Source organism: Granulicella arctica (genome assembly GCF_025685605.1).
In the GTDB taxonomy this organism is placed as follows: Bacteria; Acidobacteriota; Terriglobia; order Terriglobales; family Acidobacteriaceae; genus Edaphobacter; species Edaphobacter arcticus.
This window is the reverse complement of sequence record NZ_JAGTUT010000002.1, coordinates 57,672-115,342: the sequence shown is the minus strand read 5'-3', so window position 1 is coordinate 115,342 and position 57,671 is coordinate 57,672. Positions and strand designations below refer to the sequence as shown.

General features: G+C 58.3%; 39 protein-coding genes (2 of these 39 cut by a window edge). 20 read left to right on the top strand and 19 right to left on the bottom strand.

From position 1 onward, the window contains the following. Both OHL20_RS20440 and OHL20_RS20435 read right to left on the bottom strand, forming a co-directional pair. Positions 1-439, bottom strand: the 5' portion of a protein-coding gene (locus OHL20_RS20440; RefSeq protein WP_263385152.1) for a (deoxy)nucleoside triphosphate pyrophosphohydrolase. Its footprint begins 35 nt before the window's first position; 439 of the gene's 474 nt are visible here — the first part of the coding sequence; it begins with the start codon at positions 437-439; its stop codon lies beyond the left edge, outside the window. Between the two features lie 60 nt (positions 440-499). Further along, positions 500-1,222 carry an HAD family hydrolase gene (locus tag OHL20_RS20435; protein WP_263385151.1) on the bottom strand — a complete coding sequence of 241 codons (723 nt, stop codon included), beginning with the start codon at positions 1,220-1,222 and terminating at the stop codon, positions 500-502. 84 nt (positions 1,223-1,306) lie between these two features. On the opposite strand from OHL20_RS20435, the gene OHL20_RS20430 reads away from it, so the two are divergent. Further along, positions 1,307-1,816, top strand: a complete 510-nt coding sequence (locus OHL20_RS20430) for a pyridoxamine 5'-phosphate oxidase family protein (RefSeq protein ID WP_263385150.1) — start codon at positions 1,307-1,309, stop codon at positions 1,814-1,816. Between the two features lie 39 nt (positions 1,817-1,855). On the opposite strand, the gene lolA is transcribed toward OHL20_RS20430, so the two are convergent. Both lolA and OHL20_RS20420 read right to left on the bottom strand, forming a co-directional pair. Then, positions 1,856-2,527, bottom strand: a complete 672-nt coding sequence (gene lolA, locus OHL20_RS20425) for an outer membrane lipoprotein chaperone LolA (protein WP_263385149.1) — start codon at positions 2,525-2,527, stop codon at positions 1,856-1,858. A gap of 42 nt (positions 2,528-2,569) precedes the next feature. Continuing rightward, entirely contained in the window at positions 2,570-3,091 is a 522-nt protein-coding gene (locus OHL20_RS20420; RefSeq protein WP_263385148.1) for a type II secretion system protein, read from the bottom strand. 244 nt (positions 3,092-3,335) lie between these two features. On the opposite strand from OHL20_RS20420, the gene OHL20_RS20415 reads away from it, so the two are divergent. Further along, the gene (locus tag OHL20_RS20415; RefSeq protein WP_263385147.1) at positions 3,336-5,051 is read left to right on the top strand and encodes an outer membrane protein assembly factor BamB family protein; all 1,716 of its coding nucleotides are present in this window, start codon (positions 3,336-3,338) and stop codon (positions 5,049-5,051) included. A 277-nt stretch (positions 5,052-5,328) separates the two neighbouring features. Continuing rightward, on the top strand, positions 5,329-7,293 hold the full coding sequence (locus OHL20_RS20410) for a S53 family peptidase (RefSeq protein ID WP_263385146.1): 1,965 nt from the start codon (positions 5,329-5,331) through the stop codon (positions 7,291-7,293). A gap of 53 nt (positions 7,294-7,346) precedes the next feature. Here OHL20_RS20410 and OHL20_RS20405 read toward each other — a convergent pair whose 3' ends face one another. Then, a complete protein-coding gene (locus OHL20_RS20405) occupies positions 7,347-7,715 on the bottom strand; it encodes an ArsR/SmtB family transcription factor (protein WP_263385145.1) in 369 nt (122 codons plus the stop codon). 150 nt (positions 7,716-7,865) lie between these two features. Here OHL20_RS20405 and OHL20_RS20400 point away from each other — a divergent pair, with 150 nt between their 5' ends. After that, positions 7,866-8,597, top strand: coding sequence for an SDR family NAD(P)-dependent oxidoreductase (locus OHL20_RS20400; RefSeq protein ID WP_263385144.1), 732 nt, complete (start codon positions 7,866-7,868; stop codon positions 8,595-8,597). A gap of 83 nt (positions 8,598-8,680) precedes the next feature. Here the strand turns inward: OHL20_RS20400 and OHL20_RS20395 are convergent, their stop codons facing one another. Next, positions 8,681-10,003, bottom strand: coding sequence for a M16 family metallopeptidase (locus OHL20_RS20395; RefSeq protein WP_263385143.1), 1,323 nt, complete (start codon positions 10,001-10,003; stop codon positions 8,681-8,683). 133 nt (positions 10,004-10,136) lie between these two features. Between OHL20_RS20395 and OHL20_RS20390 the strand changes: the two genes are divergently transcribed. After that, complete coding sequence (locus tag OHL20_RS20390) at positions 10,137-11,111, top strand: alpha/beta hydrolase (RefSeq protein ID WP_263385142.1); 975 nt, start codon at positions 10,137-10,139, stop codon at positions 11,109-11,111. Between the two features lie 449 nt (positions 11,112-11,560). After that, entirely contained in the window at positions 11,561-14,875 is a 3,315-nt protein-coding gene (locus OHL20_RS20385) for a TonB-dependent receptor (RefSeq protein ID WP_263385141.1), read from the top strand. 66 nt (positions 14,876-14,941) lie between these two features. Here OHL20_RS20385 and OHL20_RS20380 read toward each other — a convergent pair whose 3' ends face one another. The 3 genes from OHL20_RS20380 to OHL20_RS20370 form a co-directional block, all read right to left on the bottom strand. Further along, positions 14,942-15,976, bottom strand: coding sequence for a YncE family protein (locus tag OHL20_RS20380; protein ID WP_263385140.1), 1,035 nt, complete (start codon positions 15,974-15,976; stop codon positions 14,942-14,944). 142 nt (positions 15,977-16,118) lie between these two features. Beyond that, entirely contained in the window at positions 16,119-17,432 is a 1,314-nt protein-coding gene (locus OHL20_RS20375; protein ID WP_263385139.1) for an amidohydrolase family protein, read from the bottom strand. Between the two features lie 31 nt (positions 17,433-17,463). Beyond that, positions 17,464-18,855: a hypothetical protein gene (locus OHL20_RS20370; protein WP_263385138.1), complete on the bottom strand. Its 1,392-nt coding sequence runs from the start codon at positions 18,853-18,855 to the stop codon at positions 17,464-17,466. Positions 18,856-18,896: 41 nt separating this feature from the next. Here OHL20_RS20370 and rlmN point away from each other — a divergent pair, with 41 nt between their 5' ends. Then, positions 18,897-20,147 (top strand): 23S rRNA (adenine(2503)-C(2))-methyltransferase RlmN, encoded by a 1,251-nt coding sequence (gene rlmN, locus OHL20_RS20365; protein ID WP_263385137.1) that lies wholly within the window; start codon positions 18,897-18,899, stop codon positions 20,145-20,147. Between the two features lie 215 nt (positions 20,148-20,362). Here the strand turns inward: rlmN and OHL20_RS20360 are convergent, their stop codons facing one another. The 3 genes from OHL20_RS20360 to OHL20_RS20350 form a co-directional block, all read right to left on the bottom strand. Then, on the bottom strand, positions 20,363-21,400 hold the full coding sequence (locus OHL20_RS20360; RefSeq protein ID WP_263385476.1) for a gluconeogenesis factor YvcK family protein: 1,038 nt from the start codon (positions 21,398-21,400) through the stop codon (positions 20,363-20,365). 126 nt (positions 21,401-21,526) lie between these two features. Continuing rightward, positions 21,527-22,087, bottom strand: a complete 561-nt coding sequence (locus OHL20_RS20355) for a tetratricopeptide repeat protein (protein ID WP_263385136.1) — start codon at positions 22,085-22,087, stop codon at positions 21,527-21,529. Positions 22,088-22,237: 150 nt separating this feature from the next. Next, positions 22,238-22,852, bottom strand: coding sequence for a DUF4254 domain-containing protein (locus tag OHL20_RS20350; RefSeq protein WP_263385135.1), 615 nt, complete (start codon positions 22,850-22,852; stop codon positions 22,238-22,240). A 125-nt stretch (positions 22,853-22,977) separates the two neighbouring features. Between OHL20_RS20350 and OHL20_RS20345 the strand changes: the two genes are divergently transcribed. The 4 genes from OHL20_RS20345 to OHL20_RS20330 all read left to right on the top strand — a co-directional run bounded on the left by OHL20_RS20345 (position 22,978) and on the right by OHL20_RS20330 (position 27,937). Next, complete coding sequence (locus tag OHL20_RS20345; RefSeq protein WP_263385134.1) at positions 22,978-24,084, top strand: glycosyltransferase family 9 protein; 1,107 nt, start codon at positions 22,978-22,980, stop codon at positions 24,082-24,084. A 29-nt stretch (positions 24,085-24,113) separates the two neighbouring features. Then, entirely contained in the window at positions 24,114-25,589 is a 1,476-nt protein-coding gene (hldE, locus tag OHL20_RS20340; protein ID WP_263385133.1) for a bifunctional D-glycero-beta-D-manno-heptose-7-phosphate kinase/D-glycero-beta-D-manno-heptose 1-phosphate adenylyltransferase HldE, read from the top strand. Positions 25,590-25,693: 104 nt separating this feature from the next. After that, positions 25,694-26,674 (top strand): ADP-glyceromanno-heptose 6-epimerase, encoded by a 981-nt coding sequence (gene rfaD, locus OHL20_RS20335; RefSeq protein WP_263385132.1) that lies wholly within the window; start codon positions 25,694-25,696, stop codon positions 26,672-26,674. A 63-nt stretch (positions 26,675-26,737) separates the two neighbouring features. Further along, the gene (locus OHL20_RS20330) at positions 26,738-27,937 is read left to right on the top strand and encodes an ATP-grasp domain-containing protein (protein WP_263385131.1); all 1,200 of its coding nucleotides are present in this window, start codon (positions 26,738-26,740) and stop codon (positions 27,935-27,937) included. Positions 27,938-28,098: 161 nt separating this feature from the next. On the opposite strand, the gene OHL20_RS20325 is transcribed toward OHL20_RS20330, so the two are convergent. From OHL20_RS20325 to OHL20_RS20315, 3 genes are read right to left on the bottom strand one after another with little or no spacing between them, the layout of a single operon-like run. Then, positions 28,099-29,553 (bottom strand): efflux transporter outer membrane subunit, encoded by a 1,455-nt coding sequence (locus OHL20_RS20325; protein WP_263385130.1) that lies wholly within the window; start codon positions 29,551-29,553, stop codon positions 28,099-28,101. Next, positions 29,537-30,799, bottom strand: coding sequence for an efflux RND transporter periplasmic adaptor subunit (locus OHL20_RS20320; protein WP_263385129.1), 1,263 nt, complete (start codon positions 30,797-30,799; stop codon positions 29,537-29,539). Before OHL20_RS20320 ends, OHL20_RS20325 begins: the two co-directional genes overlap by 17 nt. After that, complete coding sequence (locus tag OHL20_RS20315; protein WP_263385128.1) at positions 30,796-33,954, bottom strand: efflux RND transporter permease subunit; 3,159 nt, start codon at positions 33,952-33,954, stop codon at positions 30,796-30,798. The genes OHL20_RS20320 and OHL20_RS20315 overlap by 4 nt, the downstream gene beginning before the upstream one ends. A gap of 116 nt (positions 33,955-34,070) precedes the next feature. Between OHL20_RS20315 and OHL20_RS20310 the strand changes: the two genes are divergently transcribed. Next, a complete protein-coding gene (locus tag OHL20_RS20310) occupies positions 34,071-34,367 on the top strand; it encodes an ArsR/SmtB family transcription factor (RefSeq protein ID WP_263385127.1) in 297 nt (98 codons plus the stop codon). Between the two features lie 46 nt (positions 34,368-34,413). Here the strand turns inward: OHL20_RS20310 and OHL20_RS20305 are convergent, their stop codons facing one another. The 3 genes from OHL20_RS20305 to OHL20_RS20295 all read right to left on the bottom strand — a co-directional run bounded on the left by OHL20_RS20305 (position 34,414) and on the right by OHL20_RS20295 (position 42,867). Then, the gene (locus OHL20_RS20305) at positions 34,414-35,523 is read right to left on the bottom strand and encodes a glycoside hydrolase family 76 protein (protein ID WP_263385126.1); all 1,110 of its coding nucleotides are present in this window, start codon (positions 35,521-35,523) and stop codon (positions 34,414-34,416) included. A 79-nt stretch (positions 35,524-35,602) separates the two neighbouring features. After that, the gene (locus OHL20_RS20300; protein WP_263385125.1) at positions 35,603-39,121 is read right to left on the bottom strand and encodes a TonB-dependent receptor; all 3,519 of its coding nucleotides are present in this window, start codon (positions 39,119-39,121) and stop codon (positions 35,603-35,605) included. 563 nt (positions 39,122-39,684) lie between these two features. Continuing rightward, positions 39,685-42,867 carry a carboxypeptidase-like regulatory domain-containing protein gene (locus OHL20_RS20295; RefSeq protein ID WP_263385124.1) on the bottom strand — a complete coding sequence of 1,061 codons (3,183 nt, stop codon included), beginning with the start codon at positions 42,865-42,867 and terminating at the stop codon, positions 39,685-39,687. A gap of 578 nt (positions 42,868-43,445) precedes the next feature. Between OHL20_RS20295 and cysD the strand changes: the two genes are divergently transcribed. Genes cysD through OHL20_RS20275 form a run of 4 tightly spaced genes read left to right on the top strand, consistent with a single transcriptional unit; the run spans position 43,446 to position 47,547 of the window. Then, complete coding sequence (gene cysD / locus OHL20_RS20290; RefSeq protein WP_263385123.1) at positions 43,446-44,357, top strand: sulfate adenylyltransferase subunit CysD; 912 nt, start codon at positions 43,446-43,448, stop codon at positions 44,355-44,357. Further along, positions 44,357-46,009, top strand: coding sequence for a sulfate adenylyltransferase subunit CysN (gene cysN, locus OHL20_RS20285; protein WP_263385122.1), 1,653 nt, complete (start codon positions 44,357-44,359; stop codon positions 46,007-46,009). The genes cysD and cysN overlap by 1 nt, the downstream gene beginning before the upstream one ends. Further along, positions 46,006-46,752 (top strand): phosphoadenylyl-sulfate reductase, encoded by a 747-nt coding sequence (locus tag OHL20_RS20280; RefSeq protein ID WP_263385121.1) that lies wholly within the window; start codon positions 46,006-46,008, stop codon positions 46,750-46,752. Before cysN ends, OHL20_RS20280 begins: the two co-directional genes overlap by 4 nt. 30 nt (positions 46,753-46,782) lie before the next feature. Continuing rightward, complete coding sequence (locus OHL20_RS20275; RefSeq protein ID WP_263385120.1) at positions 46,783-47,547, top strand: sulfite exporter TauE/SafE family protein; 765 nt, start codon at positions 46,783-46,785, stop codon at positions 47,545-47,547. 5 nt (positions 47,548-47,552) lie between these two features. On the opposite strand, the gene OHL20_RS20270 is transcribed toward OHL20_RS20275, so the two are convergent. Beyond that, positions 47,553-50,972 (bottom strand): TonB-dependent receptor, encoded by a 3,420-nt coding sequence (locus OHL20_RS20270; RefSeq protein WP_263385119.1) that lies wholly within the window; start codon positions 50,970-50,972, stop codon positions 47,553-47,555. Between the two features lie 313 nt (positions 50,973-51,285). Here OHL20_RS20270 and OHL20_RS20265 point away from each other — a divergent pair, with 313 nt between their 5' ends. From OHL20_RS20265 to OHL20_RS20250, 4 genes are all read left to right on the top strand, one after another. Further along, on the top strand, positions 51,286-51,720 hold the full coding sequence (locus tag OHL20_RS20265; protein WP_263385118.1) for a thioredoxin domain-containing protein: 435 nt from the start codon (positions 51,286-51,288) through the stop codon (positions 51,718-51,720). A gap of 755 nt (positions 51,721-52,475) precedes the next feature. Beyond that, positions 52,476-53,819 carry a carbohydrate porin gene (locus tag OHL20_RS20260; protein ID WP_263385117.1) on the top strand — a complete coding sequence of 448 codons (1,344 nt, stop codon included), beginning with the start codon at positions 52,476-52,478 and terminating at the stop codon, positions 53,817-53,819. Between the two features lie 403 nt (positions 53,820-54,222). Next, entirely contained in the window at positions 54,223-56,622 is a 2,400-nt protein-coding gene (locus tag OHL20_RS20255; protein ID WP_263385116.1) for an alpha-amylase family protein, read from the top strand. A 660-nt stretch (positions 56,623-57,282) separates the two neighbouring features. Continuing rightward, on the top strand, positions 57,283-57,671 hold the 5' portion of the coding sequence (locus OHL20_RS20250; protein ID WP_263385115.1) for a helix-turn-helix domain-containing protein. It continues 133 nt past the right edge of the window; the window shows 389 of its 522 coding nt (coding positions 1-389); it begins with the start codon at positions 57,283-57,285; the stop codon falls past the right edge of the window.

Sequence of the window (57,671 nt, the reverse complement as noted above, 5' to 3'; positions counted from 1 at the left end):
GGCCAAGGTCGGCGGCTAGAAAGTCGTAGCCGGGGAGGGCGACCAAGGGGGACCAGCGGATGTCGTTGAAGATGCGGTTTTCGGGGATGCCGCGGTATTCGTTGACGACGAAAAACTGAAGGTCGATGGCTCCGCCGTTGCGGTACTTGTGACGGACCTGGGCGACACGGCGGCCTATTGTTGCGTCGATTCCTAACTCTTCGTTGAGTTCGCGGGCGAGCGCCTGTTCGGCTGTCTCGCCGGGTTCGATCTTGCCGCCGGGGAACTCCCACTTGAGGCTCATGGGTTCGTTTGGCTTGCGCTGGCAGATGAGAACTTCGAGGGATTCTGCCGGGCCGGTGGGTGGCTTGCGGAGCATGAGCGCAGCTACGACAAGGCGCAACGGTCGAGTGACCTCTGCGTCGGGGCGGCTTTCGAGCTTGCGAATCGTATCCTTCACCTGCCGGTTAGACGCGCCGCGATCGGCAAAGGCTTCAAAGAACTAGCCTTATGGTCACACTCAGGGGCGAACGGAAGCTGGATAGTACACGGGCCAGCCCTCGGTTATGCTGCGATCAACAAGGGCGGTGGTCGGGTTTACGGGGAACGCACGCCGAGCGATGGCGAGCATGGCGGCATCGTGGACGGAGTTGCCGAAGACGGCGTCGGGTACGGTGATGCCGGCGTTAGCAAGGGAGACGACCTTGCCCTGATCGGTCGGGACGTCGATGAGGGTATTGGTGACGATGCCGTCCACACTCTGGACCCGGGCCGAGAGGACGCGGTTCGAGGGGATGTTGAAGCGACGAACACCTTCTTCGATAACCCAGTCGTTGGTGGAGCTAACGGCCCAGATGTCGGCACCTCGAGCCTGAAGGGAGGCGATGAGTTCCTGCATCTCGGGGAAGATGTTGCGCTCGATGCGGGTGCGGAAGAATTCGGCTGCGGACTGGCGAAGCTCGCTTTCGGCGAGACCTACGTAGACCTGGAGCATTTCACCGCAGATGGCAAGTTCAGAGACTTCACCGCGCTTATAGAGGCGATAGCGGTCGTCGAGCCAGTCGGTGGCGTCGCGGGAGAGGAGGCCGGTCTCGATGGTCCACTTCATAAAGGTCGAACCAGCGTCGCCGGACCAGAGAGTGCCGTCGCAATCGAACACGGCGACGGTGGGGGATAGCTCAAGGACGGAGGCGTGAAACTCGGCGGTGGTAAGGTGCTGGGCGGTACGGAGTGGGGTCGACACGTTAGCTCTACTTTTCTGAATCGGTGCGTTCTTTATTGATTCTACTTGGGCGACGAGCCGCATCCTAATGCGCTGGAGGATGTGATGAGTGACTTCAAAGAATTGAGTGGGCCTGAGGGTCTGGAGAAAATTGGCGAACTGATCAGGGATATTCGGATCACAATGATGGCGACGGTCGCTTCAGATGGGTCGATCGATAGCCGACCGATGGCGACGCAGAAGACGGATAAGTTTGACGGAACGGTGTGGTTCCTGACGAGGCATGACTCAGGCAAGGTGCGTGAGATCGAGGAGGATGCGCATGTGACGCTGGCTTACGCGAATCCTTCGGACTCGGTGTACGTGTCAGCAAAGGGGCGGGCGAAGGTTAGCCAGGATAAGGCCAAGATCCATGAACTCTGGAATCCGATGTACAAGGCGTGGTTCCCAGGTGGGGAGGATGATCCTGCGATTACGGTGCTGCGGGTGGATATTGCCGAAGCTGAGTACTGGGAGGCTTCGTCAAGCAAGCTGATTATGGGTGCGAAGTATCTGGCGGCGGCTGTTACAGGCGGGAAGGTCGACGTTGGGGAGCAAGGAAAGGTCACGGTTTAGCGGGCACCCATGTCCGACGGTTCGGACATGGGGCAACCTCTATATAGGTGGGAGTCCGTCGACTACGGTCACTCCCGAGGGTGGGGTGAAGATGAAGTCGCCATCTTTTACCGGGAGGTTTTCGTGCATGTCAGAGAATGTGAAGGTAGTGGTTGCACCATCTATCTCTTCCAAGCTCATCGAAACGATAAGTCCCTTCGTATCAACGTCTAGCGTAAGAAGCTTCACGCGCTGGCTCATGCCTTTGGGTATCCCTGCAATCTGGTAACCGCCGGGTCCGGGATGGACCGAGATGGTGTCGAGTTCTTTCTTGAGCTGGGTGTGGCCGAGTAGAAAACGTAGCGGGGAGCGCAGGTCATCCAGTTGTTTTGCGGATACGCGCTGGGCCTGTGGGTCGCCGGGCGTGTAGAACCAGCCGTTCTTGCCGTCGAGGATGAAGACTTTGCCGACAGGGGTGGCATAGCTCCAGCGCATGCGACCGGGCTTTTTGAGGAGGAGCGTGCCGGACTCGTTGCGGTCCATACCCATGCCGGTGTAGTGCTCGGAGTAGTGGGCCTGGAGCGAGGCGAGGTGGTTGTAGTGGTCGTCTACCCGCTTGAGGATGGCGTCGTCGGCCTGCCCGAGCGCGGGAAGGCAGGAGAGACAGAGCGCCAGAAGTAAGGTAGGGCGGATGGTGGCTCCTTGATCGAGAGACGAATCAGCGAGACGCACTACGTGGTTGTAGCGCGTCTTGGGATTATTGCTGAGCGAACTTTACTGGATGGGCTGGGTGCAGCTTGTGCCGCCTGCTGGATCGAAGCGGATGGTGTTGTTCTCGTCGGAGCAGAAACCACGGTCGCCGGTTTTTCCGATCGATTGGGGGACGGCAGTGATGGTGTAGGAGGTGTACATGTCCTGATTGTTGACGGTGACCTTGCTGCAACCGACGATGGCAAAGGTGTAGCCTGCTTTCTGGCCGGTGGTGAGGGCAGCGTCGATAAGCTGGGCGGCCTGGGCGGAGGGCGCTCCAGCATTGGGCTGGCCGCCGAGGGTGGCAATGGAGCAGGAGAAGCCATTCGCAGGATAGGCGGAGTTGTACTGGAGCTCGGCCTGGCCGATGGTGCGCACGGACTGGATGGCAGAGGTCTCATTGGCCTGCTTGCGAAGCTTGAGAAGCTGCGGCACGGCGAGCGTCATGAGGATGAGCATGACGGACATCACGATGAGGAGTTCGATCAGGGTAAAACCCGCTTCCGCGAGTGATCGTGTGGCCTTCTGGGTCTTCAGCATCGACATGTTGGTTCGACTTCCGATCTATAAATAGGTTGCGAGCGTCCGCGAATCAATTTTAGAACGAAATGAGGGATTAAGCGGTTTGCCCCGGACTGTGGGCTGATCGAACGAATGTTGGTGCTGTGAAGGTCATGAAAAGAGGACACGGTGGTGACAATCGCGTGACACAGCCACGACGGCAGACTTCTAGGTTGGAGTGACCGGCTTCGGACAGGCTTGCCGGAGATCAACATAGGAGCTTCACGCCATGACGCGAGCATCTCTTCACCAATCGTCGAAACATCCGCAACTTCAGACCTCTCCATCGGGCAGCTTCGCATGCTCGTTTCGTAGCTTATCCTTTGTAGCGCTCGCGACACTGCTCGGTGCTGCGAGTTGGACGCAGGCGGCGGTGGCGCAGAGCCACGATGGAGATCGCGGGTCCGGCCACCAGTATGAGGAGGATGCGGATGATGCGCATGCGTGGCGAACGTGGGGAGGGAATATCAGCAATACGCACGGAAGTACCTCAGAATCGGAGATCAGTGCAAGCAGTGTAGGAAAGTTGACGATGAAATGGGCGTTCACAACGGCGGGCGATGTGTCCGCTACGCCTACGATTGAGGGCCACTCGCTCTATGTTCCGGACTGGGGTGGCTTCCTGTACAGGATCAATACGGAGACGGGTAAGGCCATGTGGTCGCACAAGATCTCCGACTACACGGATAATGCGGCTTCTGTGTCGCGAACGTCGCCAGCGATTGCACGGGACAGGCTAGTGTTTGGAGACCAGGGCGGTGCCACGGTGATCGCGGTGGACAAGACGAATGGGTCGCTGCTGTGGCGGAAGACTGTCGACACGGCTACGGGCGCAACGATTACAGGATCACCGGTAGTCTATAAGGATCGCGTCTATGTTGGCGTGTCTTCGAACCAGGAGTCACTTGCGGAGACGGTGCCTGATTTCGATCTTACCTTTCGCGGAAGTATTCTTTGCCTCGACCTGTTTACAGGTAAGGTGATCTGGCAGACGTATACGATCCCCGAAGGGTATACAGGCGGTGCAGTGTGGGGCGGAAACTTCGTCGTCGATCCGAAGCGTGACTCGGTCTATGTGAGTACGGGGAATAACTACTCCATACCGGATGCTGCGGACAAGTGCGTGAGCAGTTCGACGAGTGCGGTTGGAAAGCTTGCTTGCCTTGATCCGAAGGACCTGATTGATGCCGTCGTATCGCTCGATCTCGAGACGGGCCGGGTGAAATGGAGTCGGCGGCTGGAGGGCGTCGATACGTGGACGGTGTCGTGTGTCGTGAATCCCCATGCGGGTATACCGTGTCCGGATAATGCGGGGCCGGACTATGACTTTGGATCCGCACCCAACTTCTTCACGACCAAGGAGCATGGGCGAACGATGGATGTTGTTGGTGCAGGGCAGAAGAGCGGCATGTACTGGGGACTGAACCCGGACAACGGCGATGTGCTTTGGGGCACGCAGGTTGGTCCTGGCGGCAGCCTCGGCGGGATCGAGTGGGGCTCGGCTGCGGATGGTGCGCGGGTGTATGTTGCTTTGAACGACAGCAATCGCACGCCTTACCTGCTGGGTCCGCAGAAGAAGACGTCGTGGAGTGCGGGATCGTGGGCTGCGCTGGACGGGGCTACGGGCGAGATCTTGTGGCAGGTTCCGGTGTCGGGTCAGAATCCTCTGAAACCGACTCTGGCTGCTGGAGCGACTGGGCAGGTCTCGGTGGCGAACGGTGTGATGTTTGCCGGATCGCTCTCAGGAGATATGGTGGCGCTTGATGCCGCGAGTGGGCAGACTCTATGGAAGTTTGCCAGCGGCGGCTCCGTTGTCGATGGACCTTCAATCGTAGATGGGACCGTTTATTGGGGTTCCGGCTATGCGCACATCGGTGTCGGCAAAGGGAACAATCAGTTGTTTGCGTTCTCGATTGAAGAGCGAAGGGGACATGGCGGGCGGTAGCCGCTCTCCAAGTCGTTTCAGTGAGGTAGAAGGTCGCCGGGTTTGTTCCGGCGACCGTTACTTTTAAGGGCAAGCAGCATGCCTGAACGCCGGCCCAGGTGAGGTTCTATAGGCCGTGTGTAGGCGAACTAGGCGGTTTGGGTGGAATTCCTGCGACGAAGCACAACTGCTTTTGTTACCTATACAAAGTGAATTTTCGAGGATATAGTTTCGCCAGATAGTTTCCAGCTATCTGGCCAGCGCCTTTCAAATTGATCACGAAATATCGGGGGAAGAGATGAGCATTCGTGTGTTTGCAGCAGGTGTCGTTGCGCTCTGCGCAGTGACGGGAGTCGGAATTTCACAGGGAACCAGTGCACGAACGGCACTGAGTCCGCAGGTACTTGGCGCTGCGGACCAGAGCGCTACCACCCATTTCAACGCGTATCTGCCGCTGACGCACCAAGCCGCTCTCGAGCAGTTGCTAAGCGCACAGACGGATGTGGCTTCTCCCAGCTATCACCACTGGCTGACGCCTGCTGACTTCAAAACGAAGTTCGGACCGAGTGCCGCCGACCTTGCGAAGGTGAAGGCAACGATGCAGGCTGCCGGACTGACTGTGGTTGCCGAGCATACGCAGAGCCTCGAGATAGAGGGGCCGGTGTGGGCGGTTGAGAAGCTGTTCGCTACAAGGCTGCAACAGGTGCAGATGAAGAGCGGTAAGGTGAAGTTCGCTGCCGCACAAAATCATCTTGTAATCCCCGATGCTCTGAGTGCGACCGGAGTTGTGGTTCCCGAGTTCACACCTCGCGTGGCGCATGTGCATTCGCGACGGATCGGGACGGCGCTTACGGCGGCAAGCCCGAGCACGCGGTTGACCAGCAACGACAGCTTTTTCTATCCCAACGATCTGAATGAGGCTTACAAGCTCCCGTCGTTTACGACGATAGTTACGCCATTGAGCACGGGCAAACCGGTTCAGCTCGCGGGTGTGGGTTCGCATATCGGGATTGTGATCTCGTCGGTGATCAGCCCTGCCGATCTGGCAAAGACCTTCAACTCCAAACTGAACCTGAGTGGTGGGGCAAGCCTGGTGCAGGCTTACTCGGCGAACACGACACTGCCGGTTCCTACGGTGACGATTCGCACGGTAGGCGCAGGAAGTGGCCCGTTCAATCCGAATGATGACGCAGCGGGCGAGGCTTCGCTCGATACACAGATGTCGCTCGGAACGGCTCCCGGAGCGCAGGAGACGCTGTACAACGTCGAGGACCTGAGCGACTCGGCACTGATGGCTGGCTATACGGCGATCGACGAGGATAACGCGGTCGATGTGGTGAGTTCGTCGTTCGGCGGATGCGAGCTGGAGTACCTTCCGGCTTACAACAATGGCGTGGACTTTACGGGCATCCTGAAGGCGTACCACGCACTGTTTCAACAGGGCAACGCGCAGGGCATTACGTTTGTGGCGAGCTCCGGTGATAACGGCGCCCTGGCCTGCCTGTCGGTCGCGTTCAACGACAATCCTTCGAACGGAACATCCTTTGTTCCGGGAGTGGAGTGGCCTGCGGCCGATCCGAGTGTGACCGGTGTGGGTGGAACAAATCTTACAACGACGGCTACCCCCGGCATCGATGATGCAAAGTACTCGATTGAAAACGCCAATTACGATCCTCGGGTACCGGCTGAGTTTGAACTGAGCCCGACCGATATCGTGACGGTCAACAACAACACGTGGGGTTCAGGTGGCGGTGTCAGCAAGATCTTCGACAAGCCGCTTTACCAGTATCTCGTCGATACGGGGAACGATAAACACCGCACGGTTCCTGACGTTTCGCTGATGATGGGCGGATGCCCGGGAGATGCGGATCTAAGTGTGCAGGATTGCACCACCCTGCCACGCAGCGCCGCGATTATCTGGATTGGCGGCGAAGCTGACCTCCTGATCGGAACGAGTTCTTCGTCTCCGGAATTGGCTGGTGTGCTGGCGCTGGCTATCGAAGAGAATGGTGGGCGGCTGGGCAATGTAAATCCGCTTATCTATGGGCTGTCTGCCTTGCAGACGCTTCTGGGCGGGACGGATGCACCGGCACCGTTGAAGTTCTTCCACCGGAGCATTGTTGGGGATAACAACTTCTACAAGGTTCACAAGGGAGATGCTTACAGCAAGGTGCTCGGTAACAGCACGCTCGACGTAAAGAAGTTCCTGCTGCAGCAGCTTGCCAAGCCGGCTGGTGCTCCAAACACTGCAAGCAATCCGTAGCCTGTCGATTTACGAATTAGCGTGGGCCGGGTCCTTCGGGACTCGGCCCATTTTTATTGTGCGGTCTTTGACTTGCGGGGGCGGCGCGGCTTCGTTTCGAGTTGGGTGGTGTACGCCTTGACGATGGCACCGATGAGACCGGGGAAGCGCTGGTCGATCTCGCTGCAGCGGGAGATGTTGTGCATCTCGACGCCACGCCGTTCGCCGCGGATGAGGCCTGCTTCGCGGAGGGCTTTGAAATGCTGCGAGAGCGTGGATTTGGGGATGGTCTTGCCGGTGAGATTCGAGAAGTTCGAACAGTTGTGAGTGCAATCCTGGCCGACGATATCGGCGTAGATGGCGACGCGCACAGGATCCGACAGTGCGTAAAGGATTGCCTCGACGGTGATGTCCTCAACTGACGGATGAAAGAGCGGTCTCATAACCTTTCATCATAAGCGATTCTTGTACCATTGTCTTATAGTTCTAAGATCCTGAACTATTGAATCTTTAATCTATTTCATTCCATCCTATGGTGCAGCTGGCGAGTCCAGAACGAAGCAGGACAACGGAAGACGAGAGGATGGTTCAGTATGGGTAAGCTTGACGGAAAAGTAGCAGTGATCACGGCGGCAACATCAGGCATGGCGCTGGCAACGGCAAAGCTGTTTGTGGAGGAGGGCGCGTATGTATTTATTACCGGCCGTCGGCAGGACAAGCTCGATGAGGCTGTGAAGGCCATCGGCCGGAACGTCACGGGCGTGCAGGGCGATGCGGCGAACCTCGCGGATCTCGATCGACTGTATGAGACGGTAAAGAAGGAGAAGGGAAAGATCGACGTGTTGTTTGCGAGCGCGGGTCAGGGTGAGTTCGCGAAGATCGGCGAGGTAACGGAGGAGCACTTCGATAAGACCTTCGACCTGAATGTGCGAGGAACACTTTTCACCGTCCAGAAGGCGCTGCCGCTGTTCACCGATGGTGGTTCGATCTTCCTGAACGGCTCGATTGCGAGTATCAAGGGTTTTCCAGCGTTCGGTGTCTATAGTGCGAGCAAGGCTGCCGTGCGGTCGTTTGCGCGGACATGGCTGGTTGACTTGAAAGAACGAAAGATTCGCGTGAATATTTTGAGCCCGGGCACGATCGATACGCCGATTCTCGATCCGCTTGGACCAGATGCCAAGGAGTACTTCAAGACTCTGGTGCCGCGAGGTGAGATCGGACGGCCTGAGGAGATTGCTACGGTAGCGTTGTTCCTGGCTTCGAGCGACTCGAGCTTTGTGAATGGTATCGAGCTGTTTGTGGATGGCGGTACGGCACAGATCTAACTTCTTCTGCAATAAGAGATGCCACCCATCTTTGGAATGGGTGGCATCTCTTATTGGGCGTAAGCGTGACCGGTTCGATGAAGCTAGCAGGCCAGATCGGCGCGTTCTACCTTCATGGTGCCAAGGTTTCCGAGGAGGGTGAGGGCGATGGCTTCGGGACGGAAGAGTTCGCGGGCGAGGGTCTGGATGTCGGAGGGGGTGACCTGCTCGATCTGGCTGACGAGGTCGTCGAGCGAGAAGAACTTCCCGAAATACATCTGCTGGCGGGCGAGGGAGGACATACGGCTGGAGGAGGTCTCGAGGCCAAGGACCATGTTGCTCTTGAGTTGTTCCTTGGCACGTTTGAGTTCGCTGTCGGGGACGGCTTCGTCCTTAAGGCGGGCAAACTCGGCGAGGGTGAGCTTGAGGACCTCGGGAGTTTTGTCGATGGAAGCTCCGGCGTAGACGGCGAGGCAGCCGGTGTCGCGGAAGGGACTGAGCTCGGAGTAGATGGAGTAGGCAAGGCCCTTCTCTTCGCGGATGGACTGGAAGAGGCGTGAACTCATACCGCCGCCGAGCATGGTGTTCAGCAGGTAGACGGCATAGCGATTCTCGGCGTTGACGGCGGGTGCGGGAACGCCCAGGCAGAATTGAACCTGCTCAAGGGACTTCTTATTCTTGAGCGTGATGTGGGGGGTGGTCGTGGGGGACGGAGACTTCGCGAGCGGTGCGTTGCCGGCTGCAGCGAGTGAGTCGAAGTGATGGGCTACCTGTGCGACGAACGTATCGTGGTCAAGATGACCGGCGGCGGAGAAGACCATATTGCGCGGGGTGAAGCGGCGGGCGTAGTCGTCGAAGACGATGGCCTGGTTGAAGCTGGAGACAGTTTTGGCGGTGCCGAGGATGGGGCGGCCGAGGGCGTCACCCTTCCAGAAGTTCTGGGTGAAGATCTCGTGGACGAGGTAGTCAGGATTGTCCTCATCCATCTTGATCTCTTCGAGGATGACGCCCTGCTCCTTGGTGAGGTCCTCCGGATGGAAGGTGGGATGCAGGACGAGGTCGGAGAGGAGATCAAGGGCAGGGTCAACATTGGTGTCGAGAACCTTGATGTTGAAGCAGATACCCTCTTTGCCGGTGAAGGCGTCCAGATTGCCGCCGATGGTGTCGACTTCGCGGGCAAGTTGTTGTGCGGTGCGGGTCGTGGTGCCCTTGAAGACCATGTGCTCGACAAAGTGGGAGATGCCGTTGACGGCGGGGGCTTCGTCGCGTGAGCCGGAGTCGATCCAGGCGCCCATGGAGACGCTGCGGACATGGGGCATCGACTCGGTGAGGACGAGGAGTCCGTTGTCGAGGACGGTTTTGCGGATGTTGCGGGGGGTAGCAATGACGGCGGTTAGGGGTGCGGCTTCGGTCAGAATTGCGGACATGCGGCTCCTTGCATCTTCACTGTCTATTGTTTCATAGCTGATTCATCGTGGCAGGGAGAGGATTTTGCTACTTGTGGGAGTTAACCGTGTTCTAAAGCGTATGACTATTTTACGAAGGTTGGTAGGAAGCGCTGTGCTTCTGTTTGGATTTGGATGGTTCGGAATGGTTGGACTGACTGCGCGTGCGCAGAGTGCCAGTGCTTCAACCGATCGGTGCTATGACTCGAAGAGCGGCCGGGACTTTCGGCTATGGGACGATGCGGCTCCCGGTGCGGTGGGGAACGATCCTTGCCGGGACATTCCGTTTGTGCGGGTGTATCGGGCCAATGGTCCGGCGACGGCGACGAATGTCGGGATCGTGGTGATGCCTGGCGGCGGGTATAACGAGTTGATCGATGAAAAGGAACAGGGGCCGGTTGGACGATACTTCGCCGACAAGCTGGGAATTACGACCTTTGTGCTGTACTACCGGCTGGTCCAGACCGACGGGACGTACCGCTACCCGGTGCCGATGTGGGATGGGCAGCGAGCACTGCGCTATGTGCGGTTCAATGCGTCGCAGTTCGGGATCGATCCGACAAAGATCGGGGCGTTCGGCTTCTCGGCGGGCGGCCATCTTGCATCGACAGTTTCAATTCATTTCGGGAGCAACTTCAACCTGCCGACGATGGACTCTGTCGATCAGACGGATGCGCGTCCGGACTTCCTTGGATTGGGCTATCCAGTGATCTCGATGGACCCGAACCAGTTTGCGTCGTCATCGTCGAAGAAGCACTTGCTATTTGGCTATAGCGGCAGCACGTTGAGTGATTTGGAGCAGTACCTCTCAGGACAGAAGCAGGTGACTGCGAAGACACCGCCGACGTTCCTGTTTGAGAGCTTCGATGACAAGATAGTGGATTCCCAGAACAGCAGCTTGTTCTACCAGGCGCTTGTCGCGGCAGGCGTGCCGAGCGAGGCGCATATCTTCCAGACGGGGACGCATGGTGCCGGGCTGGCGACCGGCGATCCGGTGGAGGGTGCGTGGCCGGAGCTGTTTCGTAATTGGCTGTTTGAGCGAGGGTTGTCACCGAAGGCTTCGAAGCTGGTGCCTCGGCGCGATCGGTAGTTAGGTTTTCGCGTAAGGATACTAACCAGGAGGGCGTAGCTGACGATGCGATCGCGGTGGTCCACAAGGCCGCCGCGGATCTCGTGGGCACGCCGGTGGCAGTCCTAGGCTTTGTGATGCGGCAGTCTGACTTCTTCGGATGATTCAAGCATTGGACGACAGCTCTCGGAAGATTTGGTTAGCACGACCTCGAAGTTATTTTGACGTAGTGTTCATCCCAGTGTAAGGTCGATTCATAAACCACATCTTCCGACAGGCAAACGCCCTCAAACGTTCGCCTGCATTCAGTTGAAGCAGAGTCGTGTCTACGCCTCTCTCACCAATCGATATCGGCTTCGTTCACAAGCACAACATCCCGTATCGAGGGTGCTGGCTCAAGCTGTTGCTCACGCAACCATTTCTCCGAGAGGCAAAGAACGATGCATAAAGCTTCATGGGTATTACGATATTTGTTTTCAACCCTGGCCGCGTTTTTGTTAGCCATTGCACTCCTTCCACAAGCATTTGCTCAAGAGACAACTGCCGGTCTCGAGGGCGTTATCAAGGACCCCACGGGCGCATTGATCAAGGATGCGACGATTCAACTGATGGGCGACAAGCTGATTGGCGCCAAGACGATTCGCGCAGATGCTTCAGGCTACTATCGCTATACCAACCTCCCTCCCGGCAAGTACACGTTGATCGTGACGGCTCCGGGCTTCAGCGAGTCGAAGAATTCTGACATTGTGCTGAACGTGGGACACGTTCCGTCGATCAATGTGACGCTGTCGCTGGGTTCGGAGAGCACGGTCGTTGAAGTGAGCGCGACCTCGCCACTGATCGACGTAACGCAGACACGCACGCAGACTAACGTGACGCAGGAACAGATTGCTTTCGAGCCGCGCGGCACATCCTTCCAGAGCGTAATCATCGATGCGCCGGGAGCGCGCAGCGAACCGCTACAGGGCAGCTATCAGATCAACGGTGGCGCAGGCAATGAGAATGGCTACCTGATCGATGGTATGACAAGCTCGAGCCTGGTCAACGGCAGCACCCAGGCGAATGTTCCGTTTGAGTTCCTGCAAGAGGTTCAGATCAAGACAACAGGCTTTGAAGCTGAGAATCCGGGTGGACTTGGCGGCGTTGTCAATGCGATCCCGAATCGCGGCAGCAAAGCGTGGCATGGACAGATCTGGGCTTACTATGAGGCCGATCCGCTGGATGCGAGTCCGTCTGCGTCGCTTCGCAACAACCCGCAGGCATCGGCTGTTGCGTCGACACGCACCGATGTTCCGTATCAATTTTATAACCCCGTAAAAGATCATTTCCGGTATCTGCAGCCGGGCGTCACCGCCGGTGGTCCGCTGCTCACGAATCGTATCTGGGTATTTGCTGGTTTGCAGCCGTACTTCACATCGCTTCGACGAAATGTCACCTTCATCGCGCCTTACGGACCGCGGACACTCGACCAGGATACGCAGCGCTATTTTACGACCGTTCGGTTGGATGGCCGCGTCACGGATAAGATCCGCGTCTTCGGCTCGTTCCTGTATCAGTACTATCGTGCTTCGGGAACGTCGCTTCCAAATCAGGATTCGATCAACGGTTTGTTCAATTCCAGTTCCACGACGGCACCGGATAGCTTTCAGCATGGTATCGGCAATGTGCAGCCGAACTTCCTTGCGACGACAGGCGCGGATATCACGATCAATCCGTCGCTCGTAGCGACAACGAAGTATGGGTACTTCTATCAGAACTATCAGGATCGTGGACTGCCGCAGGGCGTTCGCTATGTTTTTGCGGCGTCGGGCCTTTCGTCTACCGGTTCGGTTAAGGCAATCGATGGAACGGCGATCAAGCCGGGCGATCCGTTGTACCAGTCCTCTGGTTTTCAGACACTGCCGTCCAACTCGCAGTATCTCGCGAACCAGAGCATCTCACACCAGTTCAACCAGGATGTCGCTTACTTCAAGAAAGGTTTGGCGGGTACGCATAACTTCAAGTTCGGCTACCAACTGAACCATCTCTATAACAACGTGAACAATGCCTATAACACTGGATTGGTGGAGATCATCCCTGGGCAGTCGTACTCTCCGCTTGCCAGCAACCAGCCTAACTGCGCTGCAATCGAGGCGACTAACCTGACGCGGTACGGTGCAGTGGACAACAGCGGCAGCAAGACCATCAATCCAGTCAAGTGCATGGGCAACTATGGCTATGCGTACATCCGTGAGTTCGGTACGGTGGGCGCAGCAGCCAGCTTCAACCATGGTTTCTATGCACAGGATCAATGGACAGTTGCTCGCGGCATCACATTGAACCTTGGCATCCGCGTGGAAAAGGAGACTCTTCCTGCGTATGACGCTTATCCTTCCGGCATCAACTTCGGCTGGGGCGACAAGGTTGCTCCTCGCCTTGGCGCATCGTGGGATGTTCTACAAAACGGTAAACTCAAGGTCTTCGGCAGCTATGGCGTGTTCTATGACGTCATGAAGCTGGGCCTGGCGATTGACTCCTTCGGTGGAGCGTACTGGCATAACTGCTACTACGCGCTGGACGATCAGAACTACACAACTCTCAACCCGGTGCGCGATGCGAGCGGCCATTACTGCGGTGGCACGGGCAATGCAAACTTTGCAGGCTCGGGTACGACGCCTCCTTCCAATCTGCGATTTATCGAAAACCAGAACTTCCGCATTCCAGCCAATGATCCTTCACAGGGCTCGTCCGTTGCTCCTGGCTTGAAGCCTTACCGTCAGCATGAGACGACAGGAGGAGCGGACTACCAGATCAGCCGTATGTGGACCGTCGAGGCAACCTACGATCGTCGCCGTCTTGACCACGCGATTGAAGACGCTGGAACGATTACCCCAGCGGGTGAGACCTTCCTGATCGTCAATCCGGGTCAGGGTACCGACCTGCAGCCGGTGGCTAATTGCGCAACCTGCAAAAACCAGCCTGCTGCGGCTCGTTCCTATGACTCGTTGGAGATCCGGTTCCGCCGGCTCGCCGACGCGCATTGGGGAGGTAGCTTCTCCTACACCTACAGCAAGCTGCGAGGAAACTACAGCGGTTTGACGGCAACGGATACTTCGGATGGCGGCGGCGCGCGACTTAGCCCGAACGACAACCGTTCCTTCGATGAGCCGTTCTTCCAGTTCACCTCACACGGGACGCCCTTCAACGGGCTACTCGCAACAGACCGGCCACATACGGCGAAGGGTGATCTGTACTACAGGATCTCCTACCTGCGTCGTCATGAGACCAGCATCGGGCTGCTGCAGCAGCTCTACTCCGGTTCACCTCTAAGCACCTATGAGGATGTTGCTGGTACGGCCGGCAGCTATCCGACCTACGTCGAAGGCCGCGGCAAGTTTGTTCCAGCGACGCTTGGGGCAGGAAACTCGATTGTGTTCGGAACTCCTGTACTTCGCCGGACGCCGATCTTCGCGCAGTCGGATGTTTCGCTTACGCATACGTACAAAGTGAGCGATCAGCATGAGAACTGGCGGCTTGGCTTCGAAGCAAACTTTCTCAACCTGCTGAATACGAAACACGCTGTCGAGTACAACACGCACCTCAACACCAGCAACCTTGGCAGCTTCGTTGCTCCTCCGGGCTACGCGGATGCGAAGGGAAACCTGCAGTATGGGGTGCTGGAGAGTCCGTATGACTACCAGGGTCTGAGCAACAGCCAGAACATTACTCTGAATAGCTCCTACGGTTTGCCGACGACGTTCCAGGCAGGGCGGTCGATTCGTCTGAAGGGTAAGTTCACCTTCTAGTCTCGGCGGCAAGTAAGACTAAGCGCACGGATTGCTCTCGCAGTCCGTGCGCTTTTGCTTGTGCGATCAAGGGTGACTGGCCCATGCCATGCCGTCCGGTTCGCCGCCGGCGTTGATCTTGCCGGAAAGGGTGAAGGTATGGAGGTCGATGACGGCAACGTAGTTGGCCTGGCCGCAGGCGATGAAGGCGCGGGTGCCGTCGGGCTGAACGAGGATGCCTGCTGCTCCGCCGATCGGAAGTCGCTTCACTTCTTTGCGCGTGTTTGCGTCGAGGATAGCAATACCGTCGTGAGTGGAGACGAGGACCTTGGTGCCGTCGGGTGTGAACTTGAGGCGGTTTGCTCCTTCAACATTGGGGTGGAGAGTTGCTATGACGGCTTTGGTCGCAACGTCGATGATGGAGATGGTGGCATCCTGTGCGTTGGCTACCCAGATTTGCTTGCGGTCGGGGGAGAGATCGAAACCTTCGGAACCATTGCCCACCTTGACTACGGTTTCGCTCCAGTCTTTGTGGGGCATGTTGGGTGGGGGACCGCCGGGCCCCTGGCGTTGGGGCTCACCTGGGCGTGGTGGTGGCGGGGGCTGGATGTGGAGCTCTTCCTGGTCGATGAGACTGACGGTGCCGGAGCTTACGTTGCTGGTGACGATGTGCTGCAGGTCAGCGGAGACGTCGATCATGTGGGTACGGTTCTGGCCGGTGCCTAGAACCCAATCGACCTTCTTCGTGGCGGGATCGTAGCGGCCGACGGCCTTATTGGCTTCCACAGTGAACCATAGCTTACCGCCTGCGAAGGTGAGGCCGTGCGGTCCATGCAGGGGGCCGAGGTCGATCTCGGGAAGCGGCTTTTTGGCAGTGAGGTCGATGACGGCAAGGGTGTTGAAGGCTCCGAAGCCGTAGTTGGAGACGTAAGCGGTGGTGCCGTCGGAGGAGGCGATGACCTCATGCGGATCGTTTCCCACGGGAGCTTTAGCGATGACCTGAAGGGTGGTTGGGTCGATGATCGCAAGGGTGTGATCTTGTTTCGAGAGGACGAGGAGGGACTGGGCTGGAAGTGCCGTGGCGGCGATGAGGGCGGCGACAATGGCTTTGTGGAGGGGCATAGCGGGCCTCTGGTGTATGCCCTCATTAGGACGCTGATTTTTGGGAGAAGGTTACGCGCGTTGACTCCGGGTGTATGGACTCTATAGATCCCACCCTTTGCGATACCGCTGCGAAGGATGGACGCCGAGCGGTTGCAGTGCGCTACTTAGTCGGGTAGAGGGTGGAGGCAGTGTCGTGCAGGACTTTGTGGGCGATTTCGGCGGCTCGGCCTGGGCTGACTTCGTGGTCTTCGACCATACCGGTGAGGGCCATGCTGAGGGCTTGACGACCGTTGCGATTGGCGATCCACGTGGCTTCCTCCCAGCCCATTGCGTCTGAGAGCGGATAGCCGTCCGTGCCGAAAAGGACCTTTTCCGGATAGGTCTCGAGCCACTCGCGGAGCCAGCCAGACAGAGCGTGCGGGGTGAAGGTGAGGGTCTCCTGAGAGAGGTCGAGGTATACGTTCGGCTTCTGCAGCAGGGCTCCGGCTTCGCGGACGAAAGGCCAGCCACCATGCAGGAGGACGAAGTTGGTGTGGCGAAGGCGTGGGTCGTTGAAGAGGGGTTCGAGGAGGAGCGGGTTGGCTCCGGCGACGGAGAAGTAGCCTCCGCCGCCGGCCATGGCGTGGAGGTGGACGGCCATGCCGAGGCGGCCGCATTCGGCGGCGATGTAGCGGAAGAGGAAGTCCTCCAGGAGCTTGTAGTCGGCTGCGTTGGGACGAGGCTGATTGATGGATGCAGCGTAGATGCGATTGGCTTCGGCGCGCGTGGGGTCGGTGAAGTTGAAGTCGCGGAGGTAGGCTATCTCGAACTTCTCGGCGATGGCTCCTCCGGCGTGCTGACGCTCGAGCGTGGGCGTGACCACTTTAGCTAAGTAGTCGGCGAGGGTTGCGGGGATTTGAGTGAGTCCGGCTTGCTTGAGGTAGCGGGCGCGGAGACGGTCTTCCATGGGGAAGAAGAGCTTGCGGTCTGGGGTGCCTTCGCTGAGAACGGCGTTGTTGAGAGGGAAGAGAAGGGCGTCAGCGTAGGGGACCCAGCGGAAGCGCGGAGGCTCGATTCCCAGGCCCATAGTAACGCGGTTAGCGAGCATGGTCTGGATGTTGGACTGATCGAGGACCCAGCTTGGGTAATGGGTGCCTTCGCGGGTTCTGATTGCGGCTCGGGCAGCTTCCAGCTTCTTCTGGCCGTCTGGGGTGAGGGGAACAGTGACGTCGATGTTCCAGACAGCTTTCCAGGCGAGCGGGAGTTGCGGGTTGTCGGGACGCCACGCGATGGTGTCGGTTTCAGGCTCCATGTTGTCGACGGGAAGGGCATCGAAGTCGCGGTCTGCTGGGTCGGATAGAACCGGGTGTGCGTGGTTGTCGATCGCGGGGATGGTGGCGATCACTTTGAACAGCTGACTGGGTGTTTGGGCGTGGAGGGTTGCGGCAAAGAGGCAGAGTGTGAGGAGGCGAGTTGGATGAATTGGATGGCTCACGTGGCTGACAGTATCACGGGTTGAGGAGATATTAGCGGAGGGCGTTGAAGCTGACGATGATCGCGCTGGATGCGGGCAGGGTCAGCTTGAGGGTGTGATTTGGGATTGGGAAGAGCTTCGCTGCAGGCTTCCATGTTCCGTCAGCAGCAACCTCGGTTCCACCCAGAGTAACGTCGGTCTTTGCGTCGATGGCTGGACCTTTGAGAGCGAGGGTGGAAGCGTGATTGTGGACGGCGTCGACGGTGATGGGAATGGCGGCTGGACCTTTGTTGATGAGGGTTAGTGTGGTGACGTTCAGGCTTTGTTGCGCGGCGTAGATCTTGAGGTCAGGGTTGAGGTTGTCGACGGTGGTGGCGAGGAGATGGCCGCTTGCTCCCTGGGCGAAGGCGAGCATGCCGTAGTACTCGGGACGAGCTGTGTATTGGCCATGCTCGTCGTCGCCGATGGGCGAGTAGGAGGAGATGAAGTCGTGCTGGTTGACGCCTGTCTCCATGTTGACGCCAGCGCAGCCGTTCGAGGCGAGGGTGTACATGTAGTCGAGCACCCAGAGTGCGGAGGCGAGGGTGTCGCTGACGCCAGGACGACCTCCACCCGAGAAGGAGTTGACCTCGCAGATGCGGTAGGGAAGGTGCGAGGTGCGGGAAGCATCGCGTAGCTGGTCAAGCTGGGGCTGGAGCTTGGGATCGGAGCCGAGGAGTTGAGCGATGGTGCTGGCGGGACTCTGGTTGCCGCGATAGTAGTGATGCGTGAGGAGAACGCTGTCGTGACCTTCGTCGGCGACGTAGCGCGTGACCCAGTCCGTGTGTCCGGCGACGTCCGGACCTGCGAAGGGGATGTTCGGCAGGGCGTTGCGGAGAGCGGCTTTGACGCGGCGGTAGTCAGCCAGCCATTGCTCGTAGGTGTAGGGAGTTGGGCGGTGCTTCTCATTAGGGAAGAGATCGGGCTCGTTGCCGATCTCGAAGGCGAGGAGGCGCTTGCCAGCGATGGTGGTGACCGTGCGGGCTTCGGCTACGGCTTGCTCGACTGTGCCTCGGCCGAGGTTGAGGGCCCAGATGAGGTTCCAGTCGGTGGCTTCGAGGAAGGTGCCGAGATCGCGGAGGACCTGATCGTTGACGACCGAAGCATAGGAGGTCGAGACGGCCGCGGCGTTCGGCGCGTAGCTGGCGTAATCGGCCGTGTTGCCGCCGATGCGGATGACGCCTTGCGGGTTGAGGGTGCGGACGAGGTTCGTGTAGACAGTGTTGGAGCGGCTGAGTAGACCGGGACGCGTGAGGGAGGAGATCTCGTAGCCGAGGCCGAGGAAGTCTGGCGGGATAAGCTGCTGGGGTTCGGGATGGATGGTGATGTGTGTTGCGCTTGACTGGGCTAAAGCAAGGTGTGCGGCGGTGAGCGCGGTGCTTGCGAGGAAGTGGCGACGATTCATGCGGTCTCCGATGCTGGATGTCCAGCGTAAACTATGGAGTGATGAGTGATCTGGAGAGTTCGGTGGGTGAAGGTACGAAGGCGCTGTTCGGGATGGCGCTGGATGAGTTGCGGACGTTGGCGGTGAGTTGGGGCGAGTCTGCGTATCGGGGAGTGCAGATCCATGGTGCGCTGTATCGGCAGCTTGCGGGGTCGGTCGAGGAGATGACGGTGTTGCCGCTGGCGCTGCGGGAGCGGATTGCGGCCGAGGGTTGGAGTGTCGCACGTCCTGAGATGGTGCAGACAGCGACGTCAGTGGATGGGACTGAGCGATACCTGATGCGGATGGGCGATGGCGAGACGGTCGAGACGGTCTGGATGCCTGAGGGCGATGGCGGCGAACGCGGTGATGGGAGCGAGGCTGCGGCTGAGGAGATGGGTGAGGTTGATGGAGAGACCGCAGGTGCTTCGACTGCGCTGCGCTCCGCTCAGGATGACAGCTTTGTGGGTGGACGGAAGCGTTGGCAAGATATTGGGGTTCTGGAGCAGAAGGGTTATCGGCGGGCGACGATCTGCATCTCGAGCCAGGTTGGTTGTGCGGTGAACTGCCAGTTCTGCCTGACGGCGAAGCTGGGCATTCGGCGGAATCTGACGGCTGGTGAGATTGCGGGACAGGTTGCTGCAGTGCTTGCTCGACATGGCGTTGTCGTGGGGCGAGATCGGATCAACCTGGTGTTTATGGGCATGGGCGAGCCATTCCTGAACTATGACGAGTTCATGAAGAGCGTGCATCTGCTGGTGAAGGGGATGGCAATTCCTGAGTCGCGGATGACGGTGTCGACGAGCGGGATTGAGCCGGCGATTCGGCGATTTGCGATGGAGACGATTCGGCCTAAGCTTGCGCTTTCGCTCAACGCCTCGAATGATGTGGTGCGTGAGCGCATTATGCCGATTACGCGGAAGTGGAATATCGAGGCGCTGCTTGAGGCAGTCGGGACGATTCCGCTGACGAAGCGTGAGTATGTGACGTTTGAATATGTGCTGCTGGGCAAGGTGAACGATCAGCCGGAGCATGCGCGTGAGGTGCTGGCTTTGCTGCGCGGGATGCGGGCTAAGGTCAATTTGATCGTTTGGAATCCTGGTCCGGGGATTGCTTATGAGCAGCCTTTGCCGGAGGATGTGGCGGTGTTTCAGAAGATGCTGATTGACGGGGGAATGCCTGCTTATATTCGACGCCCGCGCGGTCGGGATATTTATGCGGCTTGCGGACAGTTGAAGCGGACTGTGGATGAGCCGCTGGTGTCGATTCGCTAGTACCCCCCCTCCCCCGTACTTGAAGTACTAAAGTCTTCATTCTGCGGGGGTTAGGTACGCGCTTCGGTAGGGTGCCTTAGCGGAGGTGCGCGCCGATGAGGGGTCAGTGAAGGCGGAAGTTGTCAACTTTCTGGGGGCTGATTTGGGGTGCAAGTGCATCCGCAGGTCCTTCGGCTTCGCTCAGGACGACAGTTTTGTGGCTGGGAATGGCAGGGTTAGTGGGCCAGTTTCAGGAGGGTGTCGGTTACTTTGTCGTAGTCGTGGCGGAGGACGTCGCCTTCGTGGAGGAAGCTGCCGGTGATGGGTTCTACACCGAGGGCTCGGATGCGGTCGAGGTCGGGTTCGATGGGGGTCTGGCCTTCGCGGGCGTACTGGTCCAGAAGCGTCCGGGAGATGGGTGCTGTGTTGATGAGGGCGTAGTCAAAGAGTTGGGTGTGCTTGCCGCCGGCGTGTTCGAGGATTTTCTCGATGTGCTGGGAGGCGGTTAGGCCGAGGGACTCGTTGGCCTGGGTCATGAGGTTGCAGACGTAGACGCGGATGGCTTTGGAGGCGGCGATGGCTTCGGGGATGCCGCGGACGAGCAGGTTGGTGATGAGCGAGGTGTAGAGCGAGCCGGGGCCGAGGGTGATGAGGTCGGCGTTTCGGATGGCTTCCAGTGTCTCCGGGAGCGGCGGTGCGTCGCCGGGATTCATCATGAGTTCGACGATGCGGTGCTGGCTGGCGGTGATGTTGGTCTCGCCGGAGACGAGGGAGCCATCGTCCATGCGGGCGGAGAGGGTGACGTTGGTGTTGGTTGCAGGGTAGATGCGGCCTCGGGTGGCGAGGATCTGCGAGGACATCTGGACGGCCTGGGCGAAGTCACCCGTGATGTGCGAGAGGGCGGCGACGAAGAGGTTGCCGAAGCTGTGGCCCTGAAGTTCACCTTGACCGAAGCGGAACTGGAAGAGTTTCGAGAGCAGGTGCTCGTCTTCGGAGAGGGCGACCATGCAGTTGCGGACATCGCCGGGGGGAAGCATTTTGAAGTCTTCGCGGAGACGACCGGAGGAGCCTCCGTCGTCGGTGACGGTGACGACGGCGGCGAGGTCGCGGATAAGGCAGGGAAGGTCGGCGCAGGCTGGATCGATTGCGGGCTGAGTGGCGTTGGGAGCGGCGACGTAGCGTTTGAGACCGCGGAGGAGGGTGGAGAGGCCGGTACCTCCCCCTATGGCGACTACGCGGAGGCCAAGGTTCGGAGCAGCCCCCCCTTTCCTGATGGGTGCGCCTTTGGCACGACTCGCGCTGGTCCCTTCCAGTGAAGGGACCTCAGAGTTGCTTGTTGCTATTGGCAACGAGGATGGTGGGGCGGCGGGCGATTTCGGCGATGGCGGAGGAAGCAGCGTCTAGGCCTCGGGGTAGAGGAGTTCCGTGAAGCGGGGGTCGTCGGCCATGTCCTGAAAGTCGGAGTCGGCGCGGGCCTGGATGCGGTTACGGGGGTTGCGGCGGATGGCCTCGGTGAGGTGCTCGAGGCAGGTGTGTGATTCGCCAGTCATGCTGGCGAGGACGGCCAGGCCGTAGAAGGCATAGTCGGCGGACTCGTTCTCTTTGAGGATCTGCTGGAAGGCCTGGCGCGCGTCTTCGTAGTTGCCCTCGTTGAGGAGGGAGATGGCGTAGTCGTAGTGCTCCTCGTGTGTAGCAAAGGAGGTCGTTCCTTTGTTGATCTGGAGAAGGCAGGCGTTGACGTACATGCGGATGGAGGCGGCGACATCCGGAGGGCTATCGGCGAGCATGGCATTGAAGGCGTCGTGCGCCTCCTTGTACTTGCCGGTCTGGAGGAGCTTGAGAGCCTGCTCGTAAAGGGCGAGGGCGTGGGTACGGCCGTTGGCTTGTGCTGGGACTACGTCGCCGGCGAGGGTGCGTGGGGTGCGTTTCACTGTAGGGGCCTTCGCTGTCTTTATCGCCATGTCGTTCACAATTGCCGGGTTGAAGGAGAGCATTTCAGTTATATCGACAGAGTAAGTTAAATTCTCCAGCGGCGCTAAATTGCTCTTCTTGTATCGACAATTCTCCTGTCTGTTCTCGTCTGCGTTTTATACGCAGATCGGTGCGTCAGGTCAACTGCCATTTTGCCGGTAGAGGACTGGATTGAGGTCTGGGTCGTTGTACATCTTCATCTGGCGGTAGAGTTTAAAGCGTCGTTTGCCAGCAATGACCTGCTGCCAGAGGGCTTCGAGACAGCTTGCAAGATCGCCACGCTGCTCTTCGAGAAGAGCAAGACGGACCTGATTGCGACGGCGATGCGCATCGGTTGCGGTGTCGCGGTGGGCCTCCTCGCGGGTGTGAAAGATTTTGAGCGCGAGGATGGAGAGACGGTCGAGGATGAGGCCGGGAGTCTCGGAGTTGAGCGGAGCGGATGCGTCCTGCGGTGTGCCGGCGTCTTCGAGCCAGGAGAGGAGCCACTGGTCCATCTGTTCAACGACGTCATTACGGCGCTGATTGAGAAGATCGATGGCATGCTTGTCGGCGGCGATGGTGGCGTCGGTTGCGGCGGGATCGCGGGCTAGGTCTTCTTCGTGCCAGAGGTCGAAGTTGGCGCGATGGTTGGCCATGGCGAGTTCGCAGAAGTCGGGCGAATCGGAGAGGAAATAGCTGTGCAGAGGCAGGGTCGCGTCGTGCCAGTCGGCGGTGGCCTGGTCATGTAGTCGAGGAATGGCGCAAAGGTCAGGCATACGGGGTAAAAGGCTCAATTTATTTTAAGACGCCCAAATGCACTGTATCAGGTGTGACGTTTCAGGGTTGGAAAGGACGGCATCCTCACGGTTGAATACCGGTGCATCGCGTAGACTTTAAGAACATGCCGCTTAGCGAAATTGACAAGAAATCTGTGACACGGGTTCTGATCTATCGACTTGGGAGTCTGGGAGATACGATCGTTGCGCTGCCGTCGCTGCGTTTGGTGGCGCGTGCGTTTCCGCAGGCTGAGCGGCGGATGCTGACGAACTTTCCAGTGAATGTGAAGGCTCCTCCTGCGGCGGCGATCCTTGAGAACTCGGGGCTGGTGCAGGATTATTTTCGCTATGCGGTGGGGACGCGGAGCCCGGTGGAGTTGCTGTCGCTGTGGTGGAAGCTGCTTCGATGGCGACCGCAGGTGATGGTGTATCTCGGGCCGAACCGTGGGGTGCAATCGGCGCTGCGGGATGTGAAGTTCTTCAAGCTGTGCGGGATCAGGACGGTGATTGGCGCTCCGGTGACGGAGGAGATGCAGCGGAACATGGTGGAGGCGGATGGGCTGCTTGAGCCGGAGGGAGCGCGGCTGGCGCGGAATGTGGCGGAGTTGGGAGACGCCCGGCTGGAGGATGCGGCGAGCTGGGATCTTGGGCTGACTCTGGGGGAGCGGGAGCGGGCGGCGTCATTTTTGGGCGAGGTTGGGGGGCGGCCGCTGATTGCGGTGAGTGTAGGGACGAAGGTGCAATCGAAGGACTGGGGGCAGGAGAACTGGCGGGCGCTCCTGGGGCGACTGGCAGGGCTGTATCCGGGCTATGCGCTGGCGCTGAACGGGGCTCCGGGGGAGAGTGCGGCGAGTGAGTTTGCGGCGGATGGCTGGCGGACGGTGGCGTCGCTGCAGGCTGATCCGGGGGCGGTGATCAATCTTTGTGGGAGGCTGACGCCACGGGAGAGTGCGGCGGCGTTTGCGCATGCTCGGGTGTTTGTGGGGCATGACAGCGGGCCGATGCACCTGGCTGCTACGGTGCAGACGCCGTGTGTGGCGATCTTTGCGGCGAGGAATATTCCGCGGGTGTGGTTTCCGATCGGGGCACAGCATCGGGTGATCTACCACGCGGTGGATTGTGCGGGGTGTGGGCTGGAGACGTGCATTGTGGAGAAGAAGAAGTGTCTGACCTCGGTGACGGTGGACGAGGTGCTGGCAGAGGTGCGGGCGGTTCTGGATCGGGTGGGATGAGATGATGGATAAGGATACTTCGAGGGACCATGCTGCCTGAATTACATTCGATTTTGAACCTGCTTGAGGGTGGGTTTGGCCAGATCAAAGTGTTGGTGGTGGGCGATATCATGCTGGATCGCTACATCCTTGGTGAGGTGGAGCGAATCTCGCCGGAGGCTCCAGTGCCGGTGATTCGCCATGCGCAGCGGTATGAGCGGCCGGGTGGCGCGGCGAATGTGGCGATGAACCTGGCGGGGCTTGGCTGCAAAGCCTTCCTGGCGGGGTTCTGGGGTGAGGACGGCGAGAAGGCGGAGCTGCAGGCGCTGCTGGACAAGGCCGGAGTTGATTCCGTGGGTGTGGTGAGCAGCTCGCTGCCGACGATCTCGAAGACGCGGATTGTGGGGCGCAATCAGCAGCTGCTGCGACTGGATATTGAGAGCCAGGAGGCAGTGCCGGAGGTTGAGGCGCAGCGGCTGATCGATCGCACGGTAGAGCTGGCGGGTAAGGTGCATGCAGTGATCCTGTCGGACTATGCGAAGGGCGCGCTGACGACGGCGCTGTGTGAGCAGGTGATCCGGGCGGCGCGGGCGGCGCGGGTGCCGATCCTGGCTGATCCGAAGACGCCGGATTTTGGGAAGTACTCGGGCGTGACGACGGTGTGTCCGAACCTGCATGAGCTGTCGGTGGCTACGGGGATTCCGGTGCATCGGACGGAGGAGATGCTGGCGGCGGCGCAACGGCTGATCGCGGAGCATGACATCGAGTTTCTAACGGTGACGATGAGCGAGAAGGGCATTCGCGTGTTGAGCCGGGATGGGGTGTATCACTCGCCGGCGCGGGCTCGCGAGGTGTTTGATGTTTCGGGTGCTGGCGATACGGTGATTGCGACGTTAGCCGCGAGCATGGCTGGCGGACTGCACATCCACACGGCGGTGGAGCTGGCGAACCTGGCGGCGGGTATTGTGGTGGGCAAGGTGGGGACTGTGCCGATTGCGCAGCATGAGTTGATTGCGGCACTAACGCCGAGCTCGGGTTTGAATTCTGGTGAGAAGGTGCTGGATCTGGAGCGCATCAAGGTGCGCGTGGCGGAGTGGCGGGCTTCGGGCGAGACGATCGTGTTTACGAATGGGTGCTTCGACCTGCTGCATGTGGGACACATTACGCTGCTGGAGGACTGTCGGCGGTTTGGCTCGAAGCTGGTGCTGGGGCTGAATACGGATATGTCGGTGAGCCGTTTGAAGGGGCCTTCGCGGCCGATTGTGGGGGAGAACGAGCGGGCGCGTGTGATGTCGGCGCTGGCTGCTGTGGATGCGGTGGTGCTGTTCGATGAGGAGACGCCGCTGGAGCTGATTCGGTCGCTGAAGCCGAATGTGCTGGTGAAGGGCGGGGATTACACGGTTGAGACCGTGGTGGGGCACGAGGATGTGATTGCTTCGGGGGGTCGGGTTGAGATCGTGCCTACGGTTGAAGGTTTTTCAACTACGAATATTGTGAAGAAGATGGTTGGTGCTGAAAAGGCTTAACACCGATCAGTGCGGATGACACCGATACGTGCAGCTCCTTTGGCTTCGCTCAGGATTACAGGTTTGATGATGGATCTTAACAAGTTCGCGATTGGAGATTTGAATTGATTATTGTTACGGGTGGTGCGGGTTTTATTGGTAGCAACCTGGTTCATGAGCTGAATGCGATTGGCGAGACGGACATTCTCGTGGTCGACAACCTGGAGCCAGCGGCGAACCTTTCGGGGCCTAAGTTTTTGAACCTGACAGGTGCCAAGTATGTGGACTACATGGACAAGCGGGAGTTTCGCGCGGCGCTGAATGCGGGCGACTTTGAGGAGCTTGAGGTGCGGGCGATCCTGCACCAGGGGGCTTGTTCGAACACCCTTGAGGATGACGGCCGCTACATGATGGACAACAACTTCACCTATACGAAGGAGCTGTTTCACTTTGCGATCGACCAGGAGATTCCGCTGGTGTACGCATCGACGGCGGCTACGTATGGGTTGAGCGAGACGTTCGCAGAGGTCGAGGAGAATGAGAAGCCGCTGAATGTGTACGGCTTCTCGAAGCTGGTGTTCGATAACTACTTTCGGCGGCTGATGCCTGAGGTGAAGAGCACGGTTGTGGGGCTGCGGTACTTCAACGTGTATGGACCGCGTGAGCAGCATAAAGGGCGGATGGCCAGTGTGATTCATCACTTTACAAAGCAGATGCGGGATACAGGCGTGATCCGGATGTTTGAGGGGTCGGGCGGTTATGCGGATGGCGAGCAGCGGCGAGACTTTGTTTTTGTGAAGGACCTGGCACGGATCAACATGTTCTTTGCGGGGCTGCTGCCGGATAGTCCCGAGGAGCCTGTGCAGGCGGTGGTGAATGCAGGGACGGGTGAGGCGCGGACGTTCAAGGCTGTGGCCGAGGCGCTGATCGCGGTGCATGGTCCGGCGAAGATTGAGTACATTCCGTTCCCGGGCGATCTGAAGAATCGGTATCAGCACTTTACCGAGGCTGATGTTGCGGGGCTTCGCGAGGCTGGGTATACGGCTCCGTTTACGTCGCTTGAGGATGGTGTGAAGCAGACGTTTGCGGAAGAACCGGTCAAGTAAGTTTGTGGCGAGCCCACGTCCGATGTTTCAGGCGTGGAGCACTCTTTTCAACATGAGGTGGGGATGAGTAAGCCGACGATTTTCTGCATCAGCACGTATGAGAAGGGGCAGGCGTTTTTGCGGGAGGTGCATCGGCAGGGGGCCGATGTGATCCTGCTGACGGTGGAGTCGCTACGCGATGCGGACTGGCCACGTGAGGAGCTGACGGAGCTGATCACGATGCCGGATAAGTTGACGCCAGAGCAGTTGCTGAACACGGTGATGTACCTGACGCGGTCACGGCGGATCGACCGGATTGTGGCGCTGGATGAGTTTGATCTTGAGTCGGCGGCGATGCTGCGGGAGCACCTGCGCTTGTCGGGGATGGGGCTCTCGGCTACGGCGTTCTTTCGCGACAAGCTGGCGATGCGGACACAGGCGAAGGCGGCGGGTGTGCCGGTCCCGGAGTTTACGGGTGTTTTCAATTACGACGATCTGCGGAGCTACATGGCAGCGGTGCCCGGGCCGTGGCTGCTGAAGCCGCGGACGAATGCGTCGGCCATCGGGATCAAGAATATCGTGACACCTGAAGATCTTTGGCGGGGGCTGGATACGCTCGGCGACCTGCAGAGCCACTACGTAATGGAGCGGTTTGTGAAGGGTGAGGTCTTCCATGTGGAGGGTGTGACGTGGGAGGGTAAGGTGCTGTTTGCCGCACCGCACCAGTATGGTCATCCGCCGATGCAGACGATGCACCAGGGCGGTGTGTTTACGACGCGAGCGCTGAGTCCCAAATCGGCTGATGCGAAGGGTTTGGTGGCTGCGCATCGCGAGGTGATCAAGGCGCTGGGAATGGTCTCGGGTGTGACGCATACGGAGTTCATCAAGTCTGCTGCGGATGGCAAGTTCTATTTTCTTGAGAGCGCTGCGCGGGTGGGTGGAGCGTACATTGCGGAGGTGGTGGAGGCTGCGACGGGGCTCAATCCATGGGTTGAGTGGGCACGGATCGAGGTGGCTGTGGCTCGGGGCGAGCAGTATAGTTTGCCGAAGTTGAAGGGTGGTTTTGCGGGGAGTGTGATCTGCCTGGCGCGGCAGGAGCACCCTGATACGGGGGCGTACCAGGATGCGGAGATCGTGCACCGCTTGCAGAAGCATCACCATGCGGGCTTGATCGTGCGGTCAGACTCAGCAGAGCGGGTTGAGGAGTTGGTGGGCTCGTATGGGGTGCGGTTTCTGGACCAGTTTTGTGCGGTGGAGCCGGTGCCGGATAAGCCTACGGCTTAGTGTTGAAAGTCTGTTGCGCATACGAGTGCTGTGCCGCAACGAATCGTTGTGTAAAGAAGACCGTAGGTCCTTCGATTGCGCGTCTCGCAAACAGCCGCGAGACGCTTCGCTCAGGATGACAGTGTTCTACGGGTTGTTCATGACGGTTACTTAGTTGGGGGCTACTGCCAGCCTCCGCCTAGAGCGGCGTAGAGTTCGACGAGGGATGCGGCTTCCTGCTCCTGTGCCTGGGCCAGTGTGAGTTGTGCGTCGTAGAGGTCGGTGTCTGTGGTGAGGACTTCGAGGTAGCTGGTGTTGCCGCCGGAGTAGCGGAGGCGGGCGAGGCGGACGGCGTCTGCGGCGGAGGTGACCTGGGCGGTCTTGGCTTCGCGGCGTTCGCGGGTTTCCTTGTAGGAGACGAGGGAGTTTGAGACGTCTTTGAGGGCGTTGAGGATGGTCTTCTTGTAGTCGAGGAGCATCTCCTGCTGCTCGGCCTGGGAGAGGTGATAGTTGCTGCGAATGCGGCCGCCATCGAAGATGGGCTCGGAGAACGATGCGGCGGCGTACCAGTAGGCGTTCTTGCCGGAGAAGACGGATTGCAGCTGATTGCTGGCGGAACCGCCGAGGCTGGTGAGCGAGATATTGGGGAAGAACTGTGCCTTGGCGACACCGATGCGCGCGTTGGCAGCGATGAGCTTTGCTTCGGCCTGCTGGATGTCGGGGCGGCGCTCGAGAAGCTGCGACGGTACACCGACGGGGATCTCCTGCGGATGGGGCTGCTGATCGACGGACAGGCCGCGATCGACGGCGTCAGGATTGCGACCGAGGAGGATGCTGATGGTGTTCTCCTCAATGGCGATCTGGCGGCGGATGTCGGGGAGGTTGGCGCGGGCGGCGTGGAGGAGTTCTTCGGCTTGCCGGGTGTCGGCCAGTGAGCCTGCGCCGTACTGCTCGAGCGAGGTGACTAGCTTGAGGGAGTCTTCGCGTGCCTTGATGGTGTTGCCGGTGATCTGTAGCTGGGCGTCGAGGCTGCGGAGCTGGAAGTAGGCCTGGGCTACGCCTTCGACGATGGCGGAGCGGGTGGCTTTGCGGGCCCACTCGGTGGCGAGGAGGTCGGCTCGGGCGGCCTCGGATTGACGACGGTAGAGGCCCCAGAAGTCGAGGTTCCATGCACTGGAGGCGTTGAAGCCGCCGCCATCGAAGTAGGAGGCTCCGGGGGTGCCGTTGGCGTTTTTACTGGCGAAGGAGGAGGGGACCTGCAGGGCGGAGAAGCTGCCGCCTGCGCTGACGGAGGGTAGCTGCTGTGACCGGTTGATGCCGACCTGCGCTTGCGCCTGGAGTACGCGCTGGGCGGCGATGCGGAGGTCGAGGTTGTTCTGGAGAGCTTCAGTGACGAGGCGCTGGAGAGTCTTATCTTCGAAGACCGTGGACCACTGCTGGTCGGCGAGGGTCGAGGTTGGGGTGGCGGTGGTGACGTCGGGGGCGAGGGCTCCGCGATAGGCCTGCGGGGCTACGGCTGTTGGGCGGACGTAGTTGGGACCGACGTTGCAGCCGAGGACGATCCATGTAAGAAGACCGGCGATGAGGGCTGGGATGATTTTGTTCGGAGTGGGGAGATGCTCAGCGTACGTCGACATGTTCACCCTCGCTTAGGAGATCGTTGGGGCTGGCGACTAACTGTTCCTGACCCTGGATGCCGCTTAGAACCTCGACTTCTTTGCCCATGTCCTTGCCGATCTTGACGGGCAGGAAGTGGACGGTGTGGTCGGCGTTGATGACGACGACGTGCATGCCGCTGCGGTCGACAACGAGGGAACTGGTCGGGATGATGAGGGACGTGCGCTGCTGGGGCAGGGTGAACTTGACCTGGGCGTACATGCCGGGGAGAAGGGAACCGTCGCGATTGTCTACCTGAACCTCGGTGAGCATGGTGCGGGCGGCGTCGTTGAGTGCTCCGGCGTTGCGGGTGACGGTGCCGGTGTAGGCACGGCCGAGGCGCTCCTTGACGTCGACGGAGGCCTTCTGGCCATCCTTGATGTTGACGGCTTCGGATTGGGGGACGTCGACCTGGATGCGGAGGGTGCCGCTCTGCGCGATGCTGAAGAGTGGCTTGCCGGCGGAGGCGCTGCCGGTGGTGATGAGATCGCCGCGCTCGATGTTGCGCTCGGTGATGACGCCGTCGAAGGGTGCGACGATGTGCTCAAAGCCCTGCATCTGGAGGAGGCGCGAGACGTTGGCGCGGTTGGCGGTGATGTTGGCTGTGGCGGCGGTGATGTTGGCGGCGGCGGCGGAGACGTCGGCGAGGCGCGCGTTGTGAAGCTGGACGGCGCTGTCGACGATCTGCTGGGAGATGGCGTGCTGTTCGCCGAGGGGAACGTCACGCTCTTTGGTGAGACGTGTGAGTTCGGCGTTGGCTTTGGCCTGCTCGAGGCCTGCCTTGGCTTGTTCGAGTGCGGCTTCGGATTGGGCGAGGGTGGCGCGGGCCTGGAGCAGCTGCTGGTCGACTTCGGGTGCGGAGATGATGGCGAGGATCTGACCTGCGCGGACATTGGCCCCGATGTCCACGTTGCGACGCTCGAGGTAGCCTTCGACGCGGGCGTAGAGGTTGGCGGTGTAAAGAGGGACGATGTTGCCGGGGAGTTGAAGCTCCGACGTGGGCTCGCCCTGCGTTGCGTGGATGAGCGTGACGACGGGATGGGTGGCGGGCGCTTCGCGGACGGCGGCGAGAGCTTCATGCTGGCGGGCGATGCGCGGGAAGATGCCAATGGCGATGAGCACGAGGAGTACCAGCACGGCGCCGGTGATTCTTACGAGGGTGCTGGAGGTTCCCTTGGCAGACTGTGTGGCGTGCTGGACGGGGGCGGTTTCGGTTTGCTGGCTCATGCTGCCTCCTGTTGCGTGCTGGAGTTTCTTCCGTGGATCAGGGTGAACATCAAGGGGACGAAGAAGAGAGTAGCGAAGGTGGCTACGGCGAGACCGCCGATGACGGCGCGGGCTAACGGAGCGTTCTGCTCGCCGCCCTCACCGACGCCGAGCGCCATGGGGAGCATGCCGATGATCATGGCGAAGGCCGTCATGATGATGGGTCGGAGGCGGGTGTAACCGGCGGTGACTGCGGCTTCGAGCGGTGCCATGCCCTGGGCGCGAAGTTCGTTGGCGAAGGTGACGAGGAGGATCGAGTTTGCGGTGGCTACACCGATGGACATGATCGCTCCCATGAGGCTGGGGACGTTGAAGGTGGTCTGGGTAAGGAAGAGCGCCCAGACGACTCCGCAGAAGGCACCGGGGAGGGCGCAGATGATGATGAAGGGATCGAGCCAGCTTTGATAGTTCACGACCATCAGGAGGTAGACGAGAAGGGCTGCAAAGGCTAGACCGAGACCGAGGCGGTTGAAGGCCTCGTTCATGCTTTCGACCTGACCGCGAATGACTATTTTTGTGCCGGGCGGGAGGTTGACACTCTCTTCCTGAACGATGCGGTTGATCTTTGTGGCGATGGAGCCGAGGTCGCTATCCTGCGTGTTGGCGAAGATATCGAAGACGGGTGCGCCGTTGTGATGATTGATGACGACGGGCAGGACGGCGGGCGTGAGCGTGGCCATGTTGCCGAGCATCTCGGTGCGGTTGCTGATGGTGTGGATGGGGATGGGCGTGTTTTGGAGGGCGTTGATGGAGTCGAGTCTGTACTGCGGTGTCTGGACGGCGACGGAGTAGGTGATGCCCATCTTCGGATCGAGCCAGAAGTTTGGCTGGACGGCGGCGCTGGAGCTAAGGGAGATGTAGAGGCTGTTGGCCACGTCCTGCTGGGTGAGGCCGAACTGTGCGGCGCGGGTGCGGTCGACGTCGAGGTGGAGGTCGGGTGCGTCGACGACCTGGTGCATGTGGACGTCGACTGTGCCGGGCACGGTGGCGAGGCGTTCGCGGAGGTGGCGGGCTATGTCGTAGTTGGCGGGATCGTAGCCCTGCACCTGGACGTCGATGGGTGCGGGGAGGCCAAAGTTGAGGATCTGCGTGACCATGTCGGCGGGCTGAAAGAAGAAGGTGAGGTCGGGGAACTGCTGCTGCAGTTGCGACCGTAGCTGCTTCACGTACTCCTGTGTGGGGCCGTGGTGCTTGGCGTTGAGGGCAATGAGGACTTCGCCGTCGGCGCTACTGATGGTTGCACCATCTCCGAAGGCGTAGTTGAAGGTCTCGGGGGTGAGACCAATGTTGTCCATGATGAGTTCGGTCTCATCGGCGGGGATGGTGCTGCGGATCTTCTCTTCGACCTGGCTGAAGAGGACCTTGGTGGTCTCGATGCGTGTGCCGGGTTTGGCGCGAATGTGCAGCTTGATCTGACCACCGTCCACGGAGGGGAAGAAGTCTCGCCCTACGAAGGGAAGCAGGACGAAGGCGGTTGACATGATGAGTATGGAGGCGATGAGGGCTGGCTTTTTGTTGTCGAGTAGAGTCTGGAGGGAGTGGGTATAGCGGTCCTGCACCCAGGTGTAGCCCTGGTTGAAGCGGTCGTTGATGCGTCCGAAGATGCCGCGCTTTGTGTGGCTGGCTTCGCCGGAGTGGTCCTCTGCGCCTAGGAAGAAGTTGACCAGGACCGGGACCAGCGTGCGGGAGAGGACGTAGGACGCGAGCATGGCGAAGACCACGGCGAGTGCCATGGGGGTGAAGAGATATTTTGCTGGTCCGGTGAGGAAGACGACGGAGACGAAGACGATGCAGATGGTGAGCGTCGAGACGAGCGTTGGGGTGGCGATCTCGGATGCACCGATGAGGACGGCCTCCCGGAGCGGCTGCTTGCCCATGTGGCGGTGGATGTTTTCGATGGTGACGGTGGCGTCGTCTACAAGGATGCCGATGGCGAGTGCGAGACCGCCGAGCGTCATGGTGTTCATCGTTTCGCCGATGGCACTGAGCACGATGATGGAGCTGAGGATCGAGAGCGGGATGGAGATGGCGATGATGAGGGTGCTCCGCCAGCTTCCGAGAAAGAGCAGGATCATGAGCGCGGTGAGGCTGGCGGCGATGACTCCTTCTCGAAGGACACCGACGATCGAGGCTTTGACGAAGATGGACTGGTCGAAGAGTTCAGTGATCTTCAGGCCCTTGGGTGCAGCGGCACGGGATGCGGGGAGGACCTCGTTCTTGATCTGGTTGACGATGTCGAGAGTCGATACCGAACCTGTCTTCATGATGGCCAGAAGGGCAGCGGGTTTGCCGTTGGCGCGGGCTACATTCTGCTGGACGGACCAGCCGTCGCGGACGTGGGCAACATCGCGCATGTAGACGAGCGAACCCTTGACTGTCTTGATCGGAACGTCGTTGAGCATGAGCGCGTCAACGGGGCTGGAGTTGGTGCTGACGGTGTATTCGCGGGTGTCGACCTTTGCGGTGCCGGAGGGAAGGGTCACGTTCTGTGCCTGGACGGCAGCGGCTACATCGGACGGCGTCAAGCCTTTTGCGAGGAGCGCGTTCTGATCGAGGTCGACCATAATCTGGCGGGCTACACCGCCGTAGGGTGTCGGCAGCAACGTGCCGGGGACCTTGGTGAGTTGCTGGCGTACGCGGAAGAGACCGTAGTCATAGATCTCCGACTCGGACAGGGTATCGCTTGAGAGGGAGAGCTGGATGACGGGAACGGTGGAGGCACTAAATCTTAGAATCCATGGTGGGTTAACGCCGGGTGGCATCCGGAAGCGGATGGAATTAACGGCCGCATCGACCTGCGACATGGCTGCGTCTATATGTACCTGTGGCTGGAACGATATCTTGATGACGCTGGCACCGCTGGTGGTCTGGGAGTCGATGGATTTTACGTCGTTGACGACGGCCATGACGAACTCGCTGAAGGTGGTGACGCGCTGCTCCATCTCCTTTGCGGGAAGACCGGAGTAGGACCAGATGACGGTGACCACGGGTATGTCGATATTGGGGAAGATGTCGGTGGGGGTGGTGGCGATCGACGAGAAGCCCAGCACGAGGATGAGGATGGCCGCGACGATGAAGGTATAGGGGCGATCAAGCGCAAGTCGTACAATCCACATATCGAGTCTCCGTCCGTACAACCTTTTTGGGTGTCGTGACTATTTAGATGAGCATCGATATAGTTGGATTCACGTCTTTGCAAAGAATGCCCTGTTTGGTGGATTTAGCGTCTGACATGTCTATGAAGCGGATTACCGATGGTGAAGTGGCGCAGATAGGCAAGGCTCTCGGTGATCCTAATCGGTTAGCTATCTACACGCAGATTGCTCAGCACGAGGAGTTGTTCTGCGGCGAGATGCACGCGAAGCATACGATCTCACAGGCCACGCTCTCTCATCATTTAAAGGTGCTGACGGAGCTTGGTTTGATTACCTCGCGGAAGGAAGGACTGAACGTCTTCTATCGAACGATGCCTGCGCGATTGGAAGCGTATCTCGCCTATCTTGGCGGAATTACTGCTGACCCTAAGTAAGCGTTATTAGCGTTGTGTCTGTGATCAAGTTGGTTGCACTTAGGGCTTACTTCTTTGGGACAGCGTGAGAGCGATGATTTGAACCGGAGGCGGCTACTAACGTGTCGAGTGCAGAGCTTTGACTTCCTGCATCGCCGGCGTCGAAGGGACCAGACCATACCTGACCAAATTGATGATTTGGTCCCTGTGATTTCATCAAAATGCTTTGTGCATTGACGTCGAAGAAGACCTGGTAGCGGGGATCTGGATAGGTGTTCTGGAGAGCCTCAAGATTGCGTGTAAAAATGCCTTTGAACTGTATCCCGTCTTCTCCACATTTTGGCTCGCAGGTATCGTGGAGCACACCGTCGGCATCGGTAAGGTGGAGAAGGGTCGCCTGTGCTATAAAGCCGGCAGTTTTGTGCAGGGTGGGATCGGGAGCTATACGATTCAATTCGACAAGACCACCTACGATCACTCCCTGGTTATAGGACCAAGTGGTTTTCAGGTTGTTCTTGCAGGAGGCGGTGACCAGGCCATCGTTGACCAGATGGTCAGCGTTGATCATGCCTGTATTCGCGAACCATTGCCATTCTTTTTTTGCCCATGCGGTGTACTGGACGCGCTCTTCGCTCGCGTGAGCGCGTGCTGCCAGATGAGCGGCTACGGAGAGGAATAGCTCGTTGGCGATAGCGTTCTTGTAAGTCTTGTCCTTGCTCCACCAAATACCGCCGTTACAGGTGTCATCCCAGCCTTTAGTCATGTCGGCGAAGATGGAGGCGGCCATGGTGAGATAGCGCTCATCCTTGGTGAGATCGTAGGCGTCGATCCAGGCGAGAGCCCACCACCCTTCATCGTCATAGTAGGTATTTAGAAATCCGCTGTACCTGGTCTGTGCTTTTTGCAGGGTGTTGGCGAGGTTTGGAAGATAGTCCCGATTGTGGCTTGCTCTCATGTAGTCGATCACTACGGTGGTAGCGTTCGCGGAGTTCCACCAGCCGATTCCCTGGTAGAGGCCGGTATCTTGAACGTACCAGGCTTGCAGTGCTGCTATGCCTTGTTTGGTCTCGCGGGGGTAGTCGGATTTATTCTCCAGGGTCCCAGATTCTTGCAGTGCTAAACAAGGTGCGGTGCAGAGTAGTACGGAGAGAAGAGAACCTATGAGTCTGGTCAGCATTTGTTCCTCTTGAAAGGCTAGTAGGCGGAGATACGAAATGTTTCAGTATTTCCGCCTAGTTGCTATGACTTATAGCAGATTAAAATAGTAGCTTCAGCGAGAGTTGTATCTGACGTGGAAAGTTCTGCTCGGTAGAGCCGATCGTTCCGTATCCAGACCAGGCTCCGGGTTGGGTTGGGTCACCTACGCTGGTGTTTCGCGAGGGTGCCTGCTCCGGACCGCCGGTGTTGGGCCCGCCGAAGATGGGGGTGTTGGTCGCGTTGAAGGCCTCTCCTTTGAACTGCAGGTTCATTCCTTCGCGAACGTGGAACTTCTTCTCAAGTCCAAAGGCTGTCTGCTGGCCGGATGGATTACGAACACTGGTCGTGAGTGGCTTCTGGGTCACGGCGGTGTACTCGGGAAAGGTGGTGAAGCAATTATTTTCTGTGTTGTTCAGGTAGCTCTTGTAACTACGTTTCGCGGGGCGAATGTTGTAGCTTCCGCCGCAGGTGTAGATGTCGTTGTTTGGGAAGCCGCTTGGTGTTCCACCGTTGTTAGTGAAGATCCATTCGAACTGCCAATCGTTGATGACCGCTCCGAGAACGCCGTGTGCGTTGCTCGCGAGCATGCCTCCTCTCCCGACAGGCAGACCGTAGAGGCCGCTGAAGGCGAAGTTCCAGGGTTGATCAGTACCATCGACGCCGTAGTAGGGACTGGCGTCGACGAGGCTGGCTCCGTTGTTGTTGAGATAACCGGTGGCCGACATCAGGCGCGACCACGTGAAGGAGCCAAGGAAACTAAGACCCTTACTGAGACCTCCGTTACCGCTGAACCGCTTCTCGAGCTTCGCAAGCATGGAGTTGTAGTTACTGTACCCGGCAGAGGCCGTGTACTCGTAGAGATTGCCATCGTACTGCGGGTAGGGAACCTTGAGGAACTTCGCCTGGATAGTGGGATTTTGGCCGAGCGAAACGGTGTTCGGAAGGATTCCATAGAAGGGATTGGTGACCTGCTGATCGAGGTAGTTTGGATCGTCATGACCTTTCTGGAAATCTCCGGGTGTGAGGCCGTTGAGTTGTTTTGACGCGCGCAGACGGAAGGTATGCGCTCCAAGGTAGACGAGGTCGGCGACGATGCCGTACGGCAGTTGAGTCTGGAAGCCGATGGTGTATTGCTGGACAATCGGTATCTTGCGATCACGCTGGTCGATGCCGAAGCCTGTACCGTTGAGCGTGGCTGCGCCCTGCGAGGTGCCGGGTGGAACGATGTAGCCGTTCGGATAGGGCGTGCCGCTGCGGAAGGCAGTTGCAGGGTGCAGACCGCCATCTGGTGAGGAGTTATAGTTTGTATTCTGGCTGAAAGCCGATGCGCCGCCAAGCTCAATGCCGAGGGCCTTTGAGAGCGTGTAGCCGCCATGAAAGACCATAGTTCGGTTGGGGCTATAGGAGAGGCCGATCTTTGGTTGGAAGTAGCCGGTGTTGTTGTCGTAGGCAGAGAGGCTATCGCTGGCAAACTGCACCGCTCCCAGGATCGGCATGCCGAGCTGGGTACCGATTGGATTCGGGCAGGTGAGGCAGACGCCAGCCAGGAGCCTGTTATGTCGTTCTCGCGGCGAACGCTCCTCGTCCCATCGCAGACCGGCGTTGACGGCGAGCTTACCCGTGACCTTGAAGTCATCCTGGGCGAAGAAGCCGAAGTAGTCGTAGGACTCATACGGTGCGAAGGAGTATTGCACGCTGCCGCCATTCGCATAGCCCATCAGGGTCTCTGCGATGGAGGAGCCATCCTTGTTCGACTGGAAGGGGTTCTGCTGCGTGAAGCCAGTGCCGAAGGTGAAGACCCCGTTCGGCTGGCCGACGCCGCCGGTCACGTCGTGGTAGAGCGAGAACTCTCCGCCGTAGTGGAGGGTGTGTTTGCCAATGGTCTGGGTGACGGAAGGGCCCAGATCATACGTTTCGAAGATGTTGGGATCGCCTGTGTTGCCAATGATGTTGGGGAAGTTGTCATTGATCTGGATCTCGGGCGCGTAGTCGTGGGTCGTGGTGGGGAGTTGCGGCATGCTCAGCCCTAGATCTGCGGCCGTCAGTGTCGCCTGACCTGCAGCGACGGATCCGTCCGGTCCGAGGGTGTAGTACCGGTTGAAGGAGAGGCGAACGTCTGCCACGAGTCTGCTGGAGAAAGTGTGGGTGAGATCCAGCACCTGGGTGATGCTCGAGCGATAGTTATCGATGTTGCCCTGAATGGCAGGACCGGTAAGTCCGTTTGAGTTGCGATTCTCATGCCCGGCCCACCATGCGAAGATGCCATAGAGCTTTGTGCGGTCGCTAAAGTTATAGTCGACACGTGCGATTGGCATGTTGTAGCGGTAGGTGTCTTTCCCGTTGAACACGTAGTTGTTGGTGTAACCAGGACGATTTGGCGCAGGGAAGAGCTTAAGTATGTTTACGCCGATGGGGCTGATGCGCGAAGCTGGGATGGTGTTATTCACGAAGGCTGTTCGTGTGTATTGACTGCAACCGCCGGCGGTCGGGACTGCACATGCGGTGGTGTTCGGATCGTAGATCTGGGTCTTGCTGACGGCAGCTAGGTAATTGGTCAGATTGACGCTTCCGTCGGGGCCGGGCAGCAGGTCGGAGGTTGGCACAGTGGTGACGACTCCAGCTGGAAGCACCTCGCGCCAACCCTCATAGCTGAAAAAGAAAAAGGCATTGTGCTTCAGAAACGGTCCACCTACGGAACCGCCAAACTGATGCTGGTTGTGATAGGGCTTGGTTGCGCCTTGCTGATCGAGTTGATAAGTATTTGCGTCCAAGGCTGAGTTGCGCCAGAAATCATAAAGCGTGCCGTGAAAATGAGGTGTGCCGTTCTTGAGAATGGTGTTGATGGCGCCGCCGCCAACACGCCCGTACTGGGCGTCGAAGGTTATAGTCATGACCTTGAATTCAGCGACAGCATCAATGCTCGGTGAGAAGTTCCAGGTTCCCGAGGCTCCTCCACCTTGTTGTGAGATGGGTGCTCCGTTGAGAAGGAATTGGTTGTAACTGCCCGGTTGGCCGGTGATTGAATAAGCGTTTGAGGTGTCCCATGCGCGGGTTCCGGAGTAGCCGCCAGCGCCGAACTGTGTCTGCGTGAACTTTACACCGGGTGTTAGGGCGAGCAGCGAGTACACCTGGCGACCGTTCAGCGGAAGATTCTGTACCTCCTCCGGATCCATGACGGTGCCGCCGGAAGCATCTGTAGTTGCAAGCTGGACCTCGTCGGTGGACACGGTAATTGTGTCTGACATACCGCCTGCGGTGAGTTTGATGGGCAAGTCAAGCTTCTGAGCTACATCGAGGATGAGACCTGTGCGTACTTCATGTCGAAACCCCTTGGCTTGAACGGACAGGGTGTAGGTGCCGGGCTGAACGAAGGGAATGACGAAGTAACCCTTGGTGTCCGTGATAATTTTGTATCTCTGCTGGTCGCTGGCTGCTTCAACTGAAGCGCCGCCTACGGTATAGCCTTTTTGGTCGGTGATGGTGCCTTGAATCGTTCCGCGATATTCCTGGGCCCGAAGTGCGAGCGGTGCAAAAAGGAGCGCACCACCAAAGATCACTGCTTCTAGAAATCTCTTCACGTAGCCTCCAAAATGATGCGTCAGCAATGAGTCGTGAACGGCAGAAGCATGCAGTGGATCAAGTGAAGATTGACGGTCGGCTAAGTTGGCGACCTTTTGGAAACGTTTTCAAGTTCGTCGAGAATGTTTCATAGTACCCATCGGGGTGTCAAGGAATGAGTTACTAAAGGTCAGACATAAGAGGTTCAATCGTTTCAGCCAGTGGAGTTGATTCATCAGTGGCACGGCATTCGGTCCGGACGTACAGCGCTTACGTCGAATCCTGCGATTGACAATTTTCAGCAAGGCAACAAGGCTGCACGCACCTCTCTACAGGTCCTCTTGGGTTCTCCTCGCGCAACTCAACCTCGTTTCGACTGGAGGCCGACGTTCCTCAAGGCAAGGCTGTTATGGAGGGAAGGTGAAGACGAGCACCCGCATGGATTTAGATATTTTGAACTGGCGCAGAATATCGCGAGAGGTATCTCGAAGTGTTTTGAAACAGCTGACAAAGGCTTCAGCGGTCTGACGTTGTGCTGCTTATCACCATGCTGCTTTGTGGATGATCGTATGGCTGAATTGGGCTAGAAGAGTAGCTTCAAAGCCAATTGAATCTGGCGGCTGGTTGCGGCTGCGGTGACTACGCCTGCGGTTGGGCTTCGAACGATTGGGGCTGTCTGTGCGGCTGCGTTTCCCTGCGTGGGGCCGCTAGTGAAGACAACTTCGTTCGGTGTCTGCAGATTGGTGTGATTGAGGACATTAAAGAATTCGGCGCGGAATTCCAGGCGGGCTCGGTCATTGAGCTGTGTGCTTTTGAGCAGGGAGAGATCCCAGTCCGTGTAGCCTGGGCCGGTGAGGGTGTCGCGGCCTAGATTGCCGACTGTGCCGTAGGCAGGCGCGGTGAAGGCTGCGGGCGAGAAGAACTGTGCGACGCGAGTGGCGGTATTCCCCTGCGTGTACAGGTTGGCCTTGAAGTCAGGGTTGAGATTGGGTCGAACGGGGTTGCGCGTATCCCCGGACCCGGTGGGGTTATAGCCAAGCTGCGGACTGAACGGGAAGCCGGATTGCAGGGCGGCGATGGTGCTGAGACTCCATCCCCCGATGACACGATCCACCTGGGCAGGAGCGGATGCGAAGAGGAGTTGACCTTTGCCGACGGGGAGCTTGTAGGTTGCGTTGATGGCGGCGAGGTGGCGGATGTCCGTGGCGGCTCGGCCGTAGTCCAGGGACGGGTTTGCAGGGTAGGAGACAAAGGCTGGGGTGTTCGCCGAGACGCTGGTGTTCCAGGCTGAGCCGTCGTCCAGGTTCTTGGCGTAGGTATAGTTCGCGCGGAATTGCAGGTTACGTGAGAGGCTGCGACGAAGGTCGATCTCAAGTGCGTTGTAGCTGCTCGAACCACCGGAGGTCCACGAGGTTGTGTTGGCGACGAGCGGGTTGGCCTTGATGATCGAAGGATAGTAGACGGTGCCGGTCGCGGTGCCGGTTGGGCAGGCCGTGGTGGGTGAGCAAACAACAGCGGCGGGCTCATTCTGATCTTCGGAGAGGATCTGGTGATAGCCGTGAGAGCCGACGTAAGCGACGGTGAGCGAGGTGACGGAACCTAGTTGCTGTTCGATGGCGAGATTGTAGGAGATGACTGTCGGGGTCGCCAGGTCCGTTTGCACGTTGGAGGGGGAGATAAGGCCGGGGGCGCCGATTGTCGGTGTGGCGATGGGTACGTTCGCGTAGGTGAGGGTGGTGTTGTAGGGCGCGGCCTGATCTAGCCGGTAGTTGAGGTTATCAAGGAGGGAATGGTGGAGGCCGACACTTGCATGCAGGGAGGTCTTGCCGTTGCCGAAGACGTTCCAGGCTAATCCGACGCGGGGTTCGGGGAGGAACTTTGCACGATTGTTCGAAAGGGCAGAGGAGCCGACGGTGGGACTGGTGTTGATGATGCCGTTGGTGAAGCCGTATTGCGAGGCGCGGCCGCGAGCTTCGTTCCAGCCGTTGGTGGATTCGAAGCGGATGCCGCCGCGAACTTCGAGTCGTGGCGTGGGAAGCCAGATGTCTTCGATGTAGGCGGCACCCATGAAGCTATGCCAGTTGAGCGGCGTGGGATTAGGAACAATGGTGAAGGTCTTTACCGTGCCTTGCAGGAAGGTTGCGAGGGAGGCGAAGGAGGCCTGACCATCCTGATTTTGTGCGAGATTGTCGTTCGATTGAAGCGCCTGGAGCCATACGCCGGCTTCGATCTGGTGGTGTGATTTTGAGTAGAAGACGTGGTCGTCGAGGGTGTAGAGATTACGGGTTGTGGCGTTGTTCGAGCCGACGTTGCCACCAGCGCCTGTAAGCTGCGACGAGCCGTTCGAGGCTGTAGAGCCAGCGATGACAATGGCGCCGGTGGGCTTGCCTGTGATGAAGCCGGGAACGTTGGCCTGGATGGAAGAAGGCACATTGCCGAGGAAAAAGAAGCTGGCTCGCGAATACCCGATTCGGGCGGTGTTGAGGAGGCTGGCAGAGAAGACGTGCTGTTCCTGAACGCTGATGACCTGTTCGCGGAGCGACTCATTGATGAGTGAGAACGGGTTCTGTGTGGGCGTGTTGGCTGTCGAATCGTCGGCTGTATAGACGGCGAAGAGGAGGTCGCGTGCGCTCAGGTTGGCGTCGAAGCGAGCGGTGCCGAAGTCTTCGCGGATGTGCTGCGTGGGGCTGGAGAATGCTTCGGCGATGCCGCCGCCCAACTCGGGGCCATTCTGTACCGGCCAGAGTGCGAGGTATGGTTTGACAGAAGCTACGGCGGCGGCGCGTGAGGCATTGTCGGGAACGAGGGTGACGTCACTGATGCCGAGGTTCTGGCGGTAGCTTTCGTAGTTGCCGAAGAGAAATAGTTTGTTGTGGCGGATGGGACCGCCGAGGGATGCGCCGTAGTTATTGCGTTGAAACTCAGGGATGCGCGCCTGGTCGAAGTAGTTTCGGGCGTCGAAGAAGGAGTTGCGCAGGAACTCGTATCCGGACCCATGGATCTTGTTCGTGCCGGAGGCGGTGACGATGGAGATCTGCGCGCCTTGACGCTTGCCGTAGCTCGCAGAGTAGGTGTCACTGACCACGTTGAACTCGCGGACGGCGTCGATGCCGAGGAGCTGTCCGCTGGTGCCACCGGGAGTTACATTGATCAACGAGGCGCCCGTGTACTCGATGCCGTTGAGGAGAAAGACATTGTCCTGTGGGCGGCGGCCGGAGACGGCAAACATGTTTCCTACGGAGGAGTTAGATGTTCCGATTGAGCCGCTTCGTTGGGCTGTGTAGTTGACCGTCGCCGGGTTGAGCATGATGAGTTGATCGTAGGATCGACCATTCAGGGGAAGATTCTTCACCTGACGCTCGTCGACGAGACCTGAGGTCTGCTGGGTGGACAGGTTTACGACTGATGGCGTGTCCTGAACGGTGACCTGCTCGGCGACATTGCCGAGGTGAAGGGTGATGTCGACGCGTGTGGCCTGGCCGACGGTAAGGGAGATGCCGGTCTGGGTCTGCTGTGCGAAGCCTTCGCTGCTGACGATGACGGTATATACGCCTACTGGAATCGAAGGTGCGGCGTAAGCTCCGGCGGCGTCGGAGACGAGGTGGCGCTCGCCGCCGGTCTCCTGATTTCTGATGGTGATCTGGGCCTTGGGGAGGACGGCACCTGCTGAGTCGAGGACTCGACCGCTGATGGTTCCGCCGACGATTTGTGCGTAGGAACAGGTGGCTGTAAGAAGGACGGCAAAGACAGCAGCGCAACGAAACATGGGAAGATTCTCCAGCAATGAGAGGAATAAGTAGATGCGTTGGGAAGGAACTGAAGGTGGGTGCGATGGCTGGGAAATCTAACTACAACAACAAGGGCTCGATGCTTCAAGGAAAGAAGCTGTGGTGACGCCTTGCCGGAGTTTGGTCAAGTATGGGGATTGCATGGATAGGTGGGTACGTGTGTAGCTCCTGACAGGCGGGTTACTGTCGAGGATGGAGAAACTAACTGCGAGGGCAGCGAATGGAGAGACCTGCTTCACAACAACAACAGCCGTGAGCGGCATCGTGGAAGGTCTGAACCATAGAGAAAATATTAGCACAGGGAAAGATTTCTACTTAGTGGCTGAGTGACGCGACGTCGAGGATTGGGCCTGCTGCGCTTGCTGCTCTACCGGGCTTTTGTTAGTCTCTAGTTAGACATGTGCCTCCCACGCCAGCTCCGTTGTTGTTGTCCACACAATGTTGAGTCGGCGTGTACCTTGTTGCGCTAGTCCCCTTAGCTATTTTTTCAACAAATCAAGCCTTAGTCCAGCATCCTGGGACAGGTTTCATCTCCTAACTACGAACGGATGTTTTTATGGCTGCTTCTGCACCGGCGCTCACGCATCTTCAGCTTCTGGAAGCTGAGAGTATTCACATTCTGCGGGAGGTTGCGTCCGAGTTCGAACGTCCTGTGATGCTCTACTCTATTGGAAAAGATTCGTCTGTGATGCTTCGCCTTGCGCAGAAGGCGTTCTATCCTGCGGCGATTCCATTTCCCTTGCTTCACATCGATACCGGATTCAAGTTTCGCGAGATGATCGAGTTTCGTGATCGCATGGCCGCCGAGGTTGGAGCGGAGTTGCTGGTGTGGCGGAACGAGGCTGCGATTGCTGGAGGGACGAATCCCATTGCGCTTGATACGAAGCGCTGCTGTGGACTGCTGAAGACCCAGGCGTTGCTCGATGGGCTGAACCACTACGGCTTTACGGCTGCGTTTGGCGGGGCTCGGCGCGATGAAGAGAAGTCGCGAGCGAAGGAGCGCATCTACTCTTTTCGCGACAAGGCTGGGCAGTGGGACCCGAAGAATCAGCGTCCTGAGCTTTGGAATCTTTATAACTCGCGGATTCATCCGGGTGAATCGATTCGTGTCTTCCCGCTGTCAAATTGGACAGAGATGGATGTGTGGCAATACATCCTGCAGGAGAACATTCCTATCGTTGATCTTTACTTTGCCAAAGAGCGACCAATGTATGTGCGTGGTGATTCATTGCAGCCGATCGAACAGAGCTTCGTAGGGATGCTGGGAGAAAAGCCGCAGATGGTGCGCAGTCGTTTGCGTTCGCTAGGCTGCAGTCCATGCACAGGGGCGATTCGATCGGATGCGGATACGCTTCCTAAGATCATTACGGAGCTGCTTTCGTTTCGTACGTCGGAGCGGGCGAATCGTGCGATCGATCACGATCAGGAAGGTTCGATGGAACTCAAGAAGCGCGAGGGCTACTTCTAATGGCGAGTCCTGAAACTCTACTTGAACTTGAAGTGTCTGCACCGCTCGCTTCTCGGGATGAGGTTGATGAGCCTCTGCGCGATCTTCTTCGCTTCTCGACTGCGGGCTCCGTGGATGATGGCAAATCGACTCTGATTGGGCGGCTTCTTTACGACACGCAAAACGTTTATGACGATCAGGTGCGCTCCATTGAGGGGAAGGGGACGACCGGGGTCGGTGTTCTTGATCTGGCGCTGCTTACCGATGGTCTGCGTGCGGAGCGGGAGCAGGGGATCACGATCGATGTGGCATATCGCTACTTCTCTACGGAGCGACGCAAGTTCATCATTGCGGATACACCTGGGCATGAGCAGTACACCCGCAATATGGCGACGGGTGCGTCGACAGCATCGCTTGCCGTTGTGCTTGTCGATGCGCGCAAGGGAGTGCTGATCCAGTCTCGGCGTCATGCCTGCATTGCGGCTCTGCTTGGGGTTCGGCACATACTTGTCGCGGTTAACAAGATGGATCTTGTCGACTACGCCGAGCAGGTTTTTAACGATATCCGCGCGGAGTTTACCGCGTTTATGGACCAGCTAGGCGAACTGCGGCCGCCGCATCTCTACTTCGTTCCAGTGAGTGCGCTTGCCGGGGATAACGTTGTGCGAATCACGGGCGCGATGCCTTGGTACGAAGGACCTTCACTGCTTCAGCTTTTGGAGAGTGTACCTGCGGCGGAGGCTGGAATTACGGATCCTTTTCGGCTGGCGGTGCAGCGGGTACTCCGACCGGATCAGGACTTTCGTGGCTTTGCGGGACAGATTGCCGCGGGCACCATTCGCCCGGGCGATGCGGTGATGGTACTACCGTCGCGGCGGGTCAGCACCGTTCGCAGCGTCGTCACGTTTGATGGTGACCTGGCAGAAGCATGCGCGCCTCAATCGATTACGCTGACGCTTGCAGACGAGTTGGATATCAGCAGAGGCGATCTGCTTGTATCGCCTGAATCACCGGCGACGACGACCAGCCGCTTTAGTGCGTCCGTTGTGTGGATGGATGAGCAGCCACTCGATCTGACGCGGCGCTATCTGTTGAAGCATACGAGCCGTACGGTGCAGGCGCGTGTTGTGGCGGTTGTCCATCGGCTCGATGTCGCTACGCTCGAACAGCAGGCGGCGGTTACGCTGCAGCTGAACGGCATCGGGTTGGTCGAGATCGAGTCGGTGCAACCACTCAGCGTGGATCGATACGCGACGAATCGGGTGACTGGGAGCTTTGTGCTCATAGACCCTGTGAGCAACACGACCGTTGCTGCTGGGATGATTCGCGAGGTAGATCTGGACAAGGAGCCGCGGACGACGCCGGTCTCTGCTGAGGAACGCATTACGCGCTGGGGTCATGCGGGTGCTCATGTTCACATTACCGGATCGGGTGAGAGTGCGGATGCGGTTGAGCGCGCGTTGTTTGCTCGTGGCGCGTTTGTGGTTCGACCTGCATCGTTCGAGATCGGTCTGATCTCGGCGCTTAGGGAAGCTGGAGCGTTGGTGCTCACGCATGTTCCATCGTCTGTGAGCACGATTGCTGTCGGCGATGCAGAGGTGGAAGCTGCCGGAACTGAAGCTTCACTTCGTTTTCTTGAAGCCCAGGGCGTTCTGCGAGGAGACCTTAAATGATTTCAGAGACTCAGCCTTCGGTAGTTCCGGCTTCAGAACCTCGCGCGATCCTTGAGGCTCCTTTACTGGAACGACTTCAGCATGTGCAGACGCTACTCGAGGATGAGCTTAGTGTTGAGATAGGTGCAGAAGATGCCTGTCTTACCTGCAGCTTTCAGGCTGAGGACGTTCTTCTGCTTCATCTGGTGCGTGAGTTGCGCCCTGAGATTCCTGTCCTCTTCCTCGACACTGGCTATCACTTCGCCGAGACTTACGCCTATCGCGACCGTATTGCTACGGATTGGAAGTTGAACCTGATCAATCTTGTTCCTGCGCAAAGCGTTCCCGAGCAGGAGGTTGAGCATGGGCTTCTGCACCAAATTGCGCCGGATCGCTGTTGTGCTCTGCGGAAGGTCGAACCGCTGTTTGCGGCTGTTGCGAAGTACAAGGTCTGGCTTACGGGCCTGCGCAGAGAACAGGCTAGGAGCAGGGCAGCTCTTGAAGAGGTCGCTGACTTCACGCTGCCGAGTGGGATCGTTGTTCGCAAGCTCAGTCCCTTTGCCGATTGGACGACGCGTGATGTGTGGCAGCTTTGCAGTCGTTACAGCATTCCGCTGCTACCGCTCTACGACGTTGGCTACTCTAGCATCGGTTGCGAGCCATGTACCTCCATCCCGACCGATCCTAACGATCCTCGATCCGGGCGCTGGGCGGGCCGCAAGGTCGAATGTGGTATTCACATCCAGGCCGCGCCGAACGGCTGACCTGATGGCAGCTTCACAGAATCGAGACTCATGGAATATGTCATTGGATTCATCATCGCCGTCTTTATCGCTCTTACGGGAGTTGGAGCCGGCACCATCACGACGCCGCTGCTGATCCTGTTCCTCGGCGTGCCAGCGTCTGTCGCCGTGGGCACGGGGTTGATGTTTTCCGCCGCGGTGAAGCTGGTTCTGGTGCCGTCGCAGATCGCGCGTAAGCAGGTGTCATGGCGAGTGCTTGGATTTATGGTGTTGGGTGGTCTGCCGGGAGTGCTCATCGGCTCGCTTGTGCTGCGTCATCTGGACATCCACGGTCCTCAACTGGTTCTCAATGGTTTGCTCGGTGGAGTGCTGGTGTTTACGGCTCTCTGGCAGATCTTCTTTTCGTTTCGTCCGGCTCGGATTGAAGGTGAGCGGAAAGATCGTAGCCGCCTACTGCCGTTCCTGATGTTCCCGGTGGGTGCAGAGGTAGGCTTTTCGTCTGCGGGTGCGGGTGCGCTGGGCTCTGCTGCCTTGCTTGGGCTAACGCCACTGACACCCGCGCAGGTTGTCGGCACGGATATTGTGTTTGGGTTTGTGCTCTCGATTGTAGGTAGCGGGGCGCATGGATTCTTTCATGGAACCAGCACGCTCCTTCTTCAGCATCTGGTCATCGGCGGCTTCTTCGGAGTTGTTCTCGGGACTATCGCTGCTAAGTGGATTCCCAAACGTCCTCTGCGATTCGCCCTCTGGATCTGGCTCTTCATCATTGGCACGCAGTTTATCTACACCAACGTCTATGCTGCCACGCGTCACTAAACAGGCTAGTAAGCGACCTTCAACGAAAACTGGATCTGCCGAGAGCTTCCTGCGGTTCGGTTGATGAGGCCGAAGCCTGAGCCGAGGATCGTGTTGGACGGAAGCCCCATGTTCACGATGTTGAAGATGTTGAAGAACTCGGCGCGGAACTGGACGTTGACCAGTTCGCTGCCAGACTTACGCTTGCCAACTGGAGTGTCTTTCGCCAGGGACATGTCGAAGTTGTAGAAGGCGGGACCGCGAAAGGTGTTGCGCCCAAGGGTGCCAAAGCGTCCTAGATTCGGGCCGGTGCCCCCCGCGATTCCGATAGGTATAGAAAAGAAGGTGCCATTGCTATCGCCGCGCCCGAAGTAGTCTTCATGTCGTGCGCGCGCTGTCGAAAGGGTGGGCTGCGCGATCTGGTCTGGGCGGTCTGCATTCGCTGATCCTGCTCCAGTTTGCTGGATGCCGGAGTAGACGGTGAAGGGCGTTCCGCTGCTGATGCTGGAGATGCTGATGAGCTGCCAGCCTTCTGTCGCCTTGCGGTTGATCTCATCGAGGAAGGGGAGCTTCTGGATGGGGAGTTCCTGCGTGAGACTGAGCGAGAAGGAATGGGTGGCGTCGAAGGTGGATGGGCCGCGTTCGGAGTGGGTGTCGAAGGGATTCTGCGGAGCGGCTTGAGCGATTGCGCCTACGGTGCTGGTTGCGGAGGTTCCGGCTACTGTGCTGGTGTCGTCGATTGACTTCGACCAGGTGTAGCTTGCCTGCATGCCGGGGCCCCCGTGCGGAGTTTGCCCGGCGGCGGATAGCTGGAGAGCGTGGTAGCTGGAGTGCGAGGTCGGCGTGATCTCACTTTCGGTGCCGAAGCCGCCAACGGGAGCGCCGCTTGCGTTGAACTGCGTGAAGCGCGCGAAGGCTGCGGTGGCTCCGGGGTAGGCGTTCGGGAAGGAGTTACGGGCGAGCTTGTAGGCCGTGGTGCCGACGTAGTTTGCGGATGCGGTGACATTGCCGATGGAGCGCTCGAGACCGAGCGACCATGTGGCCAGCATGGCGTTGCCGAAACCTCGGCTGATGGCGCTTACGTTAAGCGGCGAGGGCTGCCCGGAGAGCGAGGCGATGTCTCGTTCGAGGCGGTCGATATCGAGGACGGTGTTCGCGGGAACATCGTTCGATCGTCCGCTGGCGAAGATGTCTACGCCGGCGGGGGTATAGACGCGTGGCAGTTGCGCTGGGGTGATCTGAAAGCCGTAGGGGATTTGTGCGCCGACGGCTGCGGTGACGCGGGGGTAGACGACGAAGGGCAATGCGCCGGTGAGCTGGTTATCCTGCCAGATGTTTGGGGGGATGGTGGTGAGACCTGCACCTGCGTGCCCGCGGAAGCGATCGGAGAAGCGATAGTCAACTTGAACGCGTGGACCCCAGTTATTCATCTCTTTCTTGTAGCCGGGCTGCGGATTGACGAGAAACTGCTGTCCTCCGTTGGGCGCGGGATAGAAGCCGGAGGTCTTGCGGGCGCGATCGGAGATGGCGGTGTAGAGCTCGTAGCGGAGGCCGTAGTTGAGTACGATGCGGTCGGTGACCTTCCAGGCGTCCTGTATATAGGCTGCGAAGCCGCTGCGATTATCCGAGGCGGGGCCGATGTTCTCTCCGTTGGAAAAGTAGGAGGGTGCCACGGCGCGGGTGTAGGCGAAGGGGCTTCCGGAGAGGAGCGCGGAGAGAGTATCGGGCAGGGGATCGCCGATGTGGACGTCGTGCGTTCCGCTCTGCGACTTGATCTCGGTGCGGGCGTAGGCCGTGCCTCCGCCGAAGTCGTACTCGCCGTTGGGAGAGATGCCGAAGTAGGTTGAGTCGCGGTTCAGGCGGGTCTCGAATCCGACTTTGAGGGCGTGGTTTGCCGTGGTGAAGGAGACATTCTCCCGACCGTGGAAGAGGTTGCCGAAGGCGCGCGTGACGGAGCCGCCGGGAGCGTTGAAGGGCTCGAAGAGTGCGTCGTTGAACTTGATGGCGGGATCGGTCTGGTTGGTGGTGGGGAAGGATGGCGTGGTGCGCGTGGCGCTGATGGAGGTCTCGAAGGTGAAGCGCGGGGAGGCAGTGTGGATCCAGGTGACGACACCGTTACGCTGCCGGTCGACATACTCAACACCGAAGCTTGGGTCAATTGCAGTCTGGTCAGGGTTGGTTATGGGACCGTCCAAATTGTCGAAGGTGATGCGGCCGAAGAGATGATCCTTCGTCCCAAGCTGGTAGTCCAGCCGGAGCGAGAACTGATCAGCGTTAGTGGTGACCTTTGAGGAGGTGGCATAGGTGTTTGCGCCGAAGGTGCCCGACGGAAGATTTGGCAGGGGATAACGGGCGAGGACCTTGGCGATGGCCGAGTCGACGGGTACGGTGAGGAGGTCGCCGGCGTAGGCGGTTGTGTCCATACCGACCCGCTGTTGCATGGTCGGTACGGCGAAGACCTGGGTGGTGCCGAGCACCTGCCGGAAGCCCTGATACTCCACGAAGTAGAAGGCCTTGCCGCGACCGTTATAGAGGTGGGGAAGTATGATCGGACCGCCGTTGGTGAAGCCGAACTCATTTCGTTTGAAGGGCGGGATGCGGCCGGGACTTGCGGGTGAGGGATGGTCGAAGTAGTTGCGGGCGTCGAGCGAGGAGTTCCTGAGGAATTCGAAGACGGAGCCGTGAATGCTGTCTGTGCCGGAGCGAGTAAGGATGTTGGTGAAGCCTGAGGCTCCGCGGCCGATCTCTGCGGGCATGACGCCGGAGAGGGATTGTAGCTCGAGGACGGCGTCCACGTTGAGGTTGGTGAAGGTGCCCCCGCCCAGCTCCGGATCGCTGCTGTCCGCTCCATCGAGGGCGAAGACCGCTTCGACTCCGCGCTGGCCGTTGATGGCGAACTGCTGCGTAAAATTAGAGGCTCCGCTTGAATCGGCTGCTGTACCAGCTGCGAGCAGGAGCAGTTGGCTGAAGTCGCGTTTGTTGAGGGGGATCTCACTTACGGCCTTGCTGGTCAATTGCTCGCCACCTACAGCGGCTTTCTCCTCTTCTGCTCCGACGATCAACGTGCCATCAGCCTGGAGCATAAGGATGACCGACGCCGCCTGTGCAGGGATCTTGATCGTGGTGGGCGTGCGATAGGTGCGGCCATTTGCTTCGACAGTCAGTGAGTAGGTCTTCGACAAAAGTGAGTTGAAGACGAAAGCTCCATCGAGTGTAGTCGTCGCTGTCTTATGCTCGTTACCAGCATTCAAAGCTATCGTTGCTTGCGCAATCTGGTGAGCCGGAGCATCTTCAACAACTCCTCTCCATGCGGGGGCGGGTGTCTGACCTGACAAGGAAGCGATGCCGGCTGACGTGGCGATCGCAACCAAAGCCCCGTGTGAGGCCAACCGGAGTGCTATGGCAAAACGGTTGAAATCAAACCGGCTCAGAAATATGACGGTCAAAATGTCTCCCTGACAAGCTGCTCTCTTGCTGCGATTCTTGTAACTAGATTCGGCGTCTGCGAGCTTTCAGACTGAACATCGTCGTGCTTTCCAGGCTGGTTTTAGTTGCAGATCGCAAACACTAATAAGATGAAAGAGTTTTTCTGAAAGGTCTCTCGGTCGGAAAGGTATGTCACTTCGCGATTCTGCGACCAACCGAGTATGCAACAACCGGTAAGAAGGTGGCAAGATAGGGGATAGGTTCAACGAAACAGTCCTCTGGTCCTGCGCAACATCTAATATTTGCAACGTAAATCGCACAAAGAGGCATCCTGTGTCAGTAATCAGAACATGTACGCATTGCAAACAAAAGAACCGTATTCCTGCGAAGCATCTGAGCAGCACCGGCCGCTGCGGGGCCTGCAAGAAGCCGCTTCTTCCCCTAGCCGAGCCGCTTGCTGCCGATTCTTTGATGTTTGACGACATCGTGCAGCATGCAACGGTGCCGATTCTTATCGACTTCTGGGCGGAATGGTGTGGACCTTGTCGGACCGCTGCTCCGGAGGTGGCACGCGCTGCTGCCAACATGGCCGGTCGGGCGATCGTGCTGAAGGTGGATACGGAGGCGAATCCTCAACTGTCCGCTCGCTTTCAGGTCCGCAGCATCCCAAACTTCGTCGTGCTTTCAGGGGGCCGTACTATCGTTCAACAGCCAGGGCTTGTCGGTCACGAGCAGATGGAAGCGTGGCTCCGGTCGGCTTCGGGATAACACCTTTGTGGTATTCACGTGGACAGGTAAGATTGAACTCATGGTGCATTGATCACCAGACTCTGCTCATCCCCTCGCCAGGATATCTGTAGCGATTGACTCCGGGATTTTCACTGCAGCCATCCAACAAGGAGCGTTTTCACCGTTCCTCACCTCTCGTATGGCAAACGGACTGTGGATCGAAGGCTGTTCTCAGTCATCCACAACTAGCGATCTGCTTCGGCTGCTTCGTCGAAAGATGTGGCAACCTTCGTGTGCGCCCACTGCTGAGCCCACGCTTTGTTTACATATCTTCCAACAACTCGAGATGAAGCAGCATGCCCTCGAAACCCATCCGTAATCTTCCTGTGTTGTCTGTTTGGTAAGTTATACGGGACCAACCCAGATCCAAGCTTATCTAAATCACTGCCGAAAGTAGAGCCAGGATGAACATCGCTTCTCGCATTGCCCAATTTCTCGAAAGGGAAAGGAGCCTCCTCCTTCGGTTGAGGCTTGTTGTTGCGGTTCTCGGGAGTAGCCTAATCCTTCCTTTCAGTTCGGTTGCCCAAGTTCAGACAACTATTGCGCTCCCAGACGCTCCGCTTGCACGTTTTCCATTGGCAGCCGAGCGCTTCCTGGATGAGGATCAGGCACTTACTGCAGCTTTGCTGCCACTTGATTTCATGCGATCTACACGGCGACCGCTCGATAGCGCCGATGCCACTTTTCAGGACACATCGTTTGATCCCGAGTCTTCCGATGAACAGCCGACCTTCATGAGATATCTCTCGAAACGTGGCCGTCACGATACGAAGAATGAGCGCTGGAACGCTTACGGGCAATTCACTTACATCTACGCGTGGAAAAAGGCTTTCAAAGCCCCGTACACAAATGCTAACGGCAGCACGAACTCACTTCTTCCGAATGCGGAACAAAGCTTCACCGGAACTGCAACGTTATACGTAGGGGCGAGTCTCTGGAAGGGTGCTGAGGTCTATTTTGTCCCTGAACTCATCTCCGAGCGTCCGTTGTCGAACCTGAAGGGTCTTGGCGGCGCAATCCAGGACTTCGAACTTCAGAAAGGTGGAGCAGAGGCTCCAACCCTCTATCGATCGCGTTCGTACCTTCGTCAAACCTTTGAATTCGGAGGAGATTCAGTCCAGGCGGAGTCCGGCCAACAACAGTTGGGGAAGACGTACAGAAGCAGGCGACTGGTCATCGAAGCAGGTAATTTCAGCATTTTAGATTTCTTCGATAAGAACTCCTTTGGAATCGATCCACGTCAGGGTCTGTTCAATCTGGCCTTCTTGACCAACGCCGCTTACGACTTCGCCTCCGACGCGCGCGGCTATTCCTGGGGCGCTGTGACGGAGCTATTTCTGGACAAATGGTCGGTGCGGTATGGGCGCATCACCCCTCCAAAAGATCCCAACCAGTTGTCCATCGACTTCAGGTTGTTCAAGTACTACGGCGATCAGATCGAGTTTCAGCACGATCACAACGTACACGGCCGCGACGGAAGTCTGCGCGTCCTGGCGTATCGAAATCACGAGAATATAGGTCGATTCAGCGACGCTATCGCGGCGTTTCAGTCAGATCCGTTCAAAAATGCAACGACTTGTACCAGTTTCAATTATGGATCCGGTAACGACACCGCTCCAGATTTGTGTTGGGCTCGCAAGCCAAATGCAAAGAAGGGAATTGGTGTCTTTGGCGAGCAGTACGTTGCAAAAGATATCGGTGTATTTGGACGCGGGATGTATTCGGACGGCAAGACTGAGGTAGATGCTTACACGTCAACAGATCGGTCCATTGCTTTTGGGGTGCTGGCCAAGGGTTCTCTTTGGAAGCGGCCTAGAGATGTTACTGGTACGGCTATGAACTTTGGCTGGATCTCGGGAGAGCATGCAGACTATCTGCGGCTTGGCGGTATCGATGGCTTCGTCGGCGATGGACACCTCTCACCGGCACCCGAAACAGCGCTGGATGTCTTCTACAGTGTCAACTATCACAAGTCCTACTGGCTTTCAGGAGACTATCAACATGTAACTAATCCTGCCTTCAACTCTGATCGCGGGCCAGTGAATCTCTTCAGCGTTCGGGTACATGGAGAGTTTTAGACGAAGGATCTCCAATCGAGTCCAGCAACCTAGATGGCAGGCGCGATCAAAGCTTTCTTAGGTGTGCGTGGATGGCGCCTGCTTCAACATCTGGAGGGTAGATGCAGAATTGCTCGTTCGCGATCAAAGTAGCGAAAGATAGTTAGGGTCACGGCATGGGGGGTCTGCCCCAACCTTAGCTCGAATGATCTTTACCAAATTGTCCTGTACATGGTCCCATCCGCACGCTAGTAGCGGAACTACGCCAAGGCAAGCGGTATCCCACTCACCAAGCGCATCGGATTATAGGGTGCATGGCTGGAAGTTAGACGCTCACTATTCCGGCTATCGATTCTCTCATGCAGAGCGATAGAGCTGAAACGATTCTAGGCAAAGCTGAATGTTCGGTAGATGATGGGTGGTCATGAAAGCGAAGAGCGAAGAAGTCGTCGTCAAGTCGTTGAAGAAAAACATCGAGATGGAGTCACGACGGGATTTTCTCAGGATGACAGCGGCAGCCTCGATGACAGTTAGCGTGCGGGGACTTTTGCCGGGGGAGACCTGTGGCCAGAGGTCACGAAGTACCGCAGGGCCCTGGTATAAGCGGACACATCGATGGGGACAGATCAACTTAAACGAAGAAGACCCGCTTCACTATGACCTGCAATGGTGGCGGAGCTACTGGAGACGCACGCAGGTTCAAGGTCTGGTGATAAACGCCGGAGGCATTGTGGCCTTCTACCCCAGCAAGGATCCACTGCATCACCAGGCAAAATTATTGAATGGCGGCGATCTCTATGGGGATCTCGTAAGAGCGGCTCGCGCTGATGGGCTCACTGTCTTCGCCCGCATGGATTGCGGAAGCGCATTTGAGCCATTCTACAAAGCGCATCCGGACTGGTTTGCGATGACTGCGGAAGGCAAGCCTTACGTGTCCGGCGGTCGGGCAGGTGATCCGACCGTGGGTACAGCACCGGCAGAAGGTGACGATGTAGCACTTTATACAACGTGCATTAACGGTCCGTACTACGAGGAATACATCCCCAAAATCCTGCGGGAGATTATCGCCCACGAGAAGCCCGACGGGTTTACGGATAACCACTGGGCGGGCCAGGGTCGAGAGAGCATGTGTTACTGCGTCAACTGCAAGACTAAATTCAGACAGGCCAGTGGAGAGGAACTACCGCTTCGGAAGGACTGGAATAATCCGGTGTACCGGAGGTGGATCGAGTGGAGCCACAAACGACGCTTGGAGACCTGGGATCTGTTCACCAGTACGACCAAAGCTGCGGGAGGTGCCGACTGTATTTGGAGCGGCATGTTAAGTGGCAACTTTGTTCAGGCCGCCAGCACCTTTCGGGACATGAAAGAACTTTGCGAGCGGGCTGACATCATCATGATGGACCAGCAGGGGCGCGCCAGTAGCGGCTTCGGACCGCCAGGCACCGGCCTGAACGGGGGATTCCAAGAAAATGGTGACACCGGCAAGCGAGTCCACGGACTTGGCGGCTGGGACAAGATTGCACCGGAGAGCATGGCGACCTACGGGCCACGAAAGGCGGCGCGGCCCATTCCCGAAGTCCGCATGTGGATGGTGGACGGCGTAGCGGGCGGCATCGCACCATGGTGGCATCATGTGGGCGGCTACCAGGATGATCGGCGCCAGTTCCGGGTCATGGAACCGTTCTTCCGATGGTATGCAGAACATGAACAATACCTGATCAACCGAGAACCGATTGCCACGGTCGGCGTCGTGTATTCGGAGCGCAACTTCGAGTGGTACGGTCGAGATGACGGTGATGCCCTGGCGCTTGCGCCATACAACGGCATGATTCAAGCATTGATCCGTGCCCGCATACCGTACCTTGCAGTTCACGCCGACAACATAGATCGCGACGCAAGCAAGGTCTCGCTGCTGGTTCTTCCAAACCTCGCAGCCATGTCCAACTCACAGGTGGAAGCGGTGCGAAGTTTTGTCAGAAAAGGAGGATCACTGGTCGCTACCGACGAAACCAGCCTCTATGACCAGTATGGCGACCGGCGGCCAGACTTTGCCCTGGGCGATGTCTTCGGAGCGAAGTACACAGGAAAGCAGGACGGCCCGCATAGGGTATCCGGGCTGGACCACAGCTATCTGCGGCTGACGCCCGACGTCGGACAGGATGTCGACGGCCCAAGCCACGGCGACGAACCTGCCACCTCAGCAGCCCGCCACCCAGTGTTGAAGGGCTTCGAAGGCACCAATATTCTGACGTTCGGGGGCATCCTTCACGAGGTCAAGCCAGCGCAGGACGCGACCGTGCTATTAACCTTTGTCCCGGCATTTCCGGTGTACCCGCCGGAGAACTCCTGGATGCGCACGCCACGCACCAGCGTCCCCGGCTTGATTATTCGAGAGCAGGGAAACGCCAGAATCGTCTACCTGCCCACCGACATCGATCGTCGCTACGAACAGGAAAACATTCCCGACCATGGTGACTTGCTTGGCAACGTAGTCCGCTGGGCCGCGAAAGGTGCTATTCCACTTGAGGTCAAAGGCCCTGGCTTGATCGACTGTCATCTCTATCGCCAGCACGACCGTCTCATTCTGCACCTAGTTAACCTGACAAGCGCAGGCACATGGCGAACTCCTGTTGAGGAACTTATTCCGGTTGGTCCCTTTGTGGTGCGAATAAAGCTGCCTTCAAGGGTGACCTGCAAACGGCTGCTTCTCACGGTATCGAAAGAAATAACACTGCTGCAACATCAACAGGACGGCTGGGTCCAGTTCGGTGTCAAATCTGTCCTCGACCACGAGGTGGTGGTGGTAGAACATGACTCTTGAAACTTTGAGTTGCTGGAAAGCAAACTTCGGAAGAATTTCGATGCTGACTGGTCAGTCAGCGAGTCTCTAAAAACGCCGGATGCAGATCACACGAATTCAGAGCTATCGGAGCGCTGTGGATCGTGGCCCTCACATTTGATTTCGAGAGCTAAAATCCTCAGTCCAGCAAATTATGTCCACGTCACTATGAGCCACACATGACCGTGTAAAGACTAAAGCTATAACGACTGCAGGTCTCCACACTTAGTTCTCTCCCGTTGCGCCTCTGACATGTGTTTCGACGCTTGCTGCCCCATGTTGACGGGGAGAGAAGCGGTCCTGAGTGGCTGTTGCAGGCTGGGACCAAGGGCAGAGTAGCGCCAACGAAACTGCGCGAACGATGGAAGCATCTCGAAAGGCTTGCCGTCAGGTTGGGACACAAACGAGAAGATATTTCACTTGGTACGAATGCTGCGGTACTAGCCGAGCCCGCGGTATAGGCACTCACTTCCACTGTTTCTACTAGAGCTATGGGATCGTAATCGTCTGATCTCATTGCAATGATCTGTGGGAAAGTTAGTGGGCTGCACGAAGTCAGCTAACGACGATTCATGAATTGGACCGATCTTATTGCAATTTGTGATATCATCATTGCGAATTGCAATAGAGGCAATTCTGCTCATGAAGCTCTCAGACAAGATACGCTACCTCCGCGAAGTGGAGGGCTCACTGCGCGGCCTTGATCGCGCTATGACACAGCAGGAACTCGTACGCGCCATCGCTGCCGAGGCAAAAGGTAAAGGGATCTCCCAGTCCTATCTTTCGCAGATCGAATCCGGTGCACGTCCTCACCTGACGAATACGACTCGCCTTCTACTGGCGAAGTTCTTCAAGGTTCACCCGGGCTACCTCGTTGAAGATCCCGAAAACTACCAGTCCGAGCTACGGACGATTGAGGTTCTCGAAGATAAGCTGGATCTATGGCTCGTCGCAGGTGCTGATCGTTTTGGCCGTCGTGATCCTGACCTCTGTCGAGCCTTGCTCGCTCTCGCTCAGTATGAAGATTCGCG

Coding starts and splice junctions, on each gene's coding strand:
- cysD (WP_263385123.1), top strand. CDS start 43,446: ATGGCTGCTTCTGCACCGGCGCTCACGCATCTTCAGCTTCTGGAAGCT.
- OHL20_RS20415 (WP_263385147.1), top strand. CDS start 3,336: ATGACGCGAGCATCTCTTCACCAATCGTCGAAACATCCGCAACTTCAG.
- OHL20_RS20330 (WP_263385131.1), top strand. CDS start 26,738: ATGAGTAAGCCGACGATTTTCTGCATCAGCACGTATGAGAAGGGGCAG.
- OHL20_RS20260 (WP_263385117.1), top strand. CDS start 52,476: ATGAGATATCTCTCGAAACGTGGCCGTCACGATACGAAGAATGAGCGC.
- OHL20_RS20345 (WP_263385134.1), top strand. CDS start 22,978: ATGCCGCTTAGCGAAATTGACAAGAAATCTGTGACACGGGTTCTGATC.
- OHL20_RS20410 (WP_263385146.1), top strand. CDS start 5,329: ATGAGCATTCGTGTGTTTGCAGCAGGTGTCGTTGCGCTCTGCGCAGTG.
- cysN (WP_263385122.1), top strand. CDS start 44,357: ATGGCGAGTCCTGAAACTCTACTTGAACTTGAAGTGTCTGCACCGCTC.
- OHL20_RS20405 (WP_263385145.1), bottom strand. CDS start 7,715: ATGAGACCGCTCTTTCATCCGTCAGTTGAGGACATCACCGTCGAGGCA.
- OHL20_RS20280 (WP_263385121.1), top strand. CDS start 46,006: ATGATTTCAGAGACTCAGCCTTCGGTAGTTCCGGCTTCAGAACCTCGC.
- OHL20_RS20310 (WP_263385127.1), top strand. CDS start 34,071: ATGTCTATGAAGCGGATTACCGATGGTGAAGTGGCGCAGATAGGCAAG.
- OHL20_RS20430 (WP_263385150.1), top strand. CDS start 1,307: ATGAGTGACTTCAAAGAATTGAGTGGGCCTGAGGGTCTGGAGAAAATT.
- OHL20_RS20320 (WP_263385129.1), bottom strand. CDS start 30,799: ATGAGCCAGCAAACCGAAACCGCCCCCGTCCAGCACGCCACACAGTCT.
- OHL20_RS20350 (WP_263385135.1), bottom strand. CDS start 22,852: ATGCCTGACCTTTGCGCCATTCCTCGACTACATGACCAGGCCACCGCC.
- OHL20_RS20400 (WP_263385144.1), top strand. CDS start 7,866: ATGGGTAAGCTTGACGGAAAAGTAGCAGTGATCACGGCGGCAACATCA.
- OHL20_RS20380 (WP_263385140.1), bottom strand. CDS start 15,976: ATGCCCCTCCACAAAGCCATTGTCGCCGCCCTCATCGCCGCCACGGCA.
- hldE (WP_263385133.1), top strand. CDS start 24,114: ATGCTGCCTGAATTACATTCGATTTTGAACCTGCTTGAGGGTGGGTTT.
- OHL20_RS20305 (WP_263385126.1), bottom strand. CDS start 35,523: ATGCTGACCAGACTCATAGGTTCTCTTCTCTCCGTACTACTCTGCACC.
- OHL20_RS20295 (WP_263385124.1), bottom strand. CDS start 42,867: ATGTTTCGTTGCGCTGCTGTCTTTGCCGTCCTTCTTACAGCCACCTGT.
- OHL20_RS20315 (WP_263385128.1), bottom strand. CDS start 33,954: ATGTGGATTGTACGACTTGCGCTTGATCGCCCCTATACCTTCATCGTC.
- OHL20_RS20275 (WP_263385120.1), top strand. CDS start 46,783: ATGGAATATGTCATTGGATTCATCATCGCCGTCTTTATCGCTCTTACG.
- rlmN (WP_263385137.1), top strand. CDS start 18,897: ATGAGTGATCTGGAGAGTTCGGTGGGTGAAGGTACGAAGGCGCTGTTC.
- OHL20_RS20420 (WP_263385148.1), bottom strand. CDS start 3,091: ATGTCGATGCTGAAGACCCAGAAGGCCACACGATCACTCGCGGAAGCG.
- OHL20_RS20325 (WP_263385130.1), bottom strand. CDS start 29,553: ATGTCGACGTACGCTGAGCATCTCCCCACTCCGAACAAAATCATCCCA.
- OHL20_RS20370 (WP_263385138.1), bottom strand. CDS start 18,855: ATGAATCGTCGCCACTTCCTCGCAAGCACCGCGCTCACCGCCGCACAC.
- OHL20_RS20255 (WP_263385116.1), top strand. CDS start 54,223: ATGAAAGCGAAGAGCGAAGAAGTCGTCGTCAAGTCGTTGAAGAAAAAC.
- OHL20_RS20355 (WP_263385136.1), bottom strand. CDS start 22,087: ATGGCGATAAAGACAGCGAAGGCCCCTACAGTGAAACGCACCCCACGC.
- OHL20_RS20395 (WP_263385143.1), bottom strand. CDS start 10,003: ATGTCCGCAATTCTGACCGAAGCCGCACCCCTAACCGCCGTCATTGCT.